General features: G+C 65.2%; 54 protein-coding genes (2 of these 54 cut by a window edge). 25 read left to right on the top strand and 29 right to left on the bottom strand.

The features are described 5' to 3' along the window. The 3 genes from hrpA to OPU71_RS02415 form a co-directional block, all read left to right on the top strand. On the top strand, positions 1 to 3,984 hold the 3' portion of the coding sequence (gene hrpA / locus OPU71_RS02405) for an ATP-dependent RNA helicase HrpA (RefSeq protein ID WP_267724648.1). It extends 147 nt beyond the left edge of the window; 3,984 of the gene's 4,131 nt are visible here — the last part of the coding sequence; its start codon lies beyond the left edge, outside the window; its stop codon occupies positions 3,982 to 3,984. A 26-nt stretch (positions 3,985 to 4,010) separates the two neighbouring features. Continuing rightward, on the top strand, positions 4,011 to 4,472 hold the full coding sequence (locus OPU71_RS02410) for a GNAT family N-acetyltransferase (RefSeq protein ID WP_267724650.1): 462 nt from the start codon (positions 4,011 to 4,013) through the stop codon (positions 4,470 to 4,472). Positions 4,473 to 4,560: 88 nt separating this feature from the next. Further along, positions 4,561 to 4,956 (top strand): VOC family protein, encoded by a 396-nt coding sequence (locus OPU71_RS02415; RefSeq protein WP_267724651.1) that lies wholly within the window; start codon positions 4,561 to 4,563, stop codon positions 4,954 to 4,956. A 34-nt stretch (positions 4,957 to 4,990) separates the two neighbouring features. Here the strand turns inward: OPU71_RS02415 and OPU71_RS02420 are convergent, their stop codons facing one another. Beyond that, positions 4,991 to 5,266 (bottom strand): hypothetical protein, encoded by a 276-nt coding sequence (locus OPU71_RS02420; protein ID WP_267724652.1) that lies wholly within the window; start codon positions 5,264 to 5,266, stop codon positions 4,991 to 4,993. A 152-nt stretch (positions 5,267 to 5,418) separates the two neighbouring features. Continuing rightward, a complete protein-coding gene (locus OPU71_RS02425; protein WP_267724653.1) occupies positions 5,419 to 6,312 on the bottom strand; it encodes a LysR family transcriptional regulator in 894 nt (297 codons plus the stop codon). A gap of 93 nt (positions 6,313 to 6,405) precedes the next feature. On the opposite strand from OPU71_RS02425, the gene OPU71_RS02430 reads away from it, so the two are divergent. Next, on the top strand, positions 6,406 to 7,374 hold the full coding sequence (locus OPU71_RS02430; protein ID WP_267724654.1) for an NAD-dependent epimerase/dehydratase family protein: 969 nt from the start codon (positions 6,406 to 6,408) through the stop codon (positions 7,372 to 7,374). Positions 7,375 to 7,383: 9 nt separating this feature from the next. Here OPU71_RS02430 and OPU71_RS02435 read toward each other — a convergent pair whose 3' ends face one another. The 4 genes from OPU71_RS02435 to OPU71_RS02450 all read right to left on the bottom strand — a co-directional run bounded on the left by OPU71_RS02435 (position 7,384) and on the right by OPU71_RS02450 (position 11,126). Then, positions 7,384 to 7,833: a DUF4124 domain-containing protein gene (locus OPU71_RS02435; RefSeq protein WP_267724655.1), complete on the bottom strand. Its 450-nt coding sequence runs from the start codon at positions 7,831 to 7,833 to the stop codon at positions 7,384 to 7,386. 86 nt (positions 7,834 to 7,919) lie between these two features. Beyond that, positions 7,920 to 9,392 (bottom strand): glycogen synthase GlgA, encoded by a 1,473-nt coding sequence (gene glgA, locus OPU71_RS02440; RefSeq protein ID WP_267724656.1) that lies wholly within the window; start codon positions 9,390 to 9,392, stop codon positions 7,920 to 7,922. Beyond that, positions 9,389 to 10,699 (bottom strand): glucose-1-phosphate adenylyltransferase, encoded by a 1,311-nt coding sequence (gene glgC / locus OPU71_RS02445; protein WP_267724657.1) that lies wholly within the window; start codon positions 10,697 to 10,699, stop codon positions 9,389 to 9,391. The genes glgA and glgC overlap by 4 nt, the downstream gene beginning before the upstream one ends. A gap of 154 nt (positions 10,700 to 10,853) precedes the next feature. Continuing rightward, positions 10,854 to 11,126: a hypothetical protein gene (locus OPU71_RS02450; protein ID WP_267724658.1), complete on the bottom strand. Its 273-nt coding sequence runs from the start codon at positions 11,124 to 11,126 to the stop codon at positions 10,854 to 10,856. Between OPU71_RS02450 and OPU71_RS02455 the strand changes: the two genes are divergently transcribed. Together OPU71_RS02455 and OPU71_RS02460 are read left to right on the top strand one after the other, a co-directional pair. Further along, positions 11,125 to 13,155 (top strand): NADPH-dependent 2,4-dienoyl-CoA reductase, encoded by a 2,031-nt coding sequence (locus OPU71_RS02455; protein WP_267724659.1) that lies wholly within the window; start codon positions 11,125 to 11,127, stop codon positions 13,153 to 13,155. The genes OPU71_RS02450 and OPU71_RS02455 overlap by 2 nt on opposite strands. 9 nt (positions 13,156 to 13,164) lie before the next feature. Then, positions 13,165 to 13,668: a DUF4442 domain-containing protein gene (locus tag OPU71_RS02460; RefSeq protein ID WP_267724660.1), complete on the top strand. Its 504-nt coding sequence runs from the start codon at positions 13,165 to 13,167 to the stop codon at positions 13,666 to 13,668. 484 nt (positions 13,669 to 14,152) lie between these two features. Here OPU71_RS02460 and OPU71_RS02465 read toward each other — a convergent pair whose 3' ends face one another. Beyond that, positions 14,153 to 14,770 carry a DUF3267 domain-containing protein gene (locus OPU71_RS02465; RefSeq protein WP_267724661.1) on the bottom strand — a complete coding sequence of 206 codons (618 nt, stop codon included), beginning with the start codon at positions 14,768 to 14,770 and terminating at the stop codon, positions 14,153 to 14,155. A gap of 752 nt (positions 14,771 to 15,522) precedes the next feature. On the opposite strand from OPU71_RS02465, the gene OPU71_RS02470 reads away from it, so the two are divergent. The 3 genes from OPU71_RS02470 (at position 15,523) to ppk2 (ending at position 17,851) form a co-directional block, all read left to right on the top strand. Next, positions 15,523 to 15,930 (top strand): hypothetical protein, encoded by a 408-nt coding sequence (locus tag OPU71_RS02470; RefSeq protein ID WP_267724663.1) that lies wholly within the window; start codon positions 15,523 to 15,525, stop codon positions 15,928 to 15,930. After that, on the top strand, positions 15,927 to 16,895 hold the full coding sequence (locus OPU71_RS02475; protein WP_267724665.1) for a CapA family protein: 969 nt from the start codon (positions 15,927 to 15,929) through the stop codon (positions 16,893 to 16,895). Before OPU71_RS02470 ends, OPU71_RS02475 begins: the two co-directional genes overlap by 4 nt. A 119-nt stretch (positions 16,896 to 17,014) precedes the next feature. Next, positions 17,015 to 17,851: a polyphosphate kinase 2 gene (gene ppk2, locus OPU71_RS02480; RefSeq protein WP_267724667.1), complete on the top strand. Its 837-nt coding sequence runs from the start codon at positions 17,015 to 17,017 to the stop codon at positions 17,849 to 17,851. A gap of 53 nt (positions 17,852 to 17,904) precedes the next feature. Here the strand turns inward: ppk2 and OPU71_RS02485 are convergent, their stop codons facing one another. The 6 genes from OPU71_RS02485 to OPU71_RS02510 all read right to left on the bottom strand — a co-directional run bounded on the left by OPU71_RS02485 (position 17,905) and on the right by OPU71_RS02510 (position 23,350). After that, positions 17,905 to 19,578, bottom strand: coding sequence for a SulP family inorganic anion transporter (locus OPU71_RS02485; RefSeq protein ID WP_267724669.1), 1,674 nt, complete (start codon positions 19,576 to 19,578; stop codon positions 17,905 to 17,907). A 68-nt stretch (positions 19,579 to 19,646) separates the two neighbouring features. Beyond that, positions 19,647 to 20,114 carry a DUF4442 domain-containing protein gene (locus OPU71_RS02490; RefSeq protein WP_267724672.1) on the bottom strand — a complete coding sequence of 156 codons (468 nt, stop codon included), beginning with the start codon at positions 20,112 to 20,114 and terminating at the stop codon, positions 19,647 to 19,649. Between the two features lie 143 nt (positions 20,115 to 20,257). Then, entirely contained in the window at positions 20,258 to 20,935 is a 678-nt protein-coding gene (locus OPU71_RS02495) for an N-methyl-D-aspartate receptor NMDAR2C subunit (protein ID WP_267724673.1), read from the bottom strand. A 295-nt stretch (positions 20,936 to 21,230) separates the two neighbouring features. Further along, on the bottom strand, positions 21,231 to 22,475 hold the full coding sequence (locus OPU71_RS02500; RefSeq protein ID WP_267724675.1) for a type II toxin-antitoxin system HipA family toxin: 1,245 nt from the start codon (positions 22,473 to 22,475) through the stop codon (positions 21,231 to 21,233). After that, positions 22,465 to 22,809, bottom strand: a complete 345-nt coding sequence (locus tag OPU71_RS02505; protein WP_267724677.1) for a helix-turn-helix domain-containing protein — start codon at positions 22,807 to 22,809, stop codon at positions 22,465 to 22,467. The genes OPU71_RS02500 and OPU71_RS02505 overlap by 11 nt, the downstream gene beginning before the upstream one ends. A gap of 232 nt (positions 22,810 to 23,041) precedes the next feature. Then, complete coding sequence (locus tag OPU71_RS02510; RefSeq protein WP_267724679.1) at positions 23,042 to 23,350, bottom strand: hypothetical protein; 309 nt, start codon at positions 23,348 to 23,350, stop codon at positions 23,042 to 23,044. 209 nt (positions 23,351 to 23,559) lie between these two features. On the opposite strand from OPU71_RS02510, the gene OPU71_RS02515 reads away from it, so the two are divergent. After that, positions 23,560 to 25,977 carry a heavy metal translocating P-type ATPase gene (locus OPU71_RS02515; RefSeq protein ID WP_267724681.1) on the top strand — a complete coding sequence of 806 codons (2,418 nt, stop codon included), beginning with the start codon at positions 23,560 to 23,562 and terminating at the stop codon, positions 25,975 to 25,977. Positions 25,978 to 25,988: 11 nt separating this feature from the next. Continuing rightward, positions 25,989 to 26,522 (top strand): DUF1993 domain-containing protein, encoded by a 534-nt coding sequence (locus OPU71_RS02520; RefSeq protein ID WP_267724683.1) that lies wholly within the window; start codon positions 25,989 to 25,991, stop codon positions 26,520 to 26,522. A 21-nt stretch (positions 26,523 to 26,543) separates the two neighbouring features. On the opposite strand, the gene OPU71_RS02525 is transcribed toward OPU71_RS02520, so the two are convergent. From OPU71_RS02525 to OPU71_RS02550, 6 genes are all read right to left on the bottom strand, one after another. After that, the gene (locus OPU71_RS02525) at positions 26,544 to 26,846 is read right to left on the bottom strand and encodes a hypothetical protein (RefSeq protein ID WP_267724686.1); all 303 of its coding nucleotides are present in this window, start codon (positions 26,844 to 26,846) and stop codon (positions 26,544 to 26,546) included. Between the two features lie 62 nt (positions 26,847 to 26,908). Further along, positions 26,909 to 28,123 (bottom strand): lanthionine synthetase C family protein, encoded by a 1,215-nt coding sequence (locus OPU71_RS02530; RefSeq protein WP_267724689.1) that lies wholly within the window; start codon positions 28,121 to 28,123, stop codon positions 26,909 to 26,911. 29 nt (positions 28,124 to 28,152) lie between these two features. Beyond that, positions 28,153 to 28,566: a YccF domain-containing protein gene (locus tag OPU71_RS02535; RefSeq protein WP_267724691.1), complete on the bottom strand. Its 414-nt coding sequence runs from the start codon at positions 28,564 to 28,566 to the stop codon at positions 28,153 to 28,155. Positions 28,567 to 28,606: 40 nt separating this feature from the next. After that, positions 28,607 to 28,783 carry a hypothetical protein gene (locus OPU71_RS02540; RefSeq protein ID WP_267724693.1) on the bottom strand — a complete coding sequence of 59 codons (177 nt, stop codon included), beginning with the start codon at positions 28,781 to 28,783 and terminating at the stop codon, positions 28,607 to 28,609. A 476-nt stretch (positions 28,784 to 29,259) separates the two neighbouring features. Then, positions 29,260 to 29,469, bottom strand: a complete 210-nt coding sequence (locus tag OPU71_RS02545; RefSeq protein ID WP_267724696.1) for a hypothetical protein — start codon at positions 29,467 to 29,469, stop codon at positions 29,260 to 29,262. 117 nt (positions 29,470 to 29,586) lie between these two features. Further along, positions 29,587 to 29,766 (bottom strand): hypothetical protein, encoded by a 180-nt coding sequence (locus tag OPU71_RS02550; protein WP_267724699.1) that lies wholly within the window; start codon positions 29,764 to 29,766, stop codon positions 29,587 to 29,589. Positions 29,767 to 30,009: 243 nt separating this feature from the next. Between OPU71_RS02550 and OPU71_RS02555 the strand changes: the two genes are divergently transcribed. Together OPU71_RS02555 and OPU71_RS02560 are read left to right on the top strand one after the other, a co-directional pair. After that, on the top strand, positions 30,010 to 31,380 hold the full coding sequence (locus OPU71_RS02555) for a TrpB-like pyridoxal phosphate-dependent enzyme (protein WP_267724703.1): 1,371 nt from the start codon (positions 30,010 to 30,012) through the stop codon (positions 31,378 to 31,380). A gap of 223 nt (positions 31,381 to 31,603) precedes the next feature. Next, complete coding sequence (locus OPU71_RS02560) at positions 31,604 to 31,828, top strand: DUF1161 domain-containing protein (protein WP_267724705.1); 225 nt, start codon at positions 31,604 to 31,606, stop codon at positions 31,826 to 31,828. A gap of 55 nt (positions 31,829 to 31,883) precedes the next feature. Here the strand turns inward: OPU71_RS02560 and ycaO are convergent, their stop codons facing one another. Beyond that, positions 31,884 to 33,605: a 30S ribosomal protein S12 methylthiotransferase accessory factor YcaO gene (ycaO, locus tag OPU71_RS02565; RefSeq protein WP_267724709.1), complete on the bottom strand. Its 1,722-nt coding sequence runs from the start codon at positions 33,603 to 33,605 to the stop codon at positions 31,884 to 31,886. A 177-nt stretch (positions 33,606 to 33,782) separates the two neighbouring features. Between ycaO and OPU71_RS02570 the strand changes: the two genes are divergently transcribed. Further along, positions 33,783 to 34,133: a cupin domain-containing protein gene (locus OPU71_RS02570; RefSeq protein WP_267724714.1), complete on the top strand. Its 351-nt coding sequence runs from the start codon at positions 33,783 to 33,785 to the stop codon at positions 34,131 to 34,133. A 37-nt stretch (positions 34,134 to 34,170) separates the two neighbouring features. On the opposite strand, the gene OPU71_RS02575 is transcribed toward OPU71_RS02570, so the two are convergent. After that, complete coding sequence (locus OPU71_RS02575; RefSeq protein WP_267724716.1) at positions 34,171 to 34,602, bottom strand: hypothetical protein; 432 nt, start codon at positions 34,600 to 34,602, stop codon at positions 34,171 to 34,173. Between the two features lie 9 nt (positions 34,603 to 34,611). Beyond that, a complete protein-coding gene (gene htpX / locus OPU71_RS02580; protein WP_267724718.1) occupies positions 34,612 to 35,487 on the bottom strand; it encodes a protease HtpX in 876 nt (291 codons plus the stop codon). Positions 35,488 to 35,794: 307 nt separating this feature from the next. Here htpX and dinB point away from each other — a divergent pair, with 307 nt between their 5' ends. Next, complete coding sequence (dinB, locus tag OPU71_RS02585; protein ID WP_267724721.1) at positions 35,795 to 36,907, top strand: DNA polymerase IV; 1,113 nt, start codon at positions 35,795 to 35,797, stop codon at positions 36,905 to 36,907. Between the two features lie 3 nt (positions 36,908 to 36,910). On the opposite strand, the gene OPU71_RS02590 is transcribed toward dinB, so the two are convergent. Continuing rightward, positions 36,911 to 37,783, bottom strand: coding sequence for a hypothetical protein (locus OPU71_RS02590; RefSeq protein WP_267724724.1), 873 nt, complete (start codon positions 37,781 to 37,783; stop codon positions 36,911 to 36,913). Between the two features lie 116 nt (positions 37,784 to 37,899). Here OPU71_RS02590 and OPU71_RS02595 point away from each other — a divergent pair, with 116 nt between their 5' ends. The 6 genes from OPU71_RS02595 to OPU71_RS02620 are packed head-to-tail and all read left to right on the top strand — an operon-like array spanning position 37,900 to position 45,926. Beyond that, positions 37,900 to 38,742, top strand: coding sequence for a M15 family metallopeptidase (locus OPU71_RS02595; protein ID WP_267724726.1), 843 nt, complete (start codon positions 37,900 to 37,902; stop codon positions 38,740 to 38,742). Positions 38,743 to 38,755: 13 nt separating this feature from the next. Beyond that, positions 38,756 to 39,022, top strand: coding sequence for a PAAR domain-containing protein (locus OPU71_RS02600; protein WP_267724728.1), 267 nt, complete (start codon positions 38,756 to 38,758; stop codon positions 39,020 to 39,022). Positions 39,023 to 39,028: 6 nt separating this feature from the next. Then, a complete protein-coding gene (locus OPU71_RS02605) occupies positions 39,029 to 40,399 on the top strand; it encodes a hypothetical protein (RefSeq protein WP_267724731.1) in 1,371 nt (456 codons plus the stop codon). 28 nt (positions 40,400 to 40,427) lie between these two features. Continuing rightward, positions 40,428 to 44,162 carry a type VI secretion system membrane subunit TssM gene (gene tssM / locus OPU71_RS02610; protein ID WP_267724733.1) on the top strand — a complete coding sequence of 1,245 codons (3,735 nt, stop codon included), beginning with the start codon at positions 40,428 to 40,430 and terminating at the stop codon, positions 44,160 to 44,162. 20 nt (positions 44,163 to 44,182) lie between these two features. Continuing rightward, positions 44,183 to 45,154: a type VI secretion system-associated protein TagF gene (gene tagF, locus OPU71_RS02615; RefSeq protein ID WP_267724735.1), complete on the top strand. Its 972-nt coding sequence runs from the start codon at positions 44,183 to 44,185 to the stop codon at positions 45,152 to 45,154. Position 45,155: 1 nt separating this feature from the next. Then, positions 45,156 to 45,926, top strand: coding sequence for an OmpA family protein (locus tag OPU71_RS02620; protein WP_267724737.1), 771 nt, complete (start codon positions 45,156 to 45,158; stop codon positions 45,924 to 45,926). Positions 45,927 to 45,933: 7 nt separating this feature from the next. Here OPU71_RS02620 and OPU71_RS02625 read toward each other — a convergent pair whose 3' ends face one another. The 4 genes from OPU71_RS02625 to OPU71_RS02640 form a co-directional block, all read right to left on the bottom strand. Next, positions 45,934 to 46,470: a DUF4124 domain-containing protein gene (locus tag OPU71_RS02625; protein ID WP_267724739.1), complete on the bottom strand. Its 537-nt coding sequence runs from the start codon at positions 46,468 to 46,470 to the stop codon at positions 45,934 to 45,936. 9 nt (positions 46,471 to 46,479) lie between these two features. Next, entirely contained in the window at positions 46,480 to 47,625 is a 1,146-nt protein-coding gene (gene ccsB / locus OPU71_RS02630) for a c-type cytochrome biogenesis protein CcsB (RefSeq protein WP_267724742.1), read from the bottom strand. Then, the gene (locus tag OPU71_RS02635) at positions 47,622 to 49,646 is read right to left on the bottom strand and encodes a cytochrome c biogenesis protein ResB (protein ID WP_267724746.1); all 2,025 of its coding nucleotides are present in this window, start codon (positions 49,644 to 49,646) and stop codon (positions 47,622 to 47,624) included. The genes ccsB and OPU71_RS02635 overlap by 4 nt, the downstream gene beginning before the upstream one ends. Positions 49,647 to 49,822: 176 nt before the next feature. Next, the gene (locus OPU71_RS02640; RefSeq protein WP_267724749.1) at positions 49,823 to 50,464 is read right to left on the bottom strand and encodes a c-type cytochrome; all 642 of its coding nucleotides are present in this window, start codon (positions 50,462 to 50,464) and stop codon (positions 49,823 to 49,825) included. A 127-nt stretch (positions 50,465 to 50,591) separates the two neighbouring features. Here OPU71_RS02640 and yihA point away from each other — a divergent pair, with 127 nt between their 5' ends. The 4 genes from yihA to OPU71_RS02660 all read left to right on the top strand — a co-directional run bounded on the left by yihA (position 50,592) and on the right by OPU71_RS02660 (position 53,621). Next, positions 50,592 to 51,224 carry a ribosome biogenesis GTP-binding protein YihA/YsxC gene (gene yihA / locus OPU71_RS02645; protein ID WP_267724752.1) on the top strand — a complete coding sequence of 211 codons (633 nt, stop codon included), beginning with the start codon at positions 50,592 to 50,594 and terminating at the stop codon, positions 51,222 to 51,224. Positions 51,225 to 51,374: 150 nt separating this feature from the next. After that, the gene (gene hemB / locus OPU71_RS02650) at positions 51,375 to 52,397 is read left to right on the top strand and encodes a porphobilinogen synthase (RefSeq protein ID WP_267724754.1); all 1,023 of its coding nucleotides are present in this window, start codon (positions 51,375 to 51,377) and stop codon (positions 52,395 to 52,397) included. Beyond that, positions 52,397 to 52,879 carry a GNAT family N-acetyltransferase gene (locus OPU71_RS02655; protein ID WP_267724755.1) on the top strand — a complete coding sequence of 161 codons (483 nt, stop codon included), beginning with the start codon at positions 52,397 to 52,399 and terminating at the stop codon, positions 52,877 to 52,879. Before hemB ends, OPU71_RS02655 begins: the two co-directional genes overlap by 1 nt. 82 nt (positions 52,880 to 52,961) lie before the next feature. After that, positions 52,962 to 53,621: a hypothetical protein gene (locus OPU71_RS02660; RefSeq protein WP_267724756.1), complete on the top strand. Its 660-nt coding sequence runs from the start codon at positions 52,962 to 52,964 to the stop codon at positions 53,619 to 53,621. A gap of 78 nt (positions 53,622 to 53,699) precedes the next feature. Here the strand turns inward: OPU71_RS02660 and OPU71_RS02665 are convergent, their stop codons facing one another. Together OPU71_RS02665 and OPU71_RS02670 are read right to left on the bottom strand one after the other, a co-directional pair. Then, a complete protein-coding gene (locus OPU71_RS02665; RefSeq protein ID WP_267724758.1) occupies positions 53,700 to 54,650 on the bottom strand; it encodes a hypothetical protein in 951 nt (316 codons plus the stop codon). Next, positions 54,647 to 55,681 carry the 3' portion of a DUF2235 domain-containing protein gene (locus tag OPU71_RS02670; protein ID WP_267724759.1) on the bottom strand. The gene runs 75 nt beyond the window's last position, so 1,035 of the gene's 1,110 nt are visible here — the last part of the coding sequence; the start codon falls outside the window, past its right edge — the gene reads right to left on this strand; it ends in the stop codon at positions 54,647 to 54,649. The genes OPU71_RS02665 and OPU71_RS02670 overlap by 4 nt, the downstream gene beginning before the upstream one ends.

Genomic DNA, 55,681 nt, shown 5'->3' on the forward strand with positions numbered 1-55,681 from the left:
CGTGCGAAGCGCCGCGCGAACCTGCCGAAGCCAAGCTTCCCGGAAGAGCTGCCCGTCAGTGGCCGGCGTGCGGAGATCGCGGAGGCGATCCGCTCGCATCAGGTGGTGATCGTTTGCGGCGAGACGGGTTCGGGCAAGACGACGCAGTTGCCGAAGATCTGCCTGGAGTTGGGGCGGGGCGAGGCGGGGCTGATCGGCCATACGCAGCCGCGGCGCCTCGCCGCTCGCGCAACGGCCACCCGCATCGCGGAGGAATTGCAGAGCGAGCTGGGTACGACGGTCGGCTTCAAGGTGCGCTTCACCGACCACACGAAGCGCGAGAGCTACATCAAGCTGATGACCGACGGCATCCTGCTCGCCGAGACGCAGGGTGATCCGCTGCTCGCTGCCTACGACACGCTGATCATCGACGAGGCGCACGAGCGCAGCCTCAACATCGACTTCCTGCTCGGCTTCCTGAAGCAACTGCTGCCCAAGCGACCGGACCTGAAGGTGATCGTCACCTCGGCAACGCTGGACGCCGAGCGCTTCGCGAACCACTTCGCACACAACGGCAAGCCGGCGCCGGTGATCGAGGTGTCGGGCCGGCTCTACCCGATCGAAGTGCGCTACCGCCCGATTGAGGATGAGGACGCGGCCGAAAAGCCGCCGGTGCGCGCGGGCGTCCGCGTCGCAGAGTCAAAGAACCGCAATCAGAACAAAGACCTGTACGAAGCAATCTGCGACGCAGTGAGCGAGCTGCAGCGCGAGGGGCCGGGCGATGTGCTGGTCTTCCTGCCCGGCGAGCGCGAGATCCGTGAGGCGGCCGAGGCGCTGAGGAAAAACCACCCGCCGGGTGCCGAGATCCTGCCGCTGTTCGCGCGCCAGACCGCCGCCGAGCAAGCGCGGGTGTTTTCGCGCTCGAACGGGCGCCGCGTGGTGCTCTCGACCAACGTGGCTGAAACTTCGCTGACGGTGCCGGGCATCCGCTACGTGGTCGACTCGGGCCTCGCGCGGATGAACCGCTACAGCCACCGCAACAAGGTCGAGCTGCTGCAGATCGAGAAGATCGCGCAGTCCGCCGCCAAGCAGCGCGCGGGCCGTTGCGGCCGGGTTCAGAACGGCATCTGCATCCGCCTCTACGACGAGGAGGATTTCAACCGCCGGCTCGCGCATACCGAGCCTGAGATCCTGCGATCGTCGCTCGCCGGCGTGATCCTGCGCATGAAGTCGCTGCGGCTCGGCGCGGTGGAGGAATTCCCCTTTCTGGAAGCGCCGCTGCCGCGGATGATCGCCGACGGATACCAGCTCTTGAATGAGCTGGGTGCGACGGATGACGCGAACAACCTCACCGCCATCGGCCGCGAGCTGGCCAAGCTGCCGCTGGACCCGAAGATCGGCCGCATGATCCTCGCCGCGCGTGATCGCGCAGCGCTGAGCGAGGTGCTGATCATCGCCGCCGCGCTGTCGGTGCAGGATCCACGTGAACGCCCGCAGGAGCAGAGCGGCACCGCCGATCAGGCGCATGCGAAGTTCCGCTCGGCGCCGGATTCCAAGGACGAACCGAAGAGCGAGTTCCTGTGGTTCGTGAATGCCTGGAAGGCCTTCGATCACGTGTGGAAACACGAGTCGTCGAGCAAGCAGAAAGCCTGGTGCAAGCAGCACTTCCTGAACTGGATGCGGATGCGCGAGTGGCGCGACATCCACGGCCAGCTGCACTCGCTGTGCGCCGAACACGGCTGGAAGGAAAGCGAGCTGCCAGCCAGCTACGAGGCGGTCCACAAGGCGCTGCTGACCGGCCTGCTGGGCCACATCGGCTGCCGCGTTGAAGATGCCTCCGGGCCGGCAGCGGGTTCCTACCTGGGCGCGCGCGCGATCAAGTTCTGGCCGCATCCGGGCTCGTATCTGAAGAAGACCGTTGGCAAGTGGCTGATGGCTGCCGAGCTGATCGACACCTCGCGGCTCTACGCCCGCTGCATCGCGAAGATCGAGCCGGAGTGGGTGGAAGAAGTGGGTGCGCACCTGATCAAGCGCAGCGTCTACGAGCCGCACTGGGAGAAGAAGTTTGGCGCCGTGCGCGCGTGGGAGCGCGGTGTGCTGCATGGCATCACGCTCTACCCGCGGCGCGCGGTGGGCTATGCCGACGTCGATCCGAAGCTGTGCCGGGAGCTGTTGATCCGCGAGGGGTTGGTGCAGGGCGATGTCGACGAGGCCGCCCTGCGGCAGATGGGCTTCCTCACGCACAACCAGCGCCTGATGGCCGAGATCGAACGGCTGGAACACAAAACCCGCCGCCCCGATGTGCTGGTGGACGACGAGCTGATCTACGCCTTCTACGATGCGCAGATCCCGGAGAACGTCACCGACCTGCGCAGCTTCGAGGCGTGGCGGAAGACGGCCGAGCGCGGCAACGCCAAGGGCCTGTTCCTGGTGCGTGAGCAGCTGATGCGGCACGAGGCCGAGGGGGCATCGAGCGAGCGCTTCCCTGCAAGCTTTGAAGTGCTGGGCCAGAAGCTCAAGCTCACTTACCTGCACGAGCCGAACGACGCCGAAGATGGCGTCACGCTGACGGTGCCGCTGGCGATGCTCAACCAGATTCCGCTCGCACGCTGCGAATGGCTGGTGCCCGGCCTGCTGGAAGAGAAGGTGACGGCGCTGCTCAAGACGGTGCCGCAGAAGCATCGCCACCGCCTGCAGCCGATCGGGCAGAGCAGCAAGGCCTTCATCGAACAAGTGGAGGCGGGCGAGGTGAACCGCGAAGACGGGCTGATGCGCGCGCTGCAGAAGTTCGTCGAAGATCGAGTGTCGCTGAAGCTGCCGCTGGAGAGCTTTCGCGCCGAGAACCTCAATCCGCACTGTTTCATGAACTTCCGCGTCATCGACGAGCACGGCCGCGTGCTGGGCATGTCACGCAACCTGCCGGAGCTGCGCACGCGGCTCAAGGATCAGGTGCAGGCCGCCTTCAAGGCGGCGCAGGTGCCCGGTTCGATGGGCGCGCAACTCGCGGCGCTGAAGGTGGCGGGCAAGCCGGGCGCAGCCGCTTCGACTGAGGCGCCCGCCGAGTCGGCGCCGCGCGGCATGGCTGCAAAACCGGGTGGCGCCACGCAGAAGGCGGAGGCCCCAGCCAAAGAGTCGGCAACTCAGCCGGCACAGCTCACCGGCCTCACCAGCTGGAGCTTTGGCGAGTTGCCCGAGCTGCTCGAAGTGAAGGTCGCAGGCCGCATGGTCATCGGCTTTCCGGCCCTGCACGACGATGGCGAATCGGTCAGCCTCACGGCGGTCGATACCGAGGAAGAGGCCGCCCGCGTGCATCGCAAGGGCCTCGCACGCCTCTTCGCGCTGACGCTGAAGGACCAGGTCAAGGCGGTCGAGAAGCTGCCCGGCCTGCGCGAACTCGCATTGCAATTCATCCCCTTCGGCACCGAGGCGGAACTCAAGGCGCAGCTCGTCGCCGCCACGCTGGAACGCACCTGCCTGATGGAACCGCTGCCCACCAATGCGGACGCCTTCGCGCAACGCGCGCAGGACGCCAAGTCGCGCATCTCGCTGGTGGCGCAGGAGCTGATGCGCCTCGCGGGTGCGCTGGTCGTCGAGCATGCCTCGCTGACCAAGCGCTTCCTGACGCTCAAGGGCCAGCCCGATACGCTCGCCGACCTCCAGCAGCAGCTCGCCAAACTGATGCCGAAGAACTTCCTGCTCGCGTACCCCTTCGAAAAGCTCACCCACTTCGGGCGCTACCTCAAGGCCATGGGCGTGCGCATCGACAAGCTGCGCACCAACCCCGCGCGCGACCTGCAGCTCCTGGCTGAATGGAAGTCGCTCGCGCAGCCCTTCGAGCGCGAATGGCTCGCCAAGGCCAAGGCAGGTGTGATCGACCCGCAGCTCGAAGAATTCCGCTGGCTGCTCGAAGAGCTGCGCGTCGGCCTCTTCGCGCAGGAGCTCAAGACGCCGATGCCGGTCAGCGTGAAGCGGCTGCAGAAGATCTGGCAGAGCCGGCCGCAATGAGGCCGGCCACAGTGAGGCCGGCCGAAATGGAAGCGCTGTCGGCTCAGTTTGAGCTGTTGCCGGCTTCGCATGAGGATGCCGAGGCGCTGGTTGAGATCCGGATCGCGGCCATGCGCGAGAGCCTGGAGCGGATCGGGCGATTCGATCCGCAACGCGCGCGCGATCGTTTCCTTGCGGGCTTCGATCCAGCGCAGACGCGCAAGATCATGGTGGCAGCTCAATGGCTGGGCTTCATCTCGCTGCGCGTGAGCGACGACATGCTGACGCTTGAGCATCTGTATCTGGTGCCGCAGGCGCAGGGCCGGGGTACCGGCAGTGCCGTGATGGCCTGGGTGATCGCGCAATCCGAAGCCTTGCAGCGGCCGCTGCGGGTTGGCGCGTTGCGCGAGAGCGCTTCAAACCGTTTCTATCTGAAACATGGTTTCAAGCGCGTCGGCGAGTCCGAATGGGACATTTACTACCAACGCGACCCTGCGGCACCCGAGTGAGTTGTGCCCGCGAATGACCGGCTGCGCGGGCGCCGTGATGCTGCGTTGTCCGCCGGCCCATACGAAAACCGAACCGCCAATCAATACGATGAAGCCTCTTCGCATTCACCACGCTGCGATCATCTGCAGCGATTACGTGCGGTCAAAACGTTTCTACACCGAAGTGCTGGGCTTGGAGGTGGTGGCGGAAACTTACCGTGCCGCGCGCGAATCCTGGAAGCTGGATCTGGCCTTGCCGGACGGCGCGCAGATCGAGTTGTTTTCCTTCCCCGATGCGCCGACGCGGCCGTCGTGGCCTGAGGCGCAGGGCCTTCGCCACCTGGCGCTGGTGGTCGATGATCTGGATTGCAGTGTGGCCAGGCTTGTCGCGCAGGGCATTGCGGTGGAGCCGGTGCGGCTGGATGAACTGACAGGCGCGCGCTTCACCTTCTTCGCAGATCCGGACGGCTTGCCGCTGGAACTGGTGGAAACCCGGGCCGGCTAGGGGCGCTGCCGGCATGCTGCGCCGCTGGTCGTGTTCAGAGGCGGATCCGCAGTTCCCCTGCCGCATCGCGGAAGAGTGGTGCGTCGCCAAAGCGGGTGCGTGTGGCTCCGGGCGCTTCGCCGCCATCGGGGCGGCGCGGCGGGGTGATCTGCAGCGACGCCGGGTCGATGGTATGTCCGTGGCGGGCCGCAATCGCAGCCAGCGCCACAATGCGCAGGCCATCGGCATCGGCGGCAGCGCGCAGTTCGGCCAGCATGGCCGCGTCGGCACGCGCGATGCGAAGAAAGCTGCTGAGGGCTTCGGTACTCATCGGGCGACTCCCGTGTTGGACGGTGACTCCATGCAAGTCTAGCCCCGCTGCGGGCGTGCGAGTATGAAGATTCATGTGCGCCGGGTTGGCCTTGCCGGTGGAGCATGCCCGCACGATGGAGTGCGGGAGCCGGGGGGCTGAGTGGGCTGCGCTCAGCCTTGGCTGGCGAGCGCGCTTGCGAGGTGGTCAAACACGATGCGCATGCGTGGCGTGTCGCGCAGTTCGCGATGGGCGGTCAGCCAGACGGGCAGGGCCGGCAACGCGAATTCGGCCAGCACTTGACGCAGGCGCGGGTGCTGCGCCGCAACCTGCTGCATCGAGATGCCAACCCCCATCCCTGCCCGCACCGCTTCCCAGGCGACGATCTGGTTATCGCAACGGAAGGCGAAGAAGTGGCGGTCGATCACGATGCCGGCTGCGCGAAACCCGTCAATCAACTGGTTTGACTGGTCGTAGCCAACCCACTGATGCACGGCCAGATTTGCCGGCGTGAGCGGCGGCCGGGTGGCGAGATAGTCTTCGCTGGCGTAGAAGCCCAAGGCGTAGTCCGCGACATGGCGGGTGATCAGGCTGCCTTGCTCGGGCCGCACCATTCGGATCGCGATGTCTGCCTCGCGTGCGAGCAGGTTGTCGATCCGGTTCGATGCCACCAGTTCGATCTCGATTTCCGGGTGGGTGCGCCGCAGTTGCGCGAGCATGGGCGGCAGCACGTAGGCGCACATCATCTCGCTGGCCGTCATGCGAACGGTGCCCGCCAGGGTTTGTGACTGCCCCGCGGCCGCCAGCGCCTGCGCGGCGGCCTGCATGCGTCGCGCGGGCTCGACAAGCGCATCGCCTGCGGCGGTGGGGTGCAGGCCCCGGGCGGTGCGCTCGAACAGCGCTGATCCGGTTTGAGCCTCCAGCGCGGCGATCTGGCGTGACAGGGTGGGCTGGCTGATCGCAAGCATCTCGGCCGCGCGCGTGAGCGAACCGGCATCCACCACGGCCAGGAAGGCGCGGATCAGGCCCCAGTCAGGCTGCGGTGCGGCCGGTGTTGAGCTATGCATTATTGAAATCGAGCGTTTCAGGTTTGCGCATTCTTTCGTATTGGTGACTCGCGCACAATGGCCTCAAGCAAACAGGCTTTGGCGGAGGCGATCATGAAATCAACGGTTCTGGTTCTTGGTGCGAACGGGCGGATCGGCGGTGCGCTGGTCGGCGCCTTCAGCGCAGCGGGCTGGGCGGTGCGTGCTCAAGTGCGGCGGCCGCCGCCCGAGCCCATGCCTGCAGGCGTCAGCATCGTTACATGCGATGCGTTGGACGCTGCGGCGATCGCGCAGGCGGCCCAGGGCGCCGACGTGATTGTTCACGCACTGAACCCCGACTACACGAAATGGGATGCCCTGGTGCCGCCGCTGACCGCCAGCGTGCTGGCGGCCGCGCGGGCGAGCGGCGCGCTGCTGATGCTGCCAGGCAATGTGTACAACTTCGGCAGTGAGTTGCCGCCCGTGCTGAGCGAATCGACCCCGGAGGTGGGCAACACGCCCAAGGCGCGCGTCCGGATTGAACTGGAAAAGCAGCTGCGGGATGCGGCCCGCGATGGCGTGCGTAGCGTGGTGATCCGTGCCGGTGATTTCTTCGGCGCGGGGAGCGGCTCATGGTTCGATCTGGTGATCGCGAAGGATCTGCGCCGCGGCAGGATCGTGCTGCCGGGGCCTGACGACGTGGCGCATGCGTGGGCTTACCTGCCGGATCTGGCGCGGGTGTTTGTTGCGGTGGCCGAGCAGCGTGCGCGGCTGGCGCGGTGTGCGACGCTGCACTACGCCGGCCTGACGCTGACGGGGGTTGAACTGGCCGCGGCCTTCGAGCGCGTGTGCGGTCGGCCGCTTGAGCGGCGCCAACTTCCCTGGTGGCTGCTCCGCTTGGGCGCGCCCTTCGTGCCGATGCTGGGCGCGCTGTGCGAGATGCGCTACCTGTGGCGTCGCCCGCATCGCCTGGACGACACCCGGCTGCGCGCGCTGATCGGGGATCTGCCTGTGACGGGGCTGGATGCGGCGCTGCGATCGGCGCTGGGTCTGCTGGCCGACCCGCCCGCGTTGGGCGGTCCGGCCGTATCGCAGGCAGGCTGAGCCGCGCGGCTACTGCTGGTTGGACGAAGGCGGTGTTTCGACGTCTGGCGAAGCCTTGCTGTCGGGCGTGGCGGTGTTGCGTTTGGCCGCCTGATTGACCGATGCGTTCAGTGCTGCATTGACGACTGCGCTGCAGTCTTCGCCGCCGGCCTTTTCGCAGGCCTCAAGCAGCTTTTGCCTCTGCGCCGAGGTGACCGGTGGCGGCGCCGCAGTTGACTTGGCCGGGGCGATGGCGGGCTCCGGTTCTTTGAGTGCAGGCAAGGGCTTGGGCTTGTAGGCCGGAATCGTCGAGACCTCCGCCGTAACCTTCTCAGCCTTTACGCCCGCAGGCGGCTGATTGCCGTACTGCCAGCGGCCGTTCTCGTCACGCCACTTGAATACGGCGTCGGCGGCGCTGGCAGCATTGGCCGCAAATGCCAGCGGGATCAGCAAGACGAGCAGGCGCATACGGAAATTCATGGTTCAGGTCCTCCTGGCGATGGCGGCAGTCTAGCGCTTTGGGGGCGGCACCAGAAACGGATCGTGCTGGTCCGCGACGAAAGGCGCTAACGCACAGACGGCATCAGGCTTTCGTAAAGCGTGCGGTAGTGGGCGGCGGCGTGCTTCCAGCTGAATTGCCCGCGCATGCCGTTTTTCTGCAACTGGCGCCAGCGCACCGGGTCGCGGAACAGCGTCATGGCGCGCCGCACGCAAGCCAGCAAGGCTTCGCCGCTGGCGTGGTCGAAGGCGAAGCCGTTTGCGCTGCCGTGCGCAAGGGTGGCTTCGTTTGCATCCACCACCGTATCGGCCAGGCCGCCGGTGCGCCGGACGATGGGGGGCGTGCCGTAGCGCAGGCTGTACATCTGGTTCAGGCCGCAGGGTTCGAAGCGCGAGGGCATCAGAAAAATGTCGGCGCCGGCTTCGATCTGGTGAGCCAGCCGTTCGTCGTACCCCACGGTGACGGAAACGCGCCCGGGGTGTCTGGCGGCAAGGGCGCGGAGCCCGGCCTCCAGCGGCTTTTCGCCGGATCCGATGATCGCCAGTTGCGCCCCCATCTGAACCAGGCTGTCGCCCTCTTCGATCAACAGATCGGTGCCTTTCTGGTGGACCATGCGGCTGACCACACCCAGCACCGGTGTCGTATCGGTATCAAGCCCGAGTTCGGCCCGCAGGGCCCGGGTGTTGGCGGCTTTCTGGTCTAGCGTGTCGATCGTGTAGCGGGTGTCGATCAAGGGGTCGGTGGCGGGGTTCCATTCCTCTTCATCGATGCCGTTGAGGATGCCGGTGAGCCGGTTGCGGCGGTAGCGCAACAGGCCATCGAGCCCGCAGCCGTAGGCTTCGGTCTGCATCTCGCGGGCGTAGTTGGGGCTCACGGTGGTGATGCGATCGCACAGTTGCAGCCCGGCCTTGAGGAAGGAGAGCTTGCCGTGAAACTCGATGCCATCGAAGCGGAAGGCGCGCCGAGGCAAGCCCAGATCGCCAATGCAGGATTCGGGGAACTGGCCGTGGAAGGCGAGGTTGTGCACCGTCAGCACGCTGGGTGTTTCGCCATTGAGGTAGTGCAGGTAAGCGGGGGCGAGGGCGGTGTGCCAGTCGTTGCAGTGGAGTACATCGACCGGCCAGCCGGTGGCGCCGCCGTTCTCGCATAGCCACGCTGCAACGCGCGAGAGCATTCCGAAGCGCCAGACGTTGTCGTTCCACGCTTCGCCACTGGCCTCGGTGTAGGGGTTGCCCTCGCGCTCGAAGCGGCTGGGGCAGTCGAGCAGCCAGAGCGTGACGCCGGCGGCGATTTCGCCGGCGTCCAGCACGCGGCATTCGGGCAGGCGCAGCGCCAAGCCGGGAATCCGCACGCGCTCACGCGCTTCGGGGAAGGCCCGCGCGAGAGCCGGATAGCACGGCACCAGCACGCGCAAGTCGCACCCCGCGCGGGCTAGTGCGGGCGGCAGGGCGGCCGCAACATCGCCCAGCCCCCCGGTTTTTACCCAGGGGGCGATCTCGGATGTGGCGAAGAGGATGTGCGGTGACTTGCGCCGCTTCATCGGATGAAATGCACCTGTTGCCCCAGCATGGCCGGGGTGACCAGCGTGATCCCTGACTCGGTGACATGGAAGCGCTTGCGATCGGCGACAGGGTCGACCCCGATCTGCGTCCCGGGCGGAATCTCGCAATGCTTGTCGACGATGCACTTCTTGAGCACGCAATTGCGGTGCACTTCAACATTGGGCAGCAAGACCGAGTCTTCGATCAGCGAATAGCTGTTGATGTGCACGCCCGAGAACAGCATCGTGCGGCGGATCGTCGAACCGCTGACGATGCAGCCGCCCGAAACCATCGAGTCGATTGCGGCACCGCGCCGGCCGTCGTCGTCGAAGACGAATTTTGCCGGCGGGCTTTGCGGCTGCCAGGTCCAGATCGGCCAGCTTTCGTCGTACAGGTTCAGTTGCGGGATCACCTGCACCAGATCCATGTTCGCTTCCCAGTACGCATCCAGCGTACCGACGTCGCGCCAGTAAGCCGGCTTGCCCGGTTCGCCGACCGAGCTTTCCGCGAAGCTGTGGGCGTAGGTGCGATAGCGTTTGACGCAATGAGGAATCACATCCTTGCCGAAGTCGTGGCTGGACTTCGGGTCGTCGGCGTCACGCAGCAACTGCTCGAAGAGGAAGCGGGCGTTGAAGACGTAGATGCCCATGCTGGCAAGTGCGGTATCGGGTTTGCCGGGCATGTGCTTGGGCTCGGCCGGCTTTTCGGCGAAGTTGACGATGCGGTTCTTGTCATCGACTTCCATGACACCGAAGCCCTTGGCCTCTTCAATCGGCACTTCGATGCACGCCACCGTGAGGTCGGCGTTGTTCTCGGCGTGGGCGGCCAGGATGCGGCCGTAGTCCATGCGATAGATGTGGTCGCCCGAGAGGATCAGCACATACTCCGGGTTCGCGCGGCGAATTTCGTCCAGGTTCTGGAAGATCGCGTCGGCGGTGCCTTGGTACCACTGCGATTCATCGATCTGTTGCTGGGCCGGCATGATCTCGATGAATTCACCGAGGCGGCCATCGAGAAAGCTCCAGCCGAGCTGGATGTGGCGGATCAGGCTTTGCGCCTTGTACTGCGTGGCAACACCAACGCGCCGGATGCCAGAGTTCACGCAGTTCGAGAGCGTGAAGTCGATGATGCGGAACTTGCCGCCGAAAGGCACTGCGGGCTTTGAGCGCCAATCGGTCAGTTGCCGCAGGCGGCTGCCGCGCCCGCCGGCCAGGACCATCGCAAATGTGTTCCGTGTGAGCTGGCTGACAAAGCGCGGCTCACGATTGCTCCGCGAACGAACGCCGCTCGCCTGTTCTGTTGGCATGATGCCCCCCTCTTGATGTGTAGTGGATCTGCAGCCATCGAACCAGCCCCCCGACCGGTGCGATGCCGCCAAATCTGCCATCCTGCTGTTTCCGGCGTGCTATCAAGCAAGCGTGATGCCGATTGCACTGTTGCGCGCGTACTTGAACCTCGCTTTAAGTATCACTGCCGCCGCATCTACCGCAATCCAAGCATGAAAGCCTGTTGTTCCAGATCACGTCGGCGAGTGCATCCGCGCAACAATACGCAGCCATGCGCCTTTGCAGGGCGCTGGCGCCAAAGCTGTGCGCCGCTGGGCGCATCATCGCACGGCGGTGTGCATCGATGCTGCACTGCAGGCTTTGCACCATACGGTACGGTATGGTGTAATGCGCCGCATCCGGGGCGGTCTGCCGCACCCGGGCCGATTTCTTGAGGAGTTGCGCCATGACGCTCGCCCATCCGTATCCGCATCTGCTATCGCCCCTTGACCTGGGTTTTACGACCCTGCGTAACCGCACCCTGATGGGTTCGATGCATACGGGCCTGGAAGAAGCCAAGGATGGCACCGACCGCATGGCGGCGTTCTACGCCGAGCGCGCCAAGGGGGGCGTCGGGCTTATCGTGACCGGCGGCATCGCCCCAAACCTGCAAGGGCGTGCCTACCCCTCGGCGGCGCAGTTGTCGTGGCGCTGGCAGGTCGGCCATCACAAGCCGGTGACCGATGCCGTGCACGAAGCGGGCGGCAAGATCGCGATGCAGATCCTGCATACCGGCCGCTATGCCTACCACCCGCTGGCGGTGTCCGCCTCGCGCATCAAGTCGCCGATCAGTCCGTTCAAACCGTGGGAACTGGGCCGCTTTGGCATCGCCAAGACGATCCGCGATTTCGCCAACTGCGCGGCGCTGGCGCGCAAGGCCGGCTACGACGGCGTCGAGGTGATGGGCAGCGAGGGCTACCTGATCAACCAGTTCATCGCGTCCTGCACCAACCACCGCACCGATGCCTGGGGCGGCGAGTTCAAGAATCGCATCCGCTTCCCGATTGAGGTCGTGAAGGCGGTGCGCAAGGCGGTCGGGCCGGATTTCATCATCATTTACCGGCTCTCGATGCTCGATCTGGTGGAGGGCGGCAGCACCTGGGCCGAGGTGGTGGAACTGGCGCAGGCGATCGAAGATGCCGGCGCGACGATCATCAACACCGGCATCGGCTGGCACGAGGCCCGCGTGCCGACGATCGCCACCAGTGTGCCGCGCGCGGCCTTCGCCTGGGTGACCAAGCGCTTGAAGGACGCAAACGTGGTGAAGATTCCGCTCATCACCACCAACCGCATCAACACGCCGGAAGTCGCCGAGCAGGTGCTGGCCGATGGCTGCGCCGACATGGTGTCGATGGCGCGCCCCTTCCTTGCCGACCCGGCTTTCGTGAACAAGGCCAAGGCGAACAAGGCCGACGAGATCAACACCTGCATTGGTTGCAATCAGGCCTGCCTTGACCATGTGTTCGAGCAGAAGCTCGCGTCGTGTTTGGTGAACCCGGTCGCGGGGCGCGAGACGGAGCTCAAGTTCGTTCCGACTGCCAAGAAGAAGTCTGTTGCCGTTGTCGGCGCCGGCCCGGCCGGTATGGCGACCGCGATGTACGCCGCGCAGCGCGGCCTGGCGGTGACCCTGTTCGATGCGCAGGACGAGTTGGGCGGCCAGCTCAACATCGCCAAGCAGGTGCCGGGCAAGGAAGAGTTCTACGAGACGATCCGCTACTTCAAGCGCCAGCTCGAAAACGCCAAGGTCGATCTGAAGCTTGGCAAGCGGGTCGAAGCCGCAGAGCTGAAGGGCTTCGACGAGGTGGTCATTGCCACCGGGATCCAGCCGCGCAGCCTCGCGGTGCCCGGCGGCGATCATCCGAAAGTGCTCTCGTACATCGACGTGCTCCGCCACAAGAAGCCGGTCGGCAAGCGAGTTGCTGTGGTCGGCGCGGGGGGTATTGGCTTTGACGTGGCCGAGTTCCTGACCCACGAAGGGCACTCGCTGGCGCTCGATCTGGATGGCTGGCTCAAGGAGTGGGGCGTCGATGCCAGCTACGAGCGCGGTGGCGCGCTGACCAAGCCGCAACCCGCACCCAGCCCGCGCGAGGTGGTGATGCTCCAGCGCAAGGCCAGCAAGATGGGGGCCGGACTGGGCAAGACCACCGGCTGGATTCACCGTGCTGCGCTCAAGAACAAGAAGGTCGAAATGATCAGCGGCGTCGAATACCTGAAAGTGGACGACGCGGGCCTGCACATTCGTGTTGGCGACAAGGAGCACGTACTGCCGGTTGACAACATCGTGGTGTGCGCCGGCCAGACACCGCTGCGGGAACTGGCGGACCAGCTTGCCGCGCTGGGCAAGACTGCCCATGTGATCGGCGGCGCGGACGTCGCGGCGGAGCTCGACGCCAAGCGCGCGATCCGCCAGGGGGCGGAACTGGCCGCGTCGCTGTAAGGGGGCGTCATGAACACCAAGCCCAACCGCCTTGCGCGCACGCTCGCCAAGCTCTACGCGCTGCCGGCCTTCCTGCGCGGCGCCGCGCGCAATTTCGCACTGCGTCGCGCGGTGCCCTTCACCGGCACGGCGAAGCTCGATTACGTCGAGATGACGCCGACGCGCGTCGAAATCGCCATCGCCAACCGTCGCCCGGTGCAGAACCACATCAAGGGCGTGCACGCAGCGGCGACAACCCTGCTGGCGGAAACCGCCACCGGCATGGTGGTCGGGATGAACGTGCGCGACGACTGCCTGCCGCTCGCCAAGTCGCTCACGGTGCACTTCCGCAAACGCGCCACCGGCAGCCTGCGCGCGGTTGCCACGCTGACGCCCGAGCAGCGGCAACTGATGCAGGACTGCGACAAGGGGGAGGTCAGCGTTGCCGTCATCGTCACTGACGAAGCCGGCGAGCACCCGGTTGAGTGCGAGTACCTTTGGGCCTGGATTCCGGCCAATCGTCCCAAGCCCTGAGGGGGCTCCGACGACGGTGAACGCGGTCCCTCATGCCGAGCTTGACGCGGCGCACTGACGATGCCTGCCTGCGCCGCGAGCAGCGCCGTGGCGAGAGGTAGCGGCGCGCTCACCGCGTACAGCGTGAGCAGCGCCACGAGGGCGGGGTAGGGTGTGAAGTGGCGATTCGGAACTGATCGCCGCGTGCGCAAACGGATGGATGGCCATCAAACGTCCGAACGACTGCTCTGTTGGGGCTTCTCTGAGCCAGCCGACATGGCACGCCCTTCGAAAATGAAAGCGCGGCGGCCGGCAAGTCGTGGCGCTGCGCGAATGGCACATTGCCGATCAGGGAATGGAGTCGATCGGCATGGGGGCCGGCATCGTCACGGGCGGCGGCATGCCGACGCGGATGACGCCGCCGGAGACGGCGAGAACTTCTTGGGTGTCGCGTTGTTGCATAGTCTTCCTCACGAGCTTGCGTCTTACGTATTCAACTTTCAATTCAACGGGTTGCTCTGTGCGTGGCGTCCCAGTGAATGATGACCCCGACCCTGTCCGGCCTATCCTCGACCGGGGTGCGCATGGGAACCCCGATCAGCTGCCAAGCGATCATGAAATCACCCGCGGAGCCAGCGACCATGAGCAACGCGATGCCCGCGACGAGCGGTTCGCTGTTGCTGGTTGCCCAGACGAATGGCCCGATTCCAAGCAATAAAGCAGGGGCAAGGCCGCCAGCGAGGTTGATCCAAGCTGGCAAACGTCCGACGGGGTGAGCGTATGGCGCCAGGTAGCGCCAATTGATTCCGAAGCGCACATGCGTTTCGCGGTGGTGCGCTGAAAGCGCCTTCCACGTCAGTGCATGCACCGCCTCGTGTACGACAGTGAGGACCAGCAATATCGGGATCAATTGGAGGACTGGGATGTCGAACACCGCCTTGACTACACCGCCCCCCCAAAGTGTCTTGTATGCCCAGTCGCCAACTGCAGCAACAAAAATTGCAATGGGCGCCGAACTGACGTTCGCCCGCAACATGGAGACGCTGCGGTCTTCCATTCTTCCGTGAAGCACTGCTGATGACATATTGCCGCTTTCGAGCGCATCTATTGAGCTTGGCGCCATGCGAGGCGCGAAGAGCGAAGAGCCTCGCATGGCGCCGCCGCGTTACTTGGTCAGGTAGGCGTGAAGCGCCATGCTGGCGATGAAACCCAACAGGAACGGATTGCCACCAGACACTTCATCGACTTCGTTCATCGTAATTTCTTGCATGATTCTCTCCAAAAGTCTCGATCGTGATATGCCTCACAAATACGGCGACATCATTTTTGCAAAAAAAAAAACGACCAAAGCAATGTGTCGTCACCCGATTTCGTGAATTTTTGCGGACTCAATGCAAACACAAGATTTCCCGATCAAGTAAGGCAAGAACGTGCCGCGGCACCGTCCGGTCGCCCGCTGTTCCGCCGCGAGGCGATGGAGCATAGCGCGGAGCGCCGCCACGGGCGTGTGCTTTTGTCCCGCTCCGGGGTGCTCGAGGGGGGGGCGTGGATTCCATCCACCAAGCCTGTGCGCTGACGCAGCAGCGCACGCGCGAACGCCTTCCTCAAAGTCGCGTACAAGGACGCGACGTCCGGCGCTAACCTGGCGGTAAGCCCAGACTATTCGAAAAGTCTGATCCGCACGCAATGCACACTGCTCACGCACAGCCGCCAGCCGGGCGGTCAAGCGGAGCAGTCGAGACCCTCGCCACGCGCGTGCATCGCCCTCGCGCAACGTGACGCAGCGGCAAAAGCGCGGCGCGGCTTGATGCACATCGCCGTCATTTCGCCCGCAGACGCGCTACTCTGGCGCCCACCTCGTCCTTGGGAGCTCGTGTGCACCTGCTGATTCGCTTTCTTGCCGCGCTCGGCGCCGGCTTCTTGGGCCAAAGCTGTCTGGCCGCCGACTCACTTGTCTGCCATGTCACCTACGGTGGCGAAACGCAGACCATGCGCGCCGACACCGCGCCCAGCCCCTACCAGATATCGCCGGTGGCGGTGGGGTCCTACTTCCTGTTCCGCATGGTGGTCGAGCGTAACGCCGGATCTCTGGCCGCCGTGAAGCTCTACACCTATGCCGACCGCGATGAGACTGCCGTGCCCATCCATGTGGCCGAGTTTCCCTACCCGCCGGTGGCCGGGCGCCGCCATGGCTTCACCGGCATTCAGCGGGTGTATGAACCGGTGCGTGATGGCGAGCTTGAATACTGGTGCGAGATGCGCAAGCGGGGGGCGGCAAAGTGAGCGCGCTCAAGACCCCATTCGCACTGCTGTTGGCGCTGGCCGCACAGGTGTCGCTCGCCAGCAGCCTTGAACTGGCATTTGTCGGCGATCTGATGCTCGACGATGGCCCTGGCAAAACCATCGCCGCCGGGGGCGATCCGCTTGCCGCGTGGGATGCCGAGCTGCGCAGCGCCGACTACACGATCGGCAACCTCGAATGCCCGGTTGCTACCACCGGCAAACCGCTTGAAAGCAAGATCTTCAGCTTCCGCGCCGATCCGCGCGTGATGCGTGTGCTCGCCGGCCGCTTCGATGCACTGGCGCTCGCCAACAATCACTCGGGCGACTACGGGCGCGAAGCCTTCCTTGAAACACTCACGCACCTGAAGGCGGCCGGCATCGCCGCGTTCGGCGGTGGCGCCAACCTCACGCAAGCGCACGCGCCGCTCTGGATCGAGCAGAAGGGCCTGCGCATCGCGGTGCTCAGCTACAACGAGTTCAAGCCGCGCAGCTTCGAAGCGGGCGCCAACTGGCCCGGCATCGCCTGGAGCGAAGACAGCCATGTGGTGGCCGACATCAAGGCTGCGCGTGCAGCAGGCGCCGACCTGGTGATCCCGTTCATGCACTGGGGCTGGGAGCACGAAACCCAACCCTCTGCGCGCCAGCACGCATTGGCGCGCCTGATGATCGACGCCGGCGCCGATGCAGTGGTGGGCGGGCATCCGCATGTCACCCAGGGCGCGGCGGTGTACCGCGGCAAGCCCATCATCTGGAGCCTTGGCAACTTCGTGTTCGACAGCTTCACCACGCGCGAGACCACCACCGGCTGGCTCTTGCGCATGACGGTGGACCGCGCCGGCGTTGCCGCCTGGCGCACGGTAGAGGCGCGCATGGACGAAGCCGGCACCCCGCACCGCAGCCCGGATGCACGTACGCCTTGCTGGCGGCGCGGTCAAACCCAAGTGGCCGAATGCGGCGCCAACTAAGCCGATCGCGGCCGCGTACGCGCTTGTAGGGCACCCGCCATAGGGCTATTGTGGAAATGGGATCGCCGCGCCCCGCGCGTGGCGGTCGGGGTCAATCGGATCCGCAAACGGGGGACAAAATGTCTGGCAAGAAGAACAAGCACAAGCACGAAGAAGCAACGCACGACATCGCTGCGGCGAGCAGCGAACCAATGAGCACCAAGGCTTACGAGAAGGAACTCAAGCGCCTGCATGTTGAATTGGTGAAACTGCAACAATGGGTCGTCGCCAAGGGCCTGAAGGTCTGCATCGTTTTTGAAGGGCGCGATGGCGCGGGCAAGGGCGGCACGATCAAGGCGATCACAGAGCGAGTCAGTCCGCGTGTGTTCCGGGTTGTGGCGCTGCCTGCACCGACCGAGCGCGAAAAGACGCAGATGTATATCCAGCGCTATATCCCCCACTTCCCCGCGGCGGGTGAAGTCGTGATCTTCGATCGCAGTTGGTACAACCGCGCAGGGGTCGAGCGCGTGATGGGCTTCGCCAAGCCCGAGCAGGTCGAGAAGTTTCTTGACGTCGTGCCGATGGTCGAAAAGGCAATGGTCGAGTCCGGCATCATCCTGCTCAAGTACTGGCTTGAAGTCAGCCCCGAAGAACAGGAGCGCCGCCTGCGCGACCGCATCGACGACGGACGCAAGGTCTGGAAGCTGACCGCGATGGATGTGAAGTCCTTCGACAAGTGGGACGACTACACCGTGGCGCGCGACGCGATGTTTGCCAAGACCGATTCGTCCTGGGCGCCGTGGTTTGCCGCGCGCTCGGAAGACAAGAAGAAGGTGCGGCTGAATGTCATCAGCCACCTGCTGGCACATGTGCCGTACGAAGAAATCCCGGCCGAAAAGGTCAAGCTGCCCAAGCGCAAGATCGGCAAGGTCAAAGCCGCCGAATACCCGTTCAAGTACGTGCCTGAGAAATACTGATCCGCCCGGCCGGCATCCAGGTGCCGGCCGAATCGGACGCCGCAGAAACCCGCTCAGGCGGGTTTCTTGTTTTGGGCGACGTAGCGCTCGATGGCCGTCTGCGCGTTGAAGAACATGCGCTCCCGCCCAAGGCGCTCTGCCAGGCCGGCGTGTTGAACCATGGTCAGCGCGTCCGGGTTAAGGCCCGCCAGCCACAAGGTGATGCCGCGCTCGGCCACCCGCTTGTCACCGTCGGCCAGCATCTGCAGCGCCGAGTACTCGATATCCGGCACCCGGCTCATGTCGAGCACCACCACGCGCGGCTTGTGCTCTGCCATCAGCTCGTTCAGCCGGTCGGCAATCACGTTGGCGTTGAGAAAGAAGATCCGCCCCTCGGGCCGCACCACCATCAGCCCCTCAAAGCGTTCGTCCTCCGGGTGCTCGGCCGAGAGCGGGCGCAGCACATCGGTGCCCGGCTTGCGGCCCAGCACGTGCACATGCGGTCGTGCGGTCTGGCTGGCCAGGCCCAGCAGCGAAATGATGATCGCCACCAGAATGCCGTTGAGCGTGCCGAACAGCAGCACCCCGAGCATCGCCGCGCAGGCCCAGCGGAATTCCATGTTGCGGATCTTGCGGATCGCGATGAATTCCTTCGGCTGGATCAGCCCCACTGAATACACGATCACCACCGCCGCGAGCGTCGCGTTGGGCAGCAGGCCGAGCATCGGCGCGAGCAACAGCATCGTTGCCAGCGCCGCACCCGCGGTGACCAGCGAGGCCTTCTGCGATTGCGCGCCGGCCGAGCGGGCCACGGCCGTTTGCGAGGTGCCGCCGCCAGCCGGCATCGCACCCAGGAAGGCGCCCCCCAGATTGGCCGCGCCGGTGGCGATCAGCTCACGATTGGCGTTGACTCGCGGCTCGTCGTTGCGTGCAAACGCGCGGCCCGCAGCAATCGTTTCGGTGAAGCTCATCAGCGCAATGCCGGCCGCGCCGGGCACAAGTTGGGCGAGTAGCGATACGTCTGGCAGCGTCAGCGAAGGGAAGCCCTGCGGAATCTGCCCAACGATCGACACCCCCATCGCCTGCAGGCCGATCAGCCATGACGCGGCGATGCCGCCCCCCACCGCCACCAGTGGCGCAGGCGAATGCGGCCAGAGCTTCTCCATGCCGATCAGCACCACCAGCGTGGCGAGCGCCACCAGCGCCGTCAGCATCGAAGCGTCGGGCACATGCTGCACAACCGAGATCAGATCCTGGAAGAAACCCTGCTTGGTGATGTGCAGGCCCAGCAGCTTCGGCACCTGATCAAGCAGGATCACCAAGCCGATGCCCGCCTTGAAGCCGGTGAGAACCGGCGTCGAAATGAAATTCGCCACAAAGCCCAGGCGCAGCGCGGCGGCCAGCATCAGCATCACGCCCACCAGCGCGCTCAGCGTTGCCGCCGCTGTCAGCAGCTTGGCCGGATCGCCGTCTGGCACCACCAGCGCCAGCTCGGTGCCCGCCAGAATCGCGAGCGTGGTGGTAGAGCTGACACTGAGCACGCGCGAGGTGCCAAGCAGCGCGTAGATCACCATCGGGATCAGCGCCGTGTACAAGCCCACGGCAACCGGCAAACCAGCCACGGTGGCATAGGCCATCGCCTTGGGCAGCACCACCGCCGCAGCGGTGAGCCCGGCGATCACATCGAATCGCAGCGTCGGGCTGCCAGCCGGCGGCGCCGGTGGGGCAGCGGTAGGGGCGTGGCTCATGTGGCGACTCCTGATGGACGAATGTCGCCGATTATGCGCCCCGTGTAGGCGTGCCGATAGCCGCGCCGCTATGCGCTTGGCTTGGGGCGATGCGCGGGCTTGAGCCGGATGTACACCGTCTTGCTGACTTTCGCGATCAGCCGATCGTCCGCACCGAGCACATCCACATGAAAGCTCGGCAGGTACTTGTCGCCGCCGCGCGTCTGCTCGGTCACGTCCGCGATCTGCGCGTCATTCATGCGGAACCGCGCGGTGACCGTGCCCCGCCCCGGTGCCACGAACTCGATGCTCGCCGCGCGATCCCACACCAGATACTTCGGCCCCAGGATGTGCATCAGCATCAACATGAAGAACGGGTCGGTCATCGAAAACAGATTGCCGCCGAAGTGGCTGCCGACGTAATTGCGGTTGTACCAATGCAGCTTCAGCGCCACATCCACTTCGCGGAAGTCGTCCGAAATCCGCTTGACGCGGATGCCGGCGAAAAAAAAGGGCGGCCAGAAGTTCATCAGGCGGCGCAGCGTGCTGGCTTTCATCGCAGTCCTTGCTTGGGCAGGTAGCGGCATTCTGCAGCAAGCGCAAGGCGCTGGCGATCAGGGCAATCCGCGCGCGCTCAGGCGTAGCGCGGCAGGCGCATTGCTTCATGGGGGGGGCCATTGGGCCTGTGATGGCTGTCGCGCTAGCTCACCGCCATCAAGTTGCGCCGCGCTTGCGCTTCAAAGCGTTCGCGGAAATGGGCCGTGCTGTAAATGCTGGGGCGCGCGAGAAATGCGCGCAGCACGCTGCGGCGCTTGAGCTTGTACACCACCCCCGGCACCCAACTGTATTCCGCCCGAACCTGCTTGTCATACTCGGCAAAGCGCTCCGGCGCTGCGCCCAGGATCGCAAGGTCGATGTCGACGAGCACTTGCTCGTCAGGCTGCACCGGCGTCGAGTCATGCCGCGTCGCCATGATCAACAGCTCGACGCGTCCCCGCGTAGCCTCACTCGCCCCACAGGCCGCAAGCGTCCGCATCGCCCAATCGGCGCTTTGTCGCTCATTGTCCTTGCCGCGCACATCGTAGACCGCGTCGTGAAACCAAAGCGCAATCGCAAGCTCACCCGGATGTCGGGCCAGGTGGCAAACGTCCTCGAAGTGTGTCACGCACTCCGTTAAATGCTGAAGCGAGTGGTAATGCCGCTGTGCTTCCTGGTACGCAGCGACGAGCTGCTCAAACAGCCCTGATGGTGGCTGTAGCCCGAGATCAGACCAAGCCTTGGTCCATGAGGTTTCGAGGATGCTCATTCGCATTGACGAAGATTTGGGCTGACCGGTCGCCGCAGCGGGATGCGCGGAGGAAATCCGCGTGCGCGGCATTGGAGTGCTCTGCTGACCGCCATGCTTGACCGCCGAGACGGTATCTACACGGCTTGCGCTTCGCTTGCCACAGGTCGTAAGCGACTTGTTGTATCGACAGGGCGTCCGCGCGTGCCCCGTCGACCTCGGATCGCCAGGCTTCCAGGCGCCGTACATTGTCGATCGAAACGGCCGCACGGCCGTTCAGCACTCGTGGCAGCGCGGCCTCCGGTCAAGCCGAGTTCCGGCATGACTTTCTCGCACAGGACTTCGCCAGGGTGGCTCGGTTCTTCGGCCGATCGCAAGATCTCTGCACTCATGTCGTGGCACCGATTAACGCGAACTGGGCGTCGAAGTGGCGCCGCAGCACGTGCAACATCTCGTCGTTCGCGCCATGCGCTTGCATGGTCACATACCACTGGTCCCGGACCGTCTGAATAATCTCGTCGATGATCTTGGCGGCTTCTGCAGGCCCGAGTCCGAAGTGCGGCGCAGCCTCGCGAGCCAGGTCAAGGTGTGCGTCGTATCGGCCCGGCAGAATCGCCAGTTCTTGGCGTCCCAGGTTGTGGCGCTGGGGAACAAGGTCAAACGCGGGCGAAAGTCGATAGTGGCCGTGTCCGACGTGCAGCACGCCATGATTCTTGATGTGATCGTCGGTGTTGTCGATCGCCATGTTGAACACCATACGCCTGAAGAGCTCGACAACGTCGAGGGTCGGCGCGAAAGAGATGCGCCGCAGCACTTGGGCGAACTCGACGTAACTGCCGGCGGAGGATTCGTAGGGCACATCGAGTAGCGCGGACGCGGAGAGAAAGTGGAAACGGAGCTCGTCAGCGATGGGGCCTTCCCGATCGAAGCGCCGCAGCACCAGGGCGTTGCCACGCCGGATAGGCTGCAGGAAGTACTGCGGAACGCGAATGCCGCAGGTCCTGGCCAAGCCTAGCGAGCCAGCCTCAAGCACCTGTACGTCAACTTCATCGTCTCGGGCTGGGAACTTGGCGATATGTCGGCGCCCTTCATGGATGAAGCTTGCCTTAGGGCGTGCACCGCCGAGGCTTCCACCCTGCTGCAGCAATCGCTGCAGCGCCTTCGGTATCTCCATGTGGTATTCGAGTCGGTGCGCGGCATCGGCCAGGGCGTCCAGTTCGAACAGATCCGCAGTGGGTTCCTCCGCCGGAATCGGCAGCGTTTCCGAGAAGACCAACGCGCCGACGCGATCGGCGTTGGTTAGCAGAAGCACCTCGGTGTCATCCAGTTTCCGGCCGTACTTGGCTTCCAGCACCCAGCGTCCCCACGCATCAGGCAGTGCGTCGCACAAGGTCAGCGGCAGGGCGCCACCATCGCGCAGACGCTGCTCGGGCAGTTCGAACGGCTCTTGGCGTAGCGGCAGGTGTTCTGGGTTGAGGGAGATCATCTCCGGAGTGGTCAGGTAGCGGCGGCCGTAGGCGAACGACCCCGACTCGATCATGTCGCGGCGAACGAGTTTGAGGATGCCTGCGGGCACGGGCTCGCGCTGTCCGATCGGAACTATGCCGACGTACAGCGTGCGCTCAGAAATCACGTTCGTCCTCGCTGATCACGCCCGGTGCGGACGTGCCGGCCTTGCGCCGCACGCGCCGGCCGGCGGCTAGCGCAGCCGGCGCGGGCGCCACGGCGTCCAGGGTGTCGGCCTGGCCGAGCAGCCACAGAGCGTTCATCAGCACCCCCGTGCTGGTGGTGGGTTTGCCCGCTTCGAGCGCTCGGTAGGTGCCCGGCGAACAGAAGATCCGAGCGGCCATCTCCTGTACCGTCCAGCGGCTGAGCGTGCGATGGGCGCGCAGCCGCTCGCCCAGCCGTATCAATTTGGCGGCCGCTTCTGTGGGCAGGGCGGCGATTGCTCTTGAAGTTCTTGGCATCGATATACCGGCGATTAAAGTGCTTTGCGGTCATTATATTGACGGAAATGTAGAGGGCAAGCGTTCGCTGTGCCCCCAATCACCGTTCGAGATGCGGTGTCGCGTAGAGCCCAAGCCGCTCAAGCTTCTCGACGCTGATGCCTGCCAAGTCCTTCGTGCGCCGGCCGCAAAAGGGTCTCTCTGCGTCATCGACCAGAACGACACCGCTGGCGACGAGTTGCTGTTTGAAAACTCAAGCAGTTTTGATCGGCAGGGCGTCGAATTTCGTGCGCATTTGCGGCGCCGTCGAAAGATGGTTCATCACGTGGCTGGCGCGCAGAAAGAGCGCCGTTTCGAACTTGCCGCTTTCCAGACGGAAGGTGTCCCAGGTGTATGGGTGCTCGAAACGATTGGACTCAATTTCCGAGAGCAGGATTTCCGTGATCCAAACCCAGGGCAGGCGCACGCCATCGGTATCTGCGATGTGGCCGTTCATCTTGGCGATCACGTCTTCGGTAAAACCAGTGGCGGCTGGATCAAACTCCGCGAGATCGCACAGCAAGTCCTGAGCTCGGTGCGGCTCCGCACCTTTGGACTGCTTCCCGTGACAGGGACTGCATGTTTGTCGGTGCATCATTCCCACCGCGTCCGAAAGACGCTCCATCCTCGCCTTATCTGTGCTCGTTGAGCCGGGTCGCAATCGCCGCTTGACCTTCCCATCGTGGTAAGCCCAAGGCTGTAAGCTCTTGCTACTGTTTTGGAGTGCCTGCCATGAATGCGCCGCTTTCGCCCACACCGAATGAAGTCGACTTGCCGATCACCGGCATGAGCTGTGCCTCGTGCGTGGCGCGCTTGGAGCGCGCGCTGGGCGCGGTGCCGGGGGTGCGGGCGGTGAGCGTGAATCTGGCCACCGAGCGTGCGCGGATCGGCGGAGATGGGCCTCTGGATGTGGCGGCATTGCGGGCGGTGGTGCAGCAGACCGGCTTCGATGTGCCGCTGGCAGAGGTGGATATCGGTATCCAGGGCATGACTTGCTCCTCGTGTGTGGCGCGGGTGGAGAAGGGGCTCAAGCGGGTGCCGGGCGTGCTGGATGCGGCGGTGAACCTGGCCACCGAATCGGCGCGCATCCGCAGTTTGCCCGGCGTGACGCCGGATGCGCTGGCGGCGGCAGTGAGCGCGGTTGGCTTTACCCCGGTGCTCGCGCAGCCCGAAGCAGGCGAACCGGAAGTCGCGGATCGGCAGACCGAGGCCGCGCGTGCCGAGGGCTGGCGGGTGCTGCTGGCGGCGGCGCTGTCTTTGCCCCTGGTGCTGCCGATGGTCGCCGCGCTGTTCGACCAGCACTGGATGCTGCCGGGCGGGTTGCAACTGGTGTTGGCGACGCCGGTGCAGTTCTGGCTGGGTGCGCGCTTCTACCGCGCCGGCTGGCATGCGCTGCGGGCGCGCGCCGGCAACATGGATTTGCTGGTTGCCATTGGCACCTCGGCGGCCTGGGGCTTGTCGGTGTGGCAGTGGATTGGCGGCGGTGAGCATTTGTACTTTGAGGCCTCCGCCGTGGTGATCACGCTGGTGTTGCTGGGCAAGTGGCTGGAAGGGCGCGCGAAGCGGCAGACGGCGGCGGCGATCCGTGCCTTGCAGGCTTTGCGCCCCGACACCGCGCGCGTGCTCCGCCACGGCCGCGAGCAGATGCTGCCGCTCGCGCAACTGCGGCTGGGCGACAGTGTTGTCGTGCTGCCGGGCGAGCGGGTTGCGGTGGATGGCGAGATCCTTGAAGGCATCAGCCAGTTCGACGAATCGCTGATCACCGGCGAGAGCTTGCCGGTGGCGCGCGAAGTGGGCGAGCCGGTGATCGGTGGCGCGATCAACGGAGAGGGCAGGGTGGTGGTGCGCACCACGGCGCTGGGAGCCGAAAGCACGCTCGCCCGCATCATCCGGCTGGTTGAAAACGCGCAGGCCGCGAAGGCGCCGATCCAGCGGCAGGTGGATAAAGTCAGCGCGGTGTTCGTGCCGGTGGTGCTGGTGATTGCCTTGCTCACCTTCGCCGGCTGGTGGTTCGCCACCGGCGACTTCAGCAATGCGGTGATCAACGCGGTGGCGGTGATGGTGATCGCCTGCCCGTGTGCGCTCGGGCTCGCGACGCCGGCCGCGATCATGGCTGGCACCGGGGTTGCGGCGAAGCACGGCATCCTGATCAAGGACGCTGAAGCGCTCGAGATCGCGCACAGCGTCGGCATTGTGGCCTTCGACAAGACCGGCACGCTCACCGAAGGCCGGCCCACGCTTGCCGACATCGCAGCGTTGGGCGATGAGGCCGCGCTGCTGGCCGACGCCGCTGCCCTGCAGGCCGGTAGCGCCCACCCGCTGGCGCAGGCGGTGCTCGACGCCGCCAAGGCGCGCGGCATTGCGGTGCCTGCCGCAAGCGACCTGCGCGCGCTGCCCGGCCGTGGTGTGGCCGGGGTGCTGAACGACACCGCCCTGCAGTTGGGCAACACCCGCCTGCTCGACGAACTCGGGCTATCCGCGGGCGCTTTCGCTGCGCGTGCGGAGGCGCTGGCCGCGGCCGGGCGCACGGTGTCCTGGCTGATCGCCACGCCCGCGGGCGGTACGCCGCAGTTGCGCGGGCTGCTCGCCTTCGGCGATAGCGTCAAACCGCAGGCGATCGTTGCTGTACGCGAGCTGCGTGCCTTGGGTGTGAAGAGCGTGATGATCACCGGCGACAACGCGGGCGCAGCCAAGGCGGTGGCCGATGAGCTGGGCATCGACGAGGTGCTCGCCAACGTGCTGCCGGGCGACAAGGCCGCGCGCGTGGCGGCGCTCAAGGCGGGCGGTGTGCGTGTTGCGATGGTGGGCGACGGCATCAACGATGCGCCGGCACTGGCCGCAGCGGACGTGGGCATCGCCATGGCCACCGGCACCGAGGTGGCGATGCACGCCGCCGGCATCACGCTGATGCGCGGCGACCCGGCACTGATTGCCGATGCGCTGGATATCTCGCGCCGCACCTGGCGCAAGATCCGCCAGAACCTGTTCTGGGCCTTCGCCTACAACGTGGTCGGCATTCCGCTCGCGGCAGCCGGCATGCTCTCGCCGGTGATCGCCGGCGCGGCGATGGCCTTTTCCAGCGTCAGCGTGATCACCAACGCGCTCCTGCTCACCCGCTGGCGCCCCGCGGCGCGAAAGCCACAAGGCTGAGGACGAATCCGATGAGCTGCTTACTTCACGCCGCCAGCGTTGCGGTGTTCTCGCGCTATCTGCGTCAACTCGACGGCATGCTTGCGAAGGCCGCGCAGCATGCCGCCACCCGGCCCGATGGCGAGGCGGCCTTGCTTGCCGCGCGGCTGGCGCCGGACATGTTCCCGCTGCGCCAGCAGATCAGCACCGCAACCGGCTTCACGCTGCGCGCCTGCGCACCGCTGGCTGGGTGTGAGGTGCCGCCAATGCCCCCAAGCGATGCCGACTTCGCCGCGCTGCGCGCGCGTGTGGCGTTTGCGCTGGACTGGCTTGCCGCTCTCCCGGCGGACGCAATCGAAGCCGGCGCGGTGCGCCCGGTTACCACCGTTGCCGGGCAGGCCACGCACACCTTGAGCGGGGCCGATTTCCTGCTGCAGTACGCGCTGCCCAACTTCTTTTTTCACCTCGGCATGGTCTACGCCATCCTGCGGGCGCAAGGCGTAGCGATCGGCAAGCCGGATTTCGACGGCTTTCACGCCTACGCGCCGGGCTTTCGTTTCAGCTAGGCGAGGCCGCAAGCGGCGGCTTCAGGGGCAGGGTTTTCCGGTCATGCGCTGCATCGCCCGGGCGGTTTCGACATCGGCGACCGTCTCGGCCAGACCATGTTCGAAGGCGGCATTGAACAGATCGCGTAGTGCGTGCATGCGCGCTTTCGGGTCGCCACCGCGCGCAATCGCGTCATACGCGCAGAGCCCGCGCGCGGCGAATCCGATGGCGGCGATCTTCAGTTCCAGCGTGAGTTGATCGTCGCTTTTGCAGAGCGTCATGATCTGGTCTGCCAGCCGCGTCATGCGCTGCGCAGTCTCGTCGGCGGAGGGGGGCTGAGTCATCGTTCAAGTACCGGTGATGCGGAGGGCGCTACGGTAGCAGTTGCAGCGGGCGCTTGGCTCGATCAGGCGTAGAACGCATCCAGGGTCGGGAAGGCCGCCTCGCCGCGGAGGCAATCCCACAGGTAGATCGCGAAGCCGGGGTCGCCGGTCCACAGCGAGTGACGCAGGTGCCCGGTGGCCGCGTATTCCGCTTCCATCTGTTCGATCCCGTGCATCGCGAAGGCGCGGGCGCGCACTAGCCAGCGTGCATCGCCGGTGCGCCGGTACAGCTTGAGGAAAGCGTAGCCGTTGCCGCCGGTGCCGTGACATAGGTTGGAACCCTTGTTCAAGGGGCCAGCCGCCCAGGTGGCCTCGCCCGCGGCGATCAGCAGCGCGTCCAGCGTGGCGTCCGGGTGATCGGCGAGGCAGATCACGAAGCCCGGCGCGCCGTGGCAGAACTGCATCAACTTCTTCGGCGGGCGTGTGCCGGGCTCAAGCAGCTGTTCGCGCCAGCTGGCCATTTCGTCTTCCCAGGTTGCGGTACGCGTGACGGTCTTGGCGATGCAGGCGAGCCAAGCGTCGCGCTGCGCGGTGTCGAACAGATGGCGCCCGCGGATCAGCGGCACCGCGGTTGCGACGAAGCCATGGACCGCGCCGAGGTAGGTGCTGCGCTGGCCGTAGAGGTCTTGCGTCCAGAAGGCACACTGATGCGCGTCTGACCATTCGAGTAGCGACCACAGCCGCGCGGCAGTTTTGCGGAACAGCGCGGCCCAGCGTTCGTCACCACTGCGCTCATGCAGGAACAGGGCCGCCAGCAGGGTGCCGGGGGCGCCCCACATCAGTTCGCGCGCCGGGTGATCGAGGTTGCCGTCGATCAAGTCGGCGAGCGCCGCAGCCTGCGTTTCATCGGCGTCGACGCCGTAGGCGAGCAGGCGAATCGGCGTGTCGCCCATCAGGTAGGCGGCAAAGTCCTGGCTGCCGATCGAGGCGAGCCAGGCGCGGTTGTCCAGACGCAGCGTTTCGAGTTCGCTGAGGTAGCTGCGCGTCAGTGTCGCGGCGCCACAGGCCTGCAGGTAGTGCAGCGCCCAGATCACGCCGCAGGCGCCGAAGTACAGCGTGGTCGAAGCGACCTCCGGGTCTTCCTCAGGCACGACATCGCGCGGGTGAATCGGCCAGTAGCGCCGGGGCTGGTAGTGCGCCTCGGTGTCGCGGACGATGAAGCGGATGGTGTCGCGCACCCGCGTTTCATCCAACTCGATGGTGCGAAGCGCTTCGTGGCGGGCGGGATCGTGGAGCATCGGGGTCAGTATTCAGCCTGCGTGGCGCTTCAGGATGTCGTTGCGCGATCGAGCGGCACGACGGTCTTGCCGATGGGCGCGAGCGCGAGACCGGCGAGTTTGAGGTGCTGCAGCCCGAAGGGGATGCCGATGATGGTGATGAAGCAGAGCAGCGCCGAGCACAGGTGGCCCAGTGCCAGCCACCAGCCGGCAAACACGAACCAGAGCAGGTTGCCGATGACGCCCGGCACGCCGGTGCCGATGTCCGCCTGCTGCGTGACGACGCGGCGGTCGACCACATCGTTGCCGAAGGGCAGCAGCGCCAGTTGCCCGATCACGAAACAGGCGCGCCCCCAGGGGATGCCGATGATGGTGATGAAGCAGATGGCGCCGGCGAGGAACCAGCCGAGCGCCATCCACAGGCCGCCGAAAATCAACCACAGCACGTTGCCGATCAGTCGCATGGGAACTCCTGTTTCGAATGTGCCTGACAGTGTGCCGTGCTCAATCCTTGCGGGCCAGCAGCGGTGCGGATTGGGCGGCGAAGCCGGTGGCGGCGGCGTATTCGATCGAGGGTGTGCTCATCAGGAACACCGTGCCGCCGATGCAGAAGCTCACGCCGGCGGCGGCGATCAGGCTGGCAAATGCGCGGGTGATCAGGCGGGGTGAGTGGGTTTTCATGGCGCTCTCCGTGTGCATGTGTTTCGTCTTTCAGTGAATGCAGCATGGGCCAATCCGAACAGGCCTTCGAGCGGCGTGCGATGAAACGCGCAATCGGCGGTGCAGACTGTCGGTATCGGCGACGAAGTGCGGCCGAAGGCCGCTATGTCCGGGCGGTGCGGCGCAAGAGCGTTGAACCGGCCAGTCGTCAGCGCTACGCTTGCGATTGATGGGCGCCGCTTGCCATTCTGGCGATGCCGGTGGTCCCGGTCATGGAGGGAATCGCCATGGGAAGCAAGGACAAAAAGAAGGAATCCAAGGGCAAGAAGCCGCAGCCCAAACCGGCGCCTGCGCCGAAGTAGGCCAGAAGCCGGCCCGGCTCATCGAGGGCTTGGTCAGGATGTCGCAAGGGCCTTGGCCGGCGTGAACGCGGGGCGCGTGAAGCGCCCCGTTTGCATGGGTATCAGCAAGGCCGCCGAGGGCGGCCGGGTGGGCATTCAGCCGAGTGATTCGGCAACCATCTTCGCAGCGGCCTGATCGTCGGCCGGCAGATCGCCGCTGAGGAATTTTGTTTCGCGTTCCAGTTGCAGATCGTCGCTGTAGTGGTCGGCATCGCCGTAACGAAACCACACCGGCGCCTTGGGGTTGGCGCGATCGACGCTGATCTGCAGAAACGGGTCTGCGGCATACACAATGGTCTGATACACGGCCGTACTCCTGTGATGAGCGGGGCTGGCGCTGAAACTGCGCGCCTTCAAGGATTATGGCTGCCCCGCCGGGGCATGTGAAGCATCGTATTTGCCCCGCTGCCGTGTGCGCGACGCTCAGTCCTGGCGCGCCACCACCAGCGGCGCGGATTGCGTGGCCAGTTCAACGGCGGTGGCGTACTCGACGGCGGGAATGCTCATGAGGAAGAGCGTGCCGCCGATGCTGAAGCTCACGCCGGCCGCGGCGATCAAGGCGGCATACACGCGGGTCATCAGGCGGGTGGTTCTGGTTTTCATGGTGGTCTCCTTGTGCGTTCGTTTCGTCTGTTGGTGAGTGCAGATTGGACGATCGCGTAGCGGGTTTCGCGCGCCTTGCGACAGGCTGCAGAAATCGCGGGGCCGGCTGCAGCTTGCGTAGATGAGCCGGGAGGCGCGAAGGCCATGAGGCAGGTCAGAGACGCTTCAGTGCGGTCGGCCAGAATGCATGGCTTGCCCGGCGTGCAGGGGCAAGTTCAGAACAATCCCGGAGGAGTGAGACGAATGAGCGAGACGACGAAGTTCCTGCTGCCTGAAGAGAAGATGCCCAAGCGCTGGTACAACATTGCAGCCGATCTGCCGGTGCCGCTGCCGGCGCCGTTGCACCCGGCGACGCAACAGCCGATCGGGCCGGCCGATCTTGCCCCCTTGTTCCCGATGGCGCTGATCGAGCAGGAAGTCTCCACCGAGCGCTACATCGACATCCTGGAGCCGGTGCGCGAGGTGTTCCGCCTGTGGCGCCCGAGTCCGCTGATCCGCGCCCATCGGCTAGAGAAGGCGCTCGGCACTCCGGCGAAGATCTACTACAAGTACGAGGGCGTTTCGCCCGCCGGCAGCCACAAGCCGAACACGGCGATCCCGCAGGCCTGGTACAACGCGCAGGCGGGCGTGAAGAAGCTGGCCACCGAAACCGGCGCCGGCCAGTGGGGCAGTTCGCTGGCCTTTGCCGGCAGCCTCTTCGACCTGGACATCACGGTGTTCCAGGTGCGCGTCTCTTACGACCAGAAGCCGTATCGCCGCGCACTGATGGAAACCTACGGCGCGCGCTGCATTCCGTCGCCCAGCCCGCTGACGCAGTCGGGCCGCCACATCCTTGAACAGAATCCGGATCACCTGGGATCGCTCGGGATCGCGATCTCCGAAGCGGTGGAAGTCGCCGCCCTCAACGAAGACACCAAGTACGCGCTCGGTTCGGTGCTCAATCACGTTCTGCTGCACCAGACCATCATCGGCGAAGAGGCCATCCTGCAACTGGAGATGGCGGGCCACGACCCCGACGTGGTGGTGGGTTGCACCGGCGGCGGCAGCAACTTTGCCGGCATCGCCTTCCCCTTCATCGGCATGCAGTTGCGCGGCGGGCCGGGGGTGAAGCAGCGCCGCATCGTGGCGGTGGAGCCGGCGGCCTGCCCGAGCCTGACGCGCGGCAAGTACGCCTACGACTACGGCGACACGGCGCACCTGACGCCGATGGTGAAGATGCACACCCTGGGTTCGACCTTCACGCCGCCGGGCTTCCACGCGGGCGGCTTGCGCTATCACGGCATGGCACCGCTGGTGAGCCACCTCAAGGAACTCAATCTGATCGAGGCGCGCGCCTTTCACCAGACCCAGTGTTTCGAAGCCGGCGTCTTGTTTGCCCGCGCCGAAGGCATTGTGCCGGCGCCGGAAGCGAACCATGCCGTCAAGGGTGCGATTGACGAGGCCCTGCGTTGCAAGGCCGAAGGCAAGTCAGAGGTGATTCTCTTCAACCTTTGCGGCCACGGGCATTTCGACATGGCCTCGTACCAGAACTACCTGGGCGGCAAGCTGGTGGATCAGGACTACGACGAGGCCGAGTTGGCCATGGCCTTGAGCGGTCTGCCAAGCATTGCATAGGTGCAAGTGTGGTGGCCTGATCGCTCGAAAGGGCGATCGGCGCTCACGCCCCGGTTGGCGCTTCGCGCTGACCTTGGGCTGCGTGGCCTTGTTGTATCGCCCGCAGTCAGGTGTTCTTTTCGCCCCCATTGCTACCTTGAGCAGTTAGGCTGGCGGGGCGAGCAGCACAAGCTAGGCGCTGCCGTCGGACTGCCCCTGAGGGCCCACACACTGGAGCAATGTGATGAAGAAGCTGCTGATTGGCCTGGCTTGCACCGTGCTTGCGGCACCCGCGTTTGCCAAGATGGATTGTGAAGCCCTGAAAACCGAGATTGCCGGGAAGATCGAAAGCAAGGGCGTCAAGGAATACACCCTGGAGATCGTCACCAAGGGGGAGGGCAAGGACGCCAAGGTCGTGGGGTCTTGCGACGGCGGTACGAAGGAAATCGTCTACCGCCGCGGCAAGTAGGCGGCGCAATCGGCGCCCCGGTCGGCTTGGCCGAGCGGGGCGTGGGGGATTCGCGTTACGCGTGTGCGCCGCGAACTTTGCGGTAGGCCGCCAGCAGCTTCTGGTGCGCGGCGCTGCCTTCGTAGTTGGGCCCCAGTTGCGCCAGCCCGAAGAAGGCTTGCTTGCCGCTGGCGAGCGCTTCGGCCTGCGCCAGGGTTTCGGCACCGTAAAGCTGGATCAGTGCGCGGCGGTAGTCGGCCTGCGGGCGCAGACGCAGTACCGCCTCGAGCGCGCGATACACCCGCGCGCGGTGCGCGTCGAGGTGGCCGAACTGATTGACCCAGGCGCAGCCGTCGGCGGCGGCGTCTTCGTCACCACTGGCCAGGGCGAGCAGGGCCCGCAGCTCGCCGACACGCAAGGTCCGCCAGGCCGAATCCGGGTCGGGCACCAGGCCGATCAGCGCGGCCACCGGCCGCTCGTCGGCAAGCTCCAGTCCGTCGAGCAGCTCAATCAGTTCGGCAGCCTCGTCGGCATCGAGTTCGGGCAGCCGGCTCAAGGCCGGGCGCAGCAGGTTGGCGACGCTGTTGTTCTCCCACTCCAGATCTTCGACCGGGTAGATCTCGGACATGCCGGGCACGATGATCCGGCAGGCGTAGGCACCCAGGTGCTCGAAGTCGGCGATGTACACCTGGTGCCCGTTGGCCGCGATGAGTTCGCACAGGTGGCGGAACTCTTCAGCGGTGCTGCCGGCGAAATCCCAGTCCACGAAGTCGAAATCTGGCGCATCGGCGAGCAGGCGCCAACTGATCACGCCGGACGAATCGACGAAGTGGATCTCGATGTTCTGCGGATCGGCCACCTCATCGGCGTCGAAAGCGGGCGGCGGGAAGCCCGCCAGCGCATCGAGCGCGCGGCCTTGCAGTAGTTCGGTGAGGGCGCGTTCGAGCGCCACTTCAAAGCGCGGATGCGCGCCGAAGCTCGCGTAGCAGCCGTGATCCTGCGGGTGCAACAGGGTCACCACGATCACCGGGAAGCGGCCGCCGAGCGAGGCATCCAGCACCCGGATGCCGAATCCGGCGGCGCGCAGCGCGGCGATGCCGGCAGCGCTTTGCGGGTAGCTCGCGATGACTTCATCGGGCACTTCAGGCAGGCACAGGTCTTCGCGCAGCACGCGGAATTTAACGTAGCGCTCAAGGATCTCCGATAGCCCTTGCGCGCGCGCTTCGTCGGCGGTGTTGCCGGCGGCCAGGCCGTTGCTCACATAGAGGTTGCCGATCAGGTTGACCGGGAACCACACGGTGGCGCCGTCGTGCTGGCGTACATGCGGCAGCGCACAGATGCCGCGCGCGGCGTTGCCGGTGTTGTGTTCGACCAGCGCCGAGGCGGGCACCGAGCCGTCCGGGTTGTAGAAGGCCTGCAATTCGGCGTCGAGCAGATCGAAGGGCCAGCGGTCGTCGTCGCCAAGCGGGAACCAGCGTTCCTGCGGCATGTGCGCGTAGTTCGCCTTGCCGATCGCTTCGCCGAAGTGATAGTGCGACCAGAAGTGATTGCAACTGGCCCGCTCAAGGAATTCCCCCAGCGCACTGGCCCGCGCGGCAAGCTGCGAGGCGCCCTTGCCGTTGGTGAACAGCTGCGGGCAGTCGGCGTCGCACAGGTGCACCGACCAGCAGTCGGCCACCGGGTTGAGCCAGGTGCGCTCCTCCAGACGAAAACCGCGATCGGCCAGCAGGCCTTGCAGGCGGGCGATCGAGGCTTCGAGCGAAGCGTCCTTGCCCGGAATGAAATGTTCGGGAGTCATGTGAGGGGCCGACATGTTGGGGGGGAGGCGCGATTGTCGGTGTGCGCCCGCCCCTTGTTACTGACCGGGGACAAGTCGGCGTCACACGGCTGCCTGTCGTAAGCTGGGCGGTACTCTGCAGCGGCAGGGCGTGCACCCTGCGCGCAACGACCCGCTGCCAGTGGAGGAAGTCGAACGATGCGTATTGCAAGTACCAGGAACGCCGAGCATTACGTCTGGGCCGAGGCCTGCGATGGCTGGCGCTTGCTGGATGATCCCGCGTTGAGCGTTATCCAGGAGCGGGTGCCGCCCGGCAAGTCGGAGCACACCCACCGCCACGCCTGGGCGCGGCAGTTCTTCTACATTCTCGAAGGTCGCGCGGAGATGTGCTGCGCGGGCGAAACCCTGGTGCTTGAGCGTGGGCAGGGTGTCGAAGTACCTCCGGGCGTGGCGCACCAGTTTCGCAATCCGTTCGATTGCGAGGTGGTGTTCCTGGTGATATCGAGCCCGAGTACGCGCGGGGATCGCGAGGATCTTCCTGCGGCCTGAAAGGCGACGGCGCCCCGCAGGGCGCCGTGCTGTGGCCTTAGTTCAGATGCTGCGAGAGGTAGTCGTGCAGGTCTTCGAGTGTCAAGCCCCACTGACCCAGCATGTAGAGCAGCACCGCCTGTTCGGTCGGGTCGATGTGCTCATCTGCGCCGCTGGCATGCACCGCCAGCGCGCAGGCCTTCAGGCGCAAGGCCGGGTCAGTGACCGGCGCGAGGATCTGGTCGAGAATCGCCGGGTCGTTCACCTTTGCTTCGCGGGGCGACTTGCTTGCCAGGGCGATGTCCACCAGATGGTCAGCCAGCACCGTGCGCAGGCTGTGCGCATCGAGCCCCACGCTTGCCAGGTGCTCCGGGTCGGCAATCGCAGCCAGTTCGGCTTCGGCCAGGGAGCCGTCAGCAACCATCATCATCGCGACGATGCGGCCGACGGCCTGCGGGCTGTTCTCGGGGTAAGTGCGGATCGGGGTCATGCTGTCTCCTTAGCGGACGTTACGCAGGGCGGCAATCCGCTCGTCAAGCGGCGGGTGCGACATGAAAAGCTTCGTGAAGGCCGGGCCGCCAGAGATGCCCATCGCTTTCACGCCGTCGGGCAGTGCACCGCCTTCGGCATTGAGCTTGAGGTGTTCGAGCGCGTTGATCATCGGCGTGGCGCCCACCAGCTTCGCGGCGCCCGCATCGGCGCGGAACTCACGCTGGCGCGAGAACCACATGACGATGATCGAAGCCAGTACGCCCAAGACCAGTTCTGCAACGATCGTGGTGACGTAGAAGGCTGGGCCGTGACCCTCCTCGTTCTTGAACACGAGTTTGTCCACCACGTTGCCGACAATGCGTGCGATGAACATCACGAAGGTGTTGACCACGCCCTGGATCAGCGTCAGCGTGACCATGTCGCCGTTCGCGATGTGGCTCACCTCGTGCGCCAGCACGGCTTGTACTTCGTCCGGGCGCATGTTGTGCAGCAAACCGGTCGACACCGCGACCAGTGCGTTGTTGCGGCTCGGGCCGGTGGCGAAGGCGTTCAGCTCCGGCGAGTCATACACGGCCACTTCGGGCATCTTGATGCCGGCGGCCTGGGCTTGGCGCGCCACGGTATCCAGCAGCCACGCCTCGGCCTGGTTGCGCGCTTGCGTGATGACCTGGGCGCCGGTTGAGAACTTCGCCATCCACTTCGAGATCGCGAGCGAAATGAAGGCGCCGCCAAAGCCGAAGATCGCGCAGAACACCAGCAGGCTTTGCAGATTGAGGCTGCCGTTGGATTCCAGATAGCGATCGAGCCCAAGCACGCGGGCGGTGATCGAGAGCAGGATGACAATCGCGACGTTGGTCGCGACAAGCAGCAGAACGCGTTTCACAAGCTTTCCTTTCAATGCGCGTTGATGTCTGCGAAGCGGGGCCGGTGAAACGAAAAGGCCTCGCTCCGCGTTACCGGTCGAGGCCTTCGTCTGGATGGACGAGCGACCGCGCCGGACAGTGCCGGTAACGGTCTCGCTCGCGGCCCCTTGCGGGCCCGCCTGTGCGCCGGATCGGGTGAGCGATCGTGGTGACGACGCAGCAGAAGTGAGCTACTCCCCATCTACCGCACCGGCTCTCTTGAACCGGTACGCTCAAGTAGATTGAGGCGGCGGCGGAAAGTTCAATACCCTCGGGTAAACTTTCTTGATGACGCCGAAACGCCGCATCGCTCACCTCGATATGGATGCCTTTTTTGCATCGGTTGAACTGCTGCGGCAACCGCAATTGCGTGGTTTGCCGGTGGCAATCGGCGGGAGCGGGGATTCCCGCATGCCCGAGGGGCGTGCGCAGTTGCTTGCCAGTCGCGGCGTGCTGACAACCGCGACTTATGAAGCCCGCGCGTATGGCTGCCGCTCGGGGCAGCCGATCCGCACCGCGCTGCGCCTGTGCCCCGACCTGATCGTTCTGCCGGTGAACTTTGCCGCCTACCGCCACTATTCGCGTCTGTTCAAGGCCGCCGTCGCGGAAGTCGCGCCCTGTATCGAAGACCGCGGCATCGACGAAATCTACATCGATCTGACAGACCTGCCCGACGAAACGGAGTCGCTGGCGCGCACGATCAAGCAAAAGGTCACGGCAGTGACCGGGCTCACCTGTTCGATCGGCATTGCGCCGAACAAACTGATTGCGAAGATCGCGTCCGATCTTGATAAGCCGAACGGGCTGACGATTGTTGACGCGGCCGATATTCCCGGCCGAATCTGGCCCCTGGCCGTCAGCAAGATCAACGGCGTGGGCCCCAAGGCCAATGCAAAGCTCGAGCAACTGGGCATCCGCACAATTGGCGAACTCGCGCAGGCATCGCCGCACATGCTGGTGCGGCATTTCGGGCAAAGCTATGGTCGATGGCTGGCAGATGCCGGCGCCGGGCGGGACGAGCGGCCTGTCGAGACGCATCAGGAGCCCAAGTCGCGCTCGCGCGAGATCACCTTCCCCCACGACACGCGGGATCCGCTGACGCTGCTTTCGGTGATCGTCAAGCTATCAAGACAGGTCGCCGCAGATCTGGCAGCAAAGGGCTACGCCGGCAGGAGCATTGGCGTGAAGGTGAAGTTCGACAACTTCGAGCAAGTCACGCGCGACCACAAAATGCAGCACGCCACGGCGGATTTCATGACCATCCGGGACGTTGCGGTCGATTGTCTGCGCCGGGTGCCGGTCGAGCGCAAGCTGCGGCTCCTGGGCGTCAAGGTGTCAGACCTTGAACTGTCCGGCGATGCCCGGGCGAGCTTCGGGCAGACGCTATCTTTGTTTGACTGAGCCTCAGCGTGCCGGGCAGGCGGGTTCCAGGCCCCAGAGGCCCTTGCAGATCCGGTTGCGGCAAAGCTTGGCTTCCTGCCCGCCAAGCCGGTCGCAGCGCGCCACAAGTTCGGTGGTGCTGCTCATGCGATCAGCCATCACCACGTCGCGTGATCCGCCCGCCTTCATCGCAGCCGCATCGGTTGCCTGAACATGCGACACCAGGGCTGCGAGCAGCATCGTATCGGCTTCCGGCTTCTGCTTCGGTTTCTTGACGAAAGGCTTATCCGTTTTCGCCGCCGGCGTGGCGGGTTTGGCTTTGGTCGGCGCCGCAGTCGGCCGGGGGGCCGCATCGGCTAGCGCAGGGGCCGGTTTGGCGGCGACGGCCGGTGTCGTGTCTACCGCGCCTGGATTCGGCGCTTGCAGCGCGGCCAGGAGTGGGTCTGCATGGCCATTCGCGTCGACTACGCTGGCTTTAGCGGGCGCTTCGGAAATCAGGGTTGCCGCGTCGGGGCTTGCGCTGCCCTTGTCGATGTCCGCCGTGGCCAGCAGCGGTGTGGCGGCTGCGGGCGGGCTCACAGGCTTCGCCGCTGGCGGTGTTGTCGCGGGCGGCTGCACCGGCTTTGCCGTCATGGCCCGCATCGGTGGGTCTGCGGGAGCGTCACCCCGGAAGACGGCCCAGATCGTTGCGCCGAACAGCAAGGTGAAGGCGGTGCCGACGGCGACGACGCCAGCGGTGGCCCAGTTCTGCGACAGCGCGTTGCCGCGTGGAGCCTCGAACGGGGCGAGCACGGCGATCTCTCGGTGCGGCGCGCGAGCGGGACTGTCCGGATGTTCAAACAGCGAAGGGCGACGAGCTGCGCTGCTGGTCGCGAGGGTCGGTTCCTGGGGTTTCATGCGGCGAATTCTAGCGGCGGGCAAATCGGATTATGCGAGAAGAATTACCGCATATGCCAAATGTATCGCCTCGTATAATCCGTTCGTCATTCGCCGGGCTGTCGGATTTTTCGTTCGTGGAACTCTTTCTCGTACTTTTCGTGATTCTGCTGCTTGCCGCTTTTGCTGGGGGCCTGCTGTGCTTTCCGCTGCTGCGGGAGGCTGCTGTGCGCGGTGTGCTGCGTCAGGCGGCGGCCTTGGGCGATCTGAACCGCAGCGCCATTCGCGGCGGTGATGCGGCCCTCGCACGAGCCGGGGCGGGTGGCCTGAGTGCGGGACGGCGGTTGTTGAACTGGATCGCCGGGAATCGCCTCTGGATGGCTTTTGGGGCTGTCGGCGTGCTCGTGCCGGTGACGCTTGCGATTGTGTTGTCGGCAACGCGTCCGATGGCCGGCTTTGAAGAGCGCGCGGACGTGACCGATCCGGTGCTCGCCGCATTGCTTGACGGCGAGCACCTTGTTCCGCCTCCGGCGCTGCCGCCCGAAGTCTTTGTGACGGCCGAGCTCAAGGTCGAGCGGCCTGAGATTGCCACGGCAAGCCGGGATTGGGCCTTGCTGGATGCCGAGTTCAAGCAGCGCTTGCTGGTGCTGTTCCAGCAGATGCGCGAGCGCGGCTATGAGCTGGCGTTGCTGGAGGGATACCGCAGTCCGGAACGCCAGTCGGAACTGGCCTCGATGGGTCCGCATGTCACTCGCGCGGGCGCCTTTCAGAGCTATCACCAGTTCGGCCTGGCGGCGGACGTGGCCTTCTACCGCGACGGGAAGATCGTTATCAGCGAACGCGATCCGTGGGCGATGGAGGGCTATCGCCAGCTTGGCGAGCGCGCCGAAATGCTTGGGCTGACCTGGGGCGGACGCTGGAAGCTGATGGACTTCGGTCATGTGGAATTGAGGCGCGCCGGCACGCTCGGCCGCAAATAGCCTGGAGCATCAAGTGAGCAAACCTTTCATCGTGATTGGTGACAAGACCAGCCATGGCGGTGTGGTGATCGAAGGCAGCCCGCAAAGCGTGACGGGTGGCAAGGCGATTGCTCGCGTCGGAGACAAGGTGACCTGCCCGAAAAAGGGCCATGGCGGCACCACCGTCATCGTGTCGGGCGACCCGACTTGCATGATTGACGGCAAGCCCGCCGCCCGGCACGGGGACAAGACCGCCTGCGGCGCGGTCCTGATCGCTGGCCAGAGCAATACGACCGACTGAGCCACGATGCTTGCGCGCGGTTTCAAATTCGCAGCTGCCGGCCTTGCGTTGACGGCGGTGAGCTGGCTCGCGATGGTCATCTGGTGGCAAAGCCGCCCACAGGTGATTGATGCCGGCGACGTGTTGCTGGGCCTCGTCGCCCTGCCGGCTGCGGTCTGTGCGCTGGCCCTGCTCGGGTGGTTTGTCTGGCGACGCGTCACGGCCCCTCCCGCGCCGGTGGCTGCCGCAAGCCCGGCCGCACCCGCCCAAGCTGCCGCTGCCGTCGCGGTGCCCGAGGCGCTGGTGCTGTCGATCGGCGTTGCGACGGCCGCTGGCGCCGACCCCGATGCGGTCATCGAGGCCATTGCCGCCGGTGATACACAACCCGAACCCGATGCGGATTTCATCGATACAGAGGGGCTGCCGGTGCGCCTCAAGCGAATCGATGATCTGGAATTCGATGAGCTGGATGCTTGGCTGGCGGACGATGCCGCGCGCGTGCCTAACGCGTTCCGGCGCGCCTTGGCGATGCTGCCGCAAGCCATGGATCCGGTCTTGCGTGATCTGGTGGATGCGATGCCGCCGCCCGCCTCGGTGCATGCCGCACCGCGCGCCTTGCCGATCACGGTGCGGGCGCTGATCCCCGAGGGGTGGGATGAGTCAATGCTTGCGTACGCAAAGCGCTGGATCGAGCACCGGATTGCCCTGGCCTGGGCGGAGACGCCGCCGCCGGTCAAGCTCACGAGCGCGCGTGAAGACGCCAGCGCGCACACGGAGCTGGCGGCATGGTTGAACGATGCCACGCAGGTTCGCGCGTTGATGCTGCTTAGCGTGCACAGTGCAGTGGATGAGGCGGCGATCGAGCAACTTGATCTGGATGGCAGGCTCTTCCGGCATGACCGCGCCGAAGGGGTGGTGCCTGGCGAGGCGGCGGCCTGCGTGTTGTTCGCTCGCGCGGGCATGACGCTCGGCATGGATGTCCTGGCCCGCCTCGCGCTTCCGCTTCGCGCTCAGCGTGATGCGGCACCCCGTGCAGCGGGGCGAGTCGATGCGGGCGTGCTGGAGGGGCTGATCGAGCGGAGCTTCCATGCCAGCCAGTGCGCCGCCGAGCAGGTAGCTTGCTTGGTTTGTGACGGCGACGTTCGTCCCAGCCGCGGCATCGAGGTCGCGAGCGCCATGAACAGCCAGCTGCCACAACTCGATCCGGTCAGCGATCGCATCGGCATCGGCGCCGCACTGGGCGATCTGGGGGCGGCCGGCGCAACGCTTGCGCTTGCCCTCGCTGCCAGTCAGGTGCGTGCCTTGCAGAAGCCGGTGGCGCTTGCCGCCATTGCCGACCCCACGCAGCGCAGCCTGGCCTTGCTGCAGCCCTACCTATCCGAGCCCGCCACAGCCTGAAGCGGGCCTAACCAAGACGAAACCGACCATGCGTGGATTCTGGAACTTCCTGACTGACAGCCGCACCTTGACGGTGATCGGTCTCTTGCTCGCAAGCGCGTTCCTGCTGCTTTCGGCGCAAACGCTCAAGCTCGCGTTCGGGTGGGCCTTGTTGGCAATCGCCCTGATCCTGCTGATCGCAGGCAGCGTCTGGTGGTGGCGTCGCCATCGCGCAAGGCAGGAAGCCGCCGCCTTGACCCAGATGCTCACGCACGAATCCGAGCGGGCAGTCAGTCGCGCCGTGCCCACCAAGCGGGGTGAAGTTGATGTGCTGCGCAAGCGCATGGCGGAGGCGATCTCGACCATCAAGGGCTCGAAACTCGGCGAACTCTCCGGCCGTGCCGCGCTGTATGAACTGCCCTGGTACATGGTGATCGGCAATCCGGCGGCCGGGAAAAGCTCAGCGGTGGTCAATTCCGGTTTGCAGTTTCCGTTTGCCGATCAGGGCGGCAGCATCATTCAGGGCATTGGCGGCACGCGGAACTGCGACTGGTTCTTCACCACGGAAGGCATTCTGCTCGACACCGCGGGCCGCTATGCGGTTGAAGAGGAAGACCGTGGCGAGTGGCTGGGCTTCTTGCACCTGCTCAAGCGCCATCGGCCCAAGGCGCCGATCAACGGGATCGTCGTGGCCGCAAGCGTGCAGGAGCTGACCCAGAACCGCCCCGAGTACGGCATCAAGCTGGCCAAGCAGATCCGCGCGCGGATGCAGGAGCTGACTGCCGAGCTTGAGGTGTTTGCGCCGGTGTATATCGTGTTCACCAAGGTCGACCTGGTTGCCGGATTTGCGGAGTTTTTTGACGATTTCGACGCGGCAGAGCGCGCCCGTGCGTGGGGCGCAACGCTGGCCTACGACGCAGATGGCACCGCGGATCCGGTCGAGCGCTTTGACACCCATTTCGACCGTCTTTACGAAGGGCTTCGCGAGCAGTCGGTTGAGCGGATGGCGCTCTACCGCGGCGAGAAGCTCGGTGCCGGCGTGCTGGCGTTTCCGCTTGAATTCCTTGCGGTGCGGCCTGCGCTGCGCGCCTTCATTGCCACACTGTTCGAAGACAACCCCTTCCAGTTCAAGCCGGTCTTTCGCGGCTTCTATTTCACCAGTGCGCTGCAGGAAGGGCGTGCGGCCGGTACGTCGAGCGAACGCATTGCCGATCGGTTCGGGCTCAAGCTCGCGCCCGCCGCTGACACCCCGATCTCGTCGCAGGGGGGCTTCTTCCTGCGCGACCTTTTCTCGAAGGTCATCTTCGCCGATCGTGCGCTGGTACGGCAGTACGCGAGCCGCACCCGCATGAGGGTGCGCGCGGCCGCCTTTGCCGGCTCGGTCGTGCTGTTTGGTCTGGTTCTGGGTGCGCTTGCCTGGTCCTATGTGTCGAACGAACGCCTGGTGTCGCATGTCGAGGCGGATCTGGCGAAGGCAGTCAAGGTGCAGGAGGGGCGCCAGGATCTGGCCTCACGTTTTGAGGCGCTCGAACTGATGCAGGACCGGATCGAGCAACTTGAGCGCTACGAGGAAGACCGGCCCCTGGGCTTGGGTTTCGGCCTCTACCAGGGGGATGCGCTCAAGCAGAAGTTGCGTCGCGAGTACCTGCAGGGGGTGGAGCAGGTGATGCTCAAGCCTGTTGCGTCGTCGCTGGAGAGCTATCTCGCGGAAGTGAATCGGCGCGGTGCGGAGCTTGCGCCGCAACAGGCCGCCGCGGATGCGTCAAAGCCGGCGGCGCGCGACACGGCCGCGCAGCCCTATCGCGATGCATCACCGACCGATGTCCAGGATGCCTACAACGCCCTCAAGACCTACCTGATGCTGGGCAGCCGCGAGCACCAGGAATCGGGGCATCTGAACGACCAACTGGCGCGCTTCTGGCGTAACTGGCTTGAGAACAACCGGGGTGAGATGCCACGGGAGCGCATGATCCGCTCCGCCGAGCGGATGCTCTCGTTTGTCATCGCGCAGAGCGCGCGGCCGGATTTCCCGGTGCTGGAGACGCGGCTCGCGCTGGTTGACCAGACCCGCGATACCTTGCGCAAGGTGGTCAAGGGGCAGCCGGCGCGGGAGCGCGTGTATGCGCAGATCAAGGCGCGGGCGGCAACGCGCTTCCCGGCGATGACGGTCGCACGGATCGTTGGCGACGAGGGGCGTGATGTGATGGCCGGCAGCCATGCGATTCCCGGCACGTTTACCCGCGAGGCGTGGGAGACCTACGTCGAGGCGGCGATCAAGGAAGCCGCGAGCAAGGAACTGCAAAGCACTGATTGGGTGCTCAAGACCGCAGCCCGCGACGACCTGTCACTGGAAGGCAGCCCGGAGCAGATCCAGAAGGCGCTGACCCTGATGTACAAGACCGAGTACGCCGCCGAGTGGAAGAAGTTCCTGCAGGGCGTTACGGTGGCCGACGTGACCGGCTTTGACGATGCCGTCAAACAACTCAATCGGCTTGGCGACCCGGTCAATTCGCCGATCGGCAAGGTCCTCGATACGGTCTACAAGCAGACCTCTTGGGACAACCCGTCTTTGCTCAATGCGGGGCTGGCCAAGGCCCAGCGCGGCTTCATCGATTGGTTCAAGCAAACCATACTGCGACAGTCGCCGGCGCCGATCAACGTCAACGTGTCGGCAGGCCCCAACGAGATTCCGATGGGGCCGGTGGGGCGGGAGTTCGCGGCCATCGCGAATCTGGTGGTCGAGCGCCCGGACGCGCGCGATGGCTCCCTGCTCAAGGGTTACCTGCAGTCGCTTGCGAAAGTGCGTTCGCGCTTCAACCAGATGAAGACCGCCGGTGATACCGGGCCGGCCGCCCGGCAGTTGATGATGCAGACGCTCGACGGTTCGGGCTCGGAGCTTGCCGACGCACTTCGCCAGGTCGACGAGCAGATGCTTTCGACGATTCCCGACGCGGCGCGTGCCACGATTCGTCCGCTGCTGGTGCGGCCCCTGATGATGGCCTTCGCCGTCATCGTCAAACCGACAGAAGCGGAGCTCAATCGCACCTGGACTGCGCAGGTGTATGACCCGTTCATGCGCGGCCTTTCCGAGAAGTACCCGTTCGCGGCCAACGCCCGGGTTGAAGCAGCGGCTGGCGAGATTGCCGTGGTCTTCGGGCCGGATGGCAGCGTCTCCAAGTTCGTCCAGACCTCGATGGGGCCCTTGGTGGTGCGTCGTGGCGACACGCTTGCGGCGCGGACCTGGGCCGATATGGGCGTGAAGCTGGCGCCGGAGTTCGCCGACAACTTTGCGCGCTATGTGGCGCCGGTGGCAGGTGCCGCAGCGGGCGGTGGCGATGGCGGCAGCGCATCGGGCGCGCCCCAGACGGTCTTTCAGATCCAGCCCTTGCCGGTATCCGGGGTGACGGAATACACCATCGAGATTGACGGCCAGGTGCTTCGCTACCGCATGGGCGTTCAGGATTGGGCCAATTTCGTCTGGCCTTCGAACAAGGGGGCGCCAGGCGCGAAGATCACTGCGGTGGCGTATGACGGCCGCACCGTTGAAGTGGCGAGCCAGCCGGGAGCTGCGGGGCTTGAGCGACTGATCGGCATGGCCGAGAAGAAGAAGCGCGCCGATGGCAGTTTTGAAATGACCTGGACCAACAACGGCATCTCGGTCAGCGTGAATCTGCGCATCGTCAGCAGTGCGCAGGCAGACACATCGGCCAATGCAAGTGCGCCACAGAAGTCCGGCCTGATCGGCATCCGTTTGCCGGCGGCGGTTGCGGGCAGTGCGTCCTGAAAGGCAGATCGGCGATGCGAATGACTGATCTTGCCGGGCGCGTGTGCTACTTCGGAAAACTGCCGGGGCGCGCTGACTTCGTGCGCAGTGCAAGTGGTGGCCCCTTGCTTGATCCGCTCGATGCCTGGGTGGCACATGCCCTCGAGTTGGCGGCCAGCGATCCGGGCTGGAAGGGCGCTTACGATCAGTGCGCGCCGGTAGACTTTGTTTTCCTCGGGGCGCGCAGTCCGGTCGCATTGGTTGGGCGCCTGGTGCCCAGCCAGGACGCTTCACAGCGGCGCTTTCCATTCATCGCGGCGGTCGCCTTGCCGGCGGAGTCGCCGTTGGCCTTGCTCGCCGACTTCCCCGCCTGCTTTGCGCCGGTGTGGCAACAACTGGCAGGCGCGATGGATGCAGCCTGTGTCGCAGAAGACCCGCGTCAGTCGCTTGAGATGCTCTCGTCGATCGAGTTTCCACTGCCCTTGCCCACGGGGAACGAGTTCAAGGACGCGCTCGGGCGCATGAATCTGGCGGATCTGGAGCAGCGCCTTCAGGGTGCCGGCCATCCCTTGAATCTGCGTCGCAGCATCCTGGCGATCGGCTTGCTGCTGGAACCCCTGCTCACGCAGGCGAATGCGCGAATGCAGCGCGGGCTGGTGATGCCCTTGCCGGGGGACGGCGCGGAACAGGTTGCCGTTGCCTGTTGGTGGACCTCAGCGATTTCGCTCTTTCTGGCGCGCGCTGATTTCGAGGTCGGTGCGTTCTCAGTGCGCCGTAACGGCCGGCCCGAGCTGATGTTCAGTTTCGCTGGCGCCGATGCGCGCGCTTTCCAGGCCCTGCTGTCGCCCAGTGCGGCGCAGGACTACCTCATCGATCTGTGCGACGCGGACTGGGTGGAAGACTACCTCGACAACGACTACGCGATCCGCAAGCTCGCGACTTACCTCGACATGCCGCGTCTTTCTCTGCGGCAGGCAGCAGACACCTTCAGCGAGGCCTTCCTTGGACGCTAGTATGAAAACTGCAATTCTTGCCTTGCTGATTGGCGCCAGCCTGTGCGCGGCTTCCGCCGCCCGCGCGACGACGCCTGAAGCGCCGATTGTGGCGACCGGCGCGGTGCCCGACGAGGCAGCCAAGGCGGCGATCCTCGCGCGCTTGCGTGAAGTCTTCGGCGCCGAACGTGTGGTCGACCAGATCAGCGTCGGTGGCGTGACCTCTCCGCCGCGCTGGGCCGAGCAGGTGCAGCGTTCGATTACGCCGCATCTCAAGGGCGTGAGCGCCGGCAGTCTTTCCGTTGACGGCACGCAAGTCGCCTTGAATGGCACGGTGGCCAGTGATCAGGCGCGGAAGGCCCTTGCCAGCGAGGTTGCGGCCAGTTTCAACAACCAGTTCGTGGTGAAGAACGGCCTCGCGGTGGCCGCTGGCGAGCAGCAACTGCTCGACCAGACGCTCGGAAACCGGATTGTCGAATTCGAGAGCGGCAAGGCCACACTGACCCCCACCGGCCAGCAGATTCTTGACGAGATGGCGAAGGCCCTGCAGAGCGTCAAGGGGCGTCGGGTGGAGATCATCGGTCACACCGACAGCGACGGATCGCGCGTCAGCAACCTCGCGCTGTCGCAGGCGCGAGCCAATGAGGTGCAGCGCTACCTGGTGGCAAAGGGGGGCGATGCGGCAATGCTGAGTACGACCGGAATGGGGCCGGATCGTCCGGTCGCATCGAACGCCTCACCCGAGGGGCGCGCGCGTAATCGGCGCATCGAGTTCCGCGTACTGGCGCCCTGAATCCTGGCTATTTCTGATTGACCGGTTTGGGGAAGGGCAGCATCGGCATTTCCGGCTCTTCCTTGGCCGGTTTTGGCGCGGGTTTGGCCGGCGGGCGCGGGTGAGGGCGGATTGGCGGCCGCTGCGGATAGGGATAAACCCACACCGGTTGTTCGTAGTGACGGGGGATCGGTCCGTCGAGCATGGCGTCGACGCTTTCCTCACAGTCAACCCCGCGGTCTTTCTCGCATCGCTCGATCATTCGCGCGCGCTTGGCCTTGAGTTCTGCCGCGCTGTTTGAGCCGCCCGTTTGCGCATTGCCGCCGCTTGCAGCCGCGGGCGCGGTTGGTGGTGAAGGCGGAGCAGGCTTGGCCGGCGCGGCCGGGGCTTCGAGTGACGGGATCACCGAAATGCCACCGCCGACCGGGCTCGCCTTTACATCTGCGGGCGGGGTGTCGCTGTAATGCGTCTGCCCCTGCGCGTCCACCCATTTCCACAACTCGGCGGCAGCGGGCGCGCTGAAACCGAGCGTCATGCACAGGAAGGCCGCGATCTTGCGACGCATAGGGGTTGCCTAAAGTGAGCCGTATGAATGCAGGCCCGAGAGGAACATGTTAACGCCAAGGAATGCGAAGGTGGTGACCAGCAAGCCGACCACCGCCCACCAGGCCAGCACCGCGCCGCGCAGCCCCTTGGTCAGCCGCATGTGCAGCCAGGCGGCGTAGTTCAGCCACACGATCAGCGCCCAGGTTTCCTTGGGGTCCCACTGCCAGTAGGTGCCCCAGGCTTCCGCCGCCCAGAGTGCGCCGAGAATCGTAGCAACGGTGAAGAAGGCAAAGCCGATCGCAATGGCGCGGTACATCACATCGTCGAGCAACTCCAGCGAGGGCAGGCGGCTTGCGAGCACTCCGCGCTCGGCGAACAGATAGGCCAGCCCGACCATTGCCGCGATGGCAAAGGCGCCATAACCGATGAAATTGGCGGGGACGTGGATCTTCATCCAGTACGACTGCAGCGCGGGGATCAGGGGCTGGATCTCGTGTGCATCGCGGGTGAAGCTGTACCAGAGCAGAAAGCCGACCGCTGCCGACACGATCAGCATGACAAAGGCGCCCAGCTTGCGGGTGGTGTAGTGGCGCTCGTAGTAGAGATACAGCAGGCCGGTGAGGATCACGAAGAGCACGAACACTTCGTAGAGGTTTGAGACGGGGATGTGGCCCACGTCGGGACCGATCAGGTAGGACTCGTACCAGCGCACCAGCATGCCGCTGAGGCCGGCACCGATTGATGCCCAGGTGAGCGCACTGCCGGCACGCTCGGCAAAGGGGGCGCGCGCCAGCAGGCCGAGCCAGAAGGCGCCGGTGGCGAAAAAGACCAGCGCACTCATCCAGGCAATCGAGGTTTGGCTGCTGAAGAAATACTTCAGCCAGAACACCTGTTCGGCGCGGGCCAGATCGTGCTGGTACAGCGAAATGCCCAGCAGTGCAGTGGCCGCGCTGATCGCAACGAGATTCCTGAATCCGCGCCAGTGCAAGAAGAGGGCCGCGAGCACAGGCACGGTGGAAACCAGGATGGCCTTCTCGTACACGTCCATGAACGCGCCGTACTCGCGCATCGCGTAGGCGGCGCCCAGCGACAGCGCCAGGATGGCCAGCCAGTCAGACAGGTCAGCGCGGCGGTTCCGCAAGAACCCCGGCAGTGATTGAACCTGTTCGCTCATTCTGATTCCCCCGAAATCGGTTTTTCGCCCAGCAGCACGCCCCGGTGGCGCGCGAACTCTTGTTCGACATCCATTGAAACGCGGTTTGCGCTCATCGCAAGAAGTGCCGTGCCATCGCGTTTGAGTAGCAGGAACAGGCGACGTTCCCGTACATAAAGCATGGCAAACACGCCAAGGGTCAGCAGCAAGGAGCCAAGGAAGACCCAATTCTTGCCTGGCGACTTGGTGGCTTGCAGCACGCTTGCCTGAACATGCTCAAAACCATTGAGCTGCAGGATCACCGGCGCGCCGTAGTGGAATGCGTCGCTCACCGCATTGAGCGTGTCGCGAATGTATTGCGCCCGCGCCGGAGAGGCCGCCAGCGGCGCAAGCCCCGCCTGTTCGCGCGAGACCTGCCAGGCTTGCCAAGCCACACCTTCGAGCACCTGCAGGAAGATACCGGCGGCGCGTTCCTGCTCCGCCTTTGGAATGCTCTTGTCGATGAAAGCGCCGAGCGACTCGAAGCCCTTGTCAGCAAAGAGCTTAATGGTACGTAGCGTGGTTTCTTCGAGCCGCGTGCTTCCCTCGCTGGACTGTCCGGATGCGAGCAGGGCAAAGCGTTTGGCGAGTTTGGGCTGGATCGTCTTGTCCAGCAGCAGCGAGCGGATCTGGAACCACTGATCGATTCGCCCTTCCTCGTCGGTGGGGATGCGCAGGTAGCGGAAACTCTGCGCGGCCTCTTCCCGCATGCCGGCCAGCATGAACCAGCGCCCGTCCTGTTCAACAGGCAGCATGTAGTTCGTGAATTCGCGCGCTTGCCCGGCGCTGTCGCGCAGCTTGTAGGTGAAGTTGGGGCCTACGTTCTGTTGGGTCTTGTGATCGGACGCCCTCGCGCCGCTGCCCAGGCGATCCTGCAGCCCGGCGATGCCGCCACGCCCGGCCGGCTGGTCGCCGACAGTTTCCACGTTGATGGCGCGAAAGCCGGTGAATTCGATGGTGTAGGCATAACCGGCGCCGCTGAGCTTTCCGCGTTCGCCGACGATGCCTTGGATATCTGCTGGCGCGTAGGCGCCGGGCTGCAGATCATGCGCGCGCAGTTGCAGGCGGCTGCCGCCGTCCTCAAAACTCGCTTGGTACAGTGATACACCGTGTATCTCGAAGGGCTTGTTCACCTCGATGGTGCGCGCCTCGGAAGTGCCGGTTTTCTTGTCGGTAATGATGATGTCACTGGCAAAACGCTTGGGCTGGCCGGTGTCGTAATGCTCGATGTGGAACTTCTTGAGCGATATGTCGAAGGGCAGTTCCTGCAGCAGGATGCCGTCTCCCTCCCGCAGCACGGCCATGTCCGCGGAACGTCCTTCCGGGATGTAAACGTTGCCGCGGAAGCTCCAGTTATCCACGCCGAGCCGGCTGCTCTGCGGGATGTCGACGATCAGTTGGTCTGAGGCGGTGGTCTGCTTGCCGCCAAGCGCCATCTGCAGCTTGAGCGGCAGGTTCCCGTCCAGCAGGCCGCCGAGGCAGATGATCACCATGCCGCCGTGCGCAAAGAAATAGCCGACGCGACTCCAGCTGCCGCGCTTGGCGGCGATCAGTACGCCGTCGTCCCGTTGATGTTCGCGCAACCGGAATCCGGCCTTGGCGAGATAGTCGCGCGCCGCAGCGGGGCTTGGGGCTGCTTCGGCCGGGGCTTCGGCATGCAGTTTGAACAGCCTCAGCGAGGCTTCCCGCGCGTGCTCCTTGAAGCTGCGCATCTCCTTGATCATCGGCCTTGTCTGGCGCGTGATGCACAGGCTGGTCGAGAGCACCAGGAAGCCAAGGATCGCGAGGAACCAGCCCGCGTTGTACACGCCGTACAGCCCGAGTCGTTCGAAAATCGGGAACCAGAAGGGGCCGAACTGATTCAGATATGCGTTGAAGGGTTCGTTCTGCCTGAGCACGGTACCGATGACCGATGCAATCGCGAGGATCGTCAGCAGGCTGATCGCAAAGCGCATCGAGCTCATCAGCTCGTAGAAGGCTTTTGCTGCGGATGTCTTTTTCATTGAATCGATTCAGGAGCGCAGCGCGCGTCACTCACCTTGATCGCGGTGCGGAACGAAAGGTTCCCGCCGTCGGGTGCATGGGGGCGCAGTGTGGGCAAGCAGCCATGGCTTGCAGACAGGCATGAAAAAGGGGCGGATCGCTCCACCCCTTTTCTGGCTCTGCCGGCGCGGATGACTCAGCGCAGGCCCGAGATGTAGTCCGACACAGCCTTGATTTCAGCATCGGTCATCTTCAATGCAATGCTACGCATCATCTTGTTCGGGTCGTTCGCGCGCTCTTCTGCGCGGAAGGCCTTCAACTGAGCTTCGGTGTAATCGAAGTGCTGGCCGCGCAGGGCCGGGTATTGCGACGGCAGGCCGGCACCGGCCGGGCCGTGGCAGCCCGCACAGGCTGGAACGCCCTTGCTTGCAATACCGGCACGCCAGATCTTCTGGCCCGCTTCGACTGTTTTGCGGTTCTTTGCCTCGCCAAGCGTGAGCTTTTGACTGGCAAAGTATTCGGCCAGCGCTTTCATGTCGGCGTCTTCAAGGGCCGCAACCATGCCGCCCATCACCGCATTCGGGCGCTCGGCGGGCTTGCCGTCCCAAGACTTGAAATTGCGCAGCTGCTTGTACAGGTATTCCTTGTGCTGCCCGGCCAGTTTCGGGTTTTGCGGAATCGTGCTGTTGCCATCTGCACTATGGCAGGCAACGCACACGGTTTCGGCGGTCTGCTTCGCCTTGGCGAGGTCCGGTTTTGCGGCCGCGTCAGCGGCAAACGCTTGCGTTGCGGCAAGCATGCTCAGAATCAGTACGTGCCTGATAGTCGGCTTCAACATGGTCCCCTCAAACCCGTGTCGGTCTTCAAACCTGATATTCTAATACAGCCCCACCCCGCACCGCCATGTACCGCTATCAGCACGCTCGTGTGCGAGCCAGCCGGCGCCTTCACTTGCAGTCCAAGCCATGTCCATTTTCCGTCACGCCCGCTTTGAGACCTCGTACGCAAAGCCCAATGCCTTGCCGGATTCGGCCGAGCCCGAAATCGCATTCGTGGGCCGCTCCAATGCCGGCAAATCCAGCGCGATCAATACGCTGGTGGGCCATAACCGTCTGGCTTTCGTGTCCAAGACGCCGGGCCGCACGCAGCTGATCAACTTCTTCCGCCTGCCCTCGGGCGTTGCGCTGGTCGACTTGCCCGGCTTTGGCTATGCGCAGGTGCCTGAACCGATCCGCCGCCAATGGCAAGACCTGCTTGAGAAGTACCTCACCCGCCGCCCGAACGTGATCGGCCTCATCCACATCATGGATTCGCGCCATCCACTCACGCATCTGGATCGCCAGTTGCTCGACTGGTTCACACCGTCCGGCCGCCCGGTGCACATTCTGCTGACCAAGTCGGACAAGCTCACCCGCGGTCCGGCCGCGCAGACCTTGATGGATGTGCGGCGCGAACTGGTGCAGTGGGGGCCGGCCGTCACCGCGCAATTGTTCTCCAGCCTCAAGAAAACCGGCATTGAAGAGTCGGAGCGGATTGTGACGAATTGGCTCTCGGATCTGATTCCCGAGCCCGGACAAGAAAAACCCCCGGCGCCATAGGCATTAAGCCGGGGGTGGAACGCCTTGCGGCAAGGTTCCCGCTCAGGGAGGAGAAGCGGGCAGGTGGTGGGCACCACCCGAGCGTTCAGAGCCAGGCCGAAGCAGAAAGTTCCAGAGAGAATTGCTCAACTATTCCGGACCGCATCCGAGATGACCGCCAACGCTGCTTTTCCCAATACCCGCATGCGCCGCATGCGTCGCGACGACTTCTCCCGCCGCCTGATGCGCGAGCACCAGCTGACGGCCAATGACTTGATCTACCCGGTGTTCGTGCTGGAAGGCGCGGGCATCGAGCAGCCGGTGGCTTCGATGCCGGGCGTTTCGCGTGTGTCGCTGGATAAGTTGCTTGCGCTCGCCGAGCAGGCGGTGACGCTGGGCGTGCCGGCCCTGGCCTTGTTCCCGGTAGTCGATGCGGGCCTCAAGTCGGCCAGTGCTGCCGAGGCCTGGAATCCGGACGGCCTTGTGCCGCGTGTCGTGCTGGCGCTCAAGGCACGCTTCCCCGAGCTTGGTCTGATTACTGATGTGGCGCTCGATCCCTACACCAGCCACGGGCAGGACGGCCTGATCGACCCGGCTGACCCGCGCGGCTATGTCATGAACGATGAAACGCTGGCCGCGCTGGAAAAACAGGCGCTGTGCCATGCGCAGGCGGGCGCCGACGTGGTTGCGCCGTCTGACATGATGGACGGCCGCATCGGCCGCATCCGCGCGGCGCTGGAAGCAAACGGCCAGGTCCACACGCGCATCCTCGCCTACTCGGCCAAGTACGCATCCAGCTTCTACGGCCCCTTCCGTGATGCGGTCGGGTCGGCTGGCAATCTGGGCAAAGGTAACAAGTACACCTACCAGATGGATCCGGCCAATTCGGACGAAGCGATCCGCGAGGTCGCGCTCGACATCGCCGAGGGCGCCGACATGTTCATGGTCAAGCCCGGCATGCCCTATCTGGACATCGTGCGCCGCGTGAAGGCCGAGCTGCAGGTGCCGACTTTCGTCTACCAGGTCAGCGGCGAGTACGCGATGCTCAAGGCCGCCGCCCAGAACGGCTGGCTCGACGAGCGCGCCTGTGCGCTTGAAGCCTTGCTGGCGTTCAAGCGGGCGGGTGCGGATGGCATCCTGAGCTACTTCGCGCTCGACGCCGCCCGCTGGCTGAAAGAAGACGCAGCCGGCTGATGCTTCACGTCAGGCCGATGACGCCGGGCGATCTCGACCCGGTGTTCGATTTGCAGTGCCGCGCGCACACCCCGGATTACCACGAGTCCCGCGCGGCGCTCGCGAGTCGCTTTGCGCGCGGCCGCAAGCACTGCTTTGTCGCCGAACTGGGCCACCACGCGGTGGCCTATCTGCTGGCCCACCCATGGGCGGGCGACCCGCCGGTCTTGCACCATCCGCTGCCCGCGGCAGTCCAGGCCGAGCACCTGTTCCTGCATGATCTGGCGGTATTGCCGGAAGCCCGCGGCGCGGGTGCCGCGGCGGCGCTGATCGCGGCGCTCGAAAAGCAGGGGCGCCGCGACGGCTTTGGCGAGATCCGCCTGGTGGCTTTGGTCAATGCGGTCGGATTCTGGCAACGGCTCGGCTGGAAGCCGCTGCCCGGCGCGCGGCTTGACCGCAGCTACGGCGTCGGCGCGCGCGTGAAGACGCGCGCCATTGGCTAGCAATGGCGCTGCACGCTTGATACGTCTGCTCATACTACTGATGGCTGTTGCGTGGTGCGGCACGGTTGCATACGGAGCCCCGGTGGAAGTGACCTTGCACGAGCCCTCATCGAGGCGTCCGCTTCCTTTGATGGTGTATCAGCCGGCTGATGCTGCTTGTGCGACACCCTGCAAGGTTGTGCTGTTCGGCACCGGCTACCGCGTGGGCCGGCATGAGTATTCTTTCTTGGGGGGCGCCCTGGCGCGTGCCGGTTACTTGACGGTCGTGTTGCAGCACGATTTGTCGAACGATGCGCCGATGCCTAGCACGGGGGATATCGCCAAGGACCGCGGGCCATTCTGGCGGACAGGAGAGCTCGCGCTTGCATCGATTCTGAAGCAGCTCCCGAGCTACTTCCCCGCCTACGATTGGACCTCGGTCGTGTTGTCCGGCCATTCTCAGGGGGGTGACATTGCCGCCCTGTTCGCAGGCAAGAACCCGGAGCACGTGCGTGTGCTATTCACACTGGATAATCGCCGGGTGCCCTTGCCACGTGGCGCCGTCTTTCCCGTACTTTCCCTGCGGAGTGCAGATCAGGCGCCGGACCCGGGCGTCTTACCCCCGCCCGGGTCGGCGATATGCACGCTTGATATGCCGCAGAGTACCCACGACCGGATGACCGACTCAGGGGACAATTCCGCGAAAGACGTCTTGGCGAGTGCCGTCTTGCGCTTTCTTGAGCAAGGCGAGTGCGCCAGGTGACTGTCGTGTCGGGCGTCTGGCCGAGACCAACATCCGGATGCCTTGTCTGCGCACTCTCCCGTCTCGCGCCCCAGGGGTTCAGGCCGGTTTCTTTGTCGCGACCGGCGTACCCGATGAACGCAGGTTCGCTACCTTGAGCAGCAGATCAAACCAGAACGGTGCGCCGAAGCTCACGCTCAGCGCCGTCAGCAGCAGGCCGGCGAGCTTGAGCAGGTGTTCGAGCCAGCTGCCGCGCTGGAATTGCTTGGTGCACAGGCGGATGGATTCCTCCACGCCGCGATCGGGCTCTGACAGGCAGTTGTAGCCGATTGGCAAGCCGCGGTCGCGCCCCGCTTCGAGTAGCGCGGCGAGTTCGATCTCCCGTTCGCTCGCCACGCGTGTTGCCGGCGCGCTGACCAGGGTGCGCAGTGCTGGCTCGCTGGCCAGCGCGCGGGCGACCTGCAGCGTGTCGATGTTCATGACCAGGGCGACGACGAGCCCGACGCCAAAGAGCAGGCGCTGGATGTGCCGCTTGTACCAGCCGCCGATGCGATCCATCTGGCTGTCGAACCATTCCGCCAGCGCTTTGCGCAGATCGTCGAGCGACTTGCCGTTGCGCAAGGCCAGGCGCGCGAGTGGCTCGCCCACGGCGATGCCGCATTCGCCCAGAAACTGGGCCGAGCGGGCGAACTCTGCAACGATCGGGTCGAGGCCGGCGGGAACCGGGCGCTCGGGAAAGCCCGAGATGCCCATCGCCTGGGCGCGTGAGGGAATGATGTCGAGCACCGCTGCGACAAACCGCTCGCTGGCTAGGTAAGACGGTGCGCCGTGGCGCTTGCCTGCGCGCACGGTGTTGGCAACCGCAGGGTGGTGAATCAGGCGGCGGTAGAGCGATTCTTCACCCATCAGGTGGAACAGGCTCTCGCGCAGGTACCGGCCGCGCAAGCCCAGCCACGCCGAGAGGGCTTCCACCAGTGACGAGCAGAACACCGAGAGCCCGGCAAACAGCAGCGTCAGGCCGAGCATGACATCGATCAGGGTGAGCATCATGCGCGCACCTCCGGCCCGGCGAAGACGCGGTCGGCATCACTGGCCGCGTGCAGGTGTTCGCGCCCGGCATGGGCCAGGTTGAGCGGCCGGTAGTCCGGATCGTTGCTCCATTTGTCCCAGGCGGTGGGGTGAACCATCTCGTTGAGCCCTTCCACACAGATTTGCCGCAAATGCCGCTTTGAGAAAAGGCGGTAGAGCCCGCCGATGAAGCTGCGCCAGGCGTCGATGGTGGGGGCGAGGTACTCGCTGCCGTCCAGCCGCAGGCGGCGCGGCGCAAAGTGCCCGCCCTCCGGTTCTTCGATGTGCTGGCGGAAGCGGACGAACGGGGCCGCCTGCGAGGCCATCCACAGCAGGCTGACTTCGCACAGCGCGTCGTCCGGGTAGCCGCCGCCCACTTGCGCGTGGCAACCGGGGAACCACATCTGGATTACGTCGGCGCCGGCGCGGGCGGTGGTCCAGAGCACCGGCGCATAGTCGGCCCGGTGTTCGTCGATTGCCAGTGCCTGGCGGGCCACCCGCACATGGTCTGGCAGCTCGGTATTGCCAAAGCGCAGGTAGGTGCGGCCCAGGGGCGGCCAGCTCAGGTTGAGGCGTGGCACGCCGAGGGCGCCGACCGTGTCCCACACGCCAAGAAAATCAACCGGCACGGTCTCGCAACGCCAGCCCCCCGGCAGTTGCGGCGCCGTGCGGGTTTCGCGCGCGGTCTTGACGGCGTCGATGGCGGCGCTGAAGGTGTCCGCGCTGCCACCCCGCACAAGCCCGGGGCTTCCCAGCAAGGCGGCCAGCACCCGTGCGGTGTAGGCGCCGCGCGAGAAGCCGACGATGACGATGCGATCACCCTCGCGGTAGCGGGTGGCGAGCCAGCGGTAGGCCTGCATCACGTTCCCCAGCAGGCCAGAGCCGAACATGCCGCCGGTGAGGCGTTCGCGCAGGCGCTGGCGCGCACGGCCGGCCTCCGGGATGCCGACACCCTCGTCGTAATAGGTCAGCTGCCGTTCGTCGCGCATCAGCTGTTCGAACAGGCGAACGAC

This window comes from Niveibacterium sp. 24ML, assembly GCF_026586805.1.
Classification (GTDB): Bacteria; Pseudomonadota; Gammaproteobacteria; order Burkholderiales; family Rhodocyclaceae; genus Niveibacterium.

Coding starts and splice junctions, on each gene's coding strand:
- OPU71_RS02530 (WP_267724689.1), bottom strand. CDS start 28,123: ATGCTCCACGATCCCGCCCGCCACGAAGCGCTTCGCACCATCGAGTTG.
- OPU71_RS02590 (WP_267724724.1), bottom strand. CDS start 37,783: ATGAAACCCCAGGAACCGACCCTCGCGACCAGCAGCGCAGCTCGTCGC.
- glgC (WP_267724657.1), bottom strand. CDS start 10,699: ATGCCAACAGAACAGGCGAGCGGCGTTCGTTCGCGGAGCAATCGTGAG.
- OPU71_RS02575 (WP_267724716.1), bottom strand. CDS start 34,602: ATGACCCCGATCCGCACTTACCCCGAGAACAGCCCGCAGGCCGTCGGC.
- OPU71_RS02465 (WP_267724661.1), bottom strand. CDS start 14,770: ATGGCGCCAAGCTCAATAGATGCGCTCGAAAGCGGCAATATGTCATCA.
- OPU71_RS02490 (WP_267724672.1), bottom strand. CDS start 20,114: ATGAAAGCCAGCACGCTGCGCCGCCTGATGAACTTCTGGCCGCCCTTT.
- OPU71_RS02635 (WP_267724746.1), bottom strand. CDS start 49,646: ATGAAAAAGACATCCGCAGCAAAAGCCTTCTACGAGCTGATGAGCTCG.
- OPU71_RS02640 (WP_267724749.1), bottom strand. CDS start 50,464: ATGTTGAAGCCGACTATCAGGCACGTACTGATTCTGAGCATGCTTGCC.
- dinB (WP_267724721.1), top strand. CDS start 35,795: ATGACGCCGAAACGCCGCATCGCTCACCTCGATATGGATGCCTTTTTT.
- OPU71_RS02415 (WP_267724651.1), top strand. CDS start 4,561: ATGAAGCCTCTTCGCATTCACCACGCTGCGATCATCTGCAGCGATTAC.
- yihA (WP_267724752.1), top strand. CDS start 50,592: ATGTCCATTTTCCGTCACGCCCGCTTTGAGACCTCGTACGCAAAGCCC.
- OPU71_RS02460 (WP_267724660.1), top strand. CDS start 13,165: ATGAACACCAAGCCCAACCGCCTTGCGCGCACGCTCGCCAAGCTCTAC.
- hemB (WP_267724754.1), top strand. CDS start 51,375: ATGACCGCCAACGCTGCTTTTCCCAATACCCGCATGCGCCGCATGCGT.
- OPU71_RS02540 (WP_267724693.1), bottom strand. CDS start 28,783: ATGAAAACCCACTCACCCCGCCTGATCACCCGCGCATTTGCCAGCCTG.
- OPU71_RS02410 (WP_267724650.1), top strand. CDS start 4,011: ATGGAAGCGCTGTCGGCTCAGTTTGAGCTGTTGCCGGCTTCGCATGAG.
- OPU71_RS02625 (WP_267724739.1), bottom strand. CDS start 46,470: ATGCGTCGCAAGATCGCGGCCTTCCTGTGCATGACGCTCGGTTTCAGC.
- OPU71_RS02505 (WP_267724677.1), bottom strand. CDS start 22,809: ATGCCAAGAACTTCAAGAGCAATCGCCGCCCTGCCCACAGAAGCGGCC.
- OPU71_RS02495 (WP_267724673.1), bottom strand. CDS start 20,935: ATGCCGCGCACGCGGATTTCCTCCGCGCATCCCGCTGCGGCGACCGGT.
- OPU71_RS02450 (WP_267724658.1), bottom strand. CDS start 11,126: ATGGCGCAACTCCTCAAGAAATCGGCCCGGGTGCGGCAGACCGCCCCG.
- ycaO (WP_267724709.1), bottom strand. CDS start 33,605: ATGACTCCCGAACATTTCATTCCGGGCAAGGACGCTTCGCTCGAAGCC.
- OPU71_RS02570 (WP_267724714.1), top strand. CDS start 33,783: ATGCGTATTGCAAGTACCAGGAACGCCGAGCATTACGTCTGGGCCGAG.
- tssM (WP_267724733.1), top strand. CDS start 40,428: ATGCGTGGATTCTGGAACTTCCTGACTGACAGCCGCACCTTGACGGTG.
- OPU71_RS02515 (WP_267724681.1), top strand. CDS start 23,560: ATGAATGCGCCGCTTTCGCCCACACCGAATGAAGTCGACTTGCCGATC.
- OPU71_RS02655 (WP_267724755.1), top strand. CDS start 52,397: ATGCTTCACGTCAGGCCGATGACGCCGGGCGATCTCGACCCGGTGTTC.
- OPU71_RS02455 (WP_267724659.1), top strand. CDS start 11,125: ATGACGCTCGCCCATCCGTATCCGCATCTGCTATCGCCCCTTGACCTG.
- OPU71_RS02420 (WP_267724652.1), bottom strand. CDS start 5,266: ATGAGTACCGAAGCCCTCAGCAGCTTTCTTCGCATCGCGCGTGCCGAC.
- OPU71_RS02535 (WP_267724691.1), bottom strand. CDS start 28,566: ATGCGACTGATCGGCAACGTGCTGTGGTTGATTTTCGGCGGCCTGTGG.
- OPU71_RS02550 (WP_267724699.1), bottom strand. CDS start 29,766: ATGAAAACCAGAACCACCCGCCTGATGACCCGCGTGTATGCCGCCTTG.
- OPU71_RS02665 (WP_267724758.1), bottom strand. CDS start 54,650: ATGATGCTCACCCTGATCGATGTCATGCTCGGCCTGACGCTGCTGTTT.
- OPU71_RS02425 (WP_267724653.1), bottom strand. CDS start 6,312: ATGCATAGCTCAACACCGGCCGCACCGCAGCCTGACTGGGGCCTGATC.
- OPU71_RS02435 (WP_267724655.1), bottom strand. CDS start 7,833: ATGAATTTCCGTATGCGCCTGCTCGTCTTGCTGATCCCGCTGGCATTT.
- OPU71_RS02605 (WP_267724731.1), top strand. CDS start 39,029: ATGCTTGCGCGCGGTTTCAAATTCGCAGCTGCCGGCCTTGCGTTGACG.
- OPU71_RS02430 (WP_267724654.1), top strand. CDS start 6,406: ATGAAATCAACGGTTCTGGTTCTTGGTGCGAACGGGCGGATCGGCGGT.
- OPU71_RS02520 (WP_267724683.1), top strand. CDS start 25,989: ATGAGCTGCTTACTTCACGCCGCCAGCGTTGCGGTGTTCTCGCGCTAT.
- OPU71_RS02525 (WP_267724686.1), bottom strand. CDS start 26,846: ATGACTCAGCCCCCCTCCGCCGACGAGACTGCGCAGCGCATGACGCGG.
- OPU71_RS02485 (WP_267724669.1), bottom strand. CDS start 19,578: ATGAGCCACGCCCCTACCGCTGCCCCACCGGCGCCGCCGGCTGGCAGC.
- ppk2 (WP_267724667.1), top strand. CDS start 17,015: ATGTCTGGCAAGAAGAACAAGCACAAGCACGAAGAAGCAACGCACGAC.
- OPU71_RS02555 (WP_267724703.1), top strand. CDS start 30,010: ATGAGCGAGACGACGAAGTTCCTGCTGCCTGAAGAGAAGATGCCCAAG.
- OPU71_RS02620 (WP_267724737.1), top strand. CDS start 45,156: ATGAAAACTGCAATTCTTGCCTTGCTGATTGGCGCCAGCCTGTGCGCG.
- glgA (WP_267724656.1), bottom strand. CDS start 9,392: ATGAAGCGGCGCAAGTCACCGCACATCCTCTTCGCCACATCCGAGATC.
- ccsB (WP_267724742.1), bottom strand. CDS start 47,625: ATGAGCGAACAGGTTCAATCACTGCCGGGGTTCTTGCGGAACCGCCGC.
- tagF (WP_267724735.1), top strand. CDS start 44,183: ATGACTGATCTTGCCGGGCGCGTGTGCTACTTCGGAAAACTGCCGGGG.
- OPU71_RS02560 (WP_267724705.1), top strand. CDS start 31,604: ATGAAGAAGCTGCTGATTGGCCTGGCTTGCACCGTGCTTGCGGCACCC.